Origin of the sequence: Streptomyces sp. NPDC102462, from assembly GCF_044765425.1 — a bacterium.
In the GTDB taxonomy this organism is placed as follows: Bacteria; Actinomycetota; Actinomycetes; order Streptomycetales; family Streptomycetaceae; genus Streptomyces.
This window is the reverse complement of sequence record NZ_JBIWKB010000016.1, coordinates 109917-155663: the sequence shown is the minus strand read 5'-3', so window position 1 is coordinate 155663 and position 45747 is coordinate 109917. Positions and strand designations below refer to the sequence as shown.

Here is a 45747-nt window from a genome sequence, read left to right as displayed (position 1 = left end):
GGGCGGGGGGGGGGGGCCGGGGCCCCCGCGGCGCGGCGGCCCGCGGGGGGGCGCCCCCCCCCCCCGGGGGGGGGGGGGGGGCGGCGGGGGCCCCCCCCCCCCCCCCCCCCCCCCCCCCCCCCCCACGACCGTCGGCACCGGCGCCGTCTCCGCCTCCCTCTCCACCGCGCCGTGCGGCGCCCTAACCGGCGAACTCGCCACGGCCGCCGGTGCGCCGGCGTCCGGATGCCCGCCTCCCGACGCCCGCCACCGCATCCGGTGGGCACGCGTCGCCGGTGCCGCGCAGGGCTGTATGTGTCCGGCGGCGGCCGGGCGCGGTTGCCGTCGGTGCACCGCCCTCGCCCGGCCCGGCCGGGGAACCGGCCCGACGGGACAGCACCGTGAATCGGTCGCAGGCATGGCGACAGCATCTGTGACGTATGTCCCCGGTCCTGCGCGAGCGACCTGTGCCCCGGGCCGCCCCGCGCCGCGGGTCGGCCCCCTGACTACAGTCACCGCATGCCGCGCTTCGCTCACGACCTGCCCTTCGACCCCGCCCACGGCCACACGCCGGAGGCCCTGCTCGCGGTGCCCGCGCCGCCCGCCCCGCCGGGCTTCGACGACTTCTGGCGCGCCCGCCGGGCAGCCGCGCGACGGATCGACCCGCGGCCCCGGGTGGGCGCCTTCGTCGAGGAACGCGACGGGGTGCGGGTGCACGAGGTGACCTACGCATCCACCAGTGGCCGCTGCGGCGGCTGGCTCGCGCTGCCCGCCGACGGCCGGCCCGCCCGCCACGGTTTCGTCATCGGGCACGGCTACGGCGGACGCGACACGGCCGGCGACGCTCTGCCGCTGCCCCTGCCCGGTTCGGCCGCGCTCCTGCCCTGCATGACCGGGATGCCGACGCGCAGTCTCCGGGCGGATGTCCCCGCGCACTCCGCCGAGCACGTACTGCACGGCATCGGCTCACGGGACACGTATGTGCTGGGCGACTGCGTCGCCGACCTGTGGTGCGCGGCGAGCGCGCTGCTGGAACTCCTACCGGAACTCGACGGGCGGGGCCTCGGCTATCTCGGCGAGAGCTTCGGGGGCGGCCTCGGCGCCCTGGCGCTGCCCTGGGACGAACGGTTCGCCGCGGCACTGCTCACGGTGCCCACGTTCGGCAACCATCCGCTGCGGCTCACCCTGCCCAGCACCGGAAGCGGTGAGTCGGTGCGCGGGTACGCGCGCGAGCACCCGGAGGTCGTGGACGTCCTCGCGTACTACGACGCGGCCACGGCGGCGACCCGGCTGCGCCTTCCGGTGCTGGCCGCGTGCGCCCTGTTCGATCCGGCGGTCCCGCCGCCGGGCCAGTTCGCCGTGCACAACGCCCTCGCCGGACCGCACACCCTGCACCTCCTGGACGCAGGCCACTTCGCGCACCCCGGCGAGGCAGAGGAACGCCGACGCCTGCGGGCGGCCACGGACACCTTCTTCGCCCGGCACCTGAGGTGACGGCACCCGGACGAGATCCCGGTCACGGACCGGGGTGACACCCCTGTCCACGGAACGGGTGTCACCCGGGGCACGTACGACGGGTGTCCGTCCGGTGCCACCGAGCCGGTGCCCCCGGCTGGGACCCACCGGAAAGCACACCGCGCAGGGCCACCATCGCAGCCCGGCGGCTGCTCGTGCCGCCCGCCTCGGCCGATATTCCCGGCCGAGCGCCGCCCCCTCGCAGGGACGGCCGCACCCACCGGAAAGCACACCGCACAGGCCCACCCCGCGGGCCGGCGGCCGGCTGCCCGGTCTCACCAACCTGTACTCACAGCCGAGCGCCAGCCCCTCGCGGACGCCCAGCACCCACCGGAAAGCACACCACTGAGCCCCCGCTGCCCGGCGGCCGTGTCACCGCGCCGGTGTGTCCGGCCGGGTGTCGCAGCCGCAGCTTTCTCGGCGGGCCACCGTGACGGGGAGCATCAGGGAGACCGGGTCCCCGGACTGCGCCCCGGTCAGCCGCCGCACCAGGAGTTCGACGGCCTCCTCGCCCATCCGGACCGTGGGCTGGCGCACCGTGGTGAGCGCGGGACGCACCAGGCGGCTGAGCGGAATGCCGTCGAAGCCGGTCACCACCACGTCGCCGGGCACCGCCAGGCCCCGGCGTTCGAGGGCGGACAGGGCGCCGACGGCCATCTGGTCGTTGGCGAAGACGAACGCCTCGGGGCGCTCGCCGGCCCGCTCGCACAACGCGTCGGCGGCGCGCGCGCCCTGTGCCCGGGTCATCATCCCGACGCGCAGCGCCGGTTCGGCGGCCACGGCCACACCCGCCTCGCGGCAGGCCCGCCGGAACCCGCGGAAGCGGGCCTCGACGTCCGGGGACCGCTCCGCGGTGCCCACGTAGGCCAGGCGCCGCAGCCCGTGGTCCTCGATGAGATGCCGGGTCAGCTCCCACTGGCCCTCCTCGTTGGCCACCTCGATGTGGTCGAGGTGGTCCAGCGCGTCACCGCCCTCGCGCGGCCCCGCCAGCATCACCACCGGCCGCCGGCGGGAGATGACCTCCAGTTCCTCCGTAGGCACCGTGCGGGCCGTCACGGCGAACCCGTCCACCCGCCCGGCCACCTTCGCCACCAGGCTCTCCGGGCCGCCCTGGAGGGAGGCGGCGATCAGCAGGGCGTAGCCGTGCCGCCGCGCCGCCCGTTCCATGCCGCGGATGATCTGGTCGGAGTAGAGGGTCGTGGCGTCGTCGTCATCCGCGTCCGTCGGGGCGGCGTCGGGATCCGCGTAGTCCGGGAAGCACAGGCCGAGGACTCCGGTGGAGCGGCTGGCGAGTCCGCGGGCGCTGCCGCTGGGCACGTAGCCGAGTTCGCGTGCCACGGCGAGCACCCGTTCCCGGGTGCTCGCCCGCACCGAGCCGGGGGTGCGGTAGACGCGCGAGACCGTGGCGATCGACACCCCGGAACGTTCGGCGACGTCGTACACCGTGGGGGTGGTGTTCATGATGCGGGCCCCGTACGTCTGTGTGTATGCACCTCGATGAAAGCGCATTCACCCTAGGCGGCCGGGCCCCCCGAAGCAACCTGTTCCCCCGGGACCGGCACCCGGCGCGGGCTGCGGGCCCGACGCGTCCGGGCTCTCGGGGCGGTCGGGTGACGCGGAAAATCGGCTGAACGTCCGGGAGGCTCGTGCTTGCATGGGCGTCATGGTGTCCGCCGATCGTCTGCTCGCCTTCGCCGCGATGTCGTTCCTGCTGATCGTCGTCCCCGGGCCCAGCGTGCTGTTCGTGGTCGGGCGGGCGCTGGCGCACGGGCGGCGTGCCGCGCTGACCACGGTCGTGGGGAACACGCTGGGCGCCTGTGTGCTCGTCGTGGCCGTGGCGCTGGGGATCGGTTCGGTCGTGGAGCGCTCCGTGCTGGTCTTCACGGTGCTGAAGCTCGCGGGCGCCGCGTACCTCGTGCATCTCGGTGTCAGGGCCTGGCGGCAACGTGGTTCGCTCACGGCGGCGTTCGCCGCGGACGAGACGGACCGTGGAGGTCTGCGCACGCTGTGGGAGGGGTTCGCGGTGGGTGTGGCCAACCCCAAGACCATCGTGTTCTTCGCGGCCGTGCTGCCGCAGTTCGTCGCTCCCGACCGGGGTCATGTGCCGGCCCAGATGCTGCTGCTCGGGCTGGTCTTCAACGCCATCGCCATCGTCTCGGACAGTGTGTGGGGGCTGGCCGCGGCCACGGCCCGGGGCTGGTTCGCCCGTTCTCCGCGACGGCTTTCGCTGGTCGGCGGCGCCGGCGGGCTCGCGATGATCGGCCTCGGCGTGACCGTCGCCGCGACGGGCCGCACGGACTGACCGCGGCCGCGGTCGGTGCGGGCGGGCGTGATCGTCACGAGCGCTCGGGCGAGGACAACGGCAGCTAGGCGCGGATGGTTCCGTGACATCTCTCACATCGACTCCGGGAATTGACCGGGCCGGGTAGTAGGCATCCCTCCGGGGGACATTCTGGATTTGTCCGTCTTGATCCCCCTGTGCGCACCGCCGGAAGCGAGTGCCCGCCGCACGGCCGGCGCACTCTCCTCGTTCTTTGCAGCAAACAGATTCTGACGAAGCGACAGAGGATCGCGCCGGTCCCGGAGCCGGGCCTGCACGCTCGTACTTCGCTGACAAGGGGCGCACGGACCTACGAGGCGGGATCGTACGAGATCCCTTTGCGCTGCAAATGAAGCCTTCCTGAGAATCGACGCGCACGGCCTCGCCGCGGTCGACGGGCGGGGTCTTCGCAGCCGGCACACCGCACCAGGAGCGCTCGGCGACTACCGAGTGAGGTCACGCATGGGGAACCACCGCAAGAAGAATCATCACCGGCGCATACTCGTCGCCGCCCTCGCCGTGGGCGTCGTGGGCGTCCCGTCCGCCGCCATGGCGGCCTGCACCGACTGGCAGGGACCGGGCGGCGGCGGACAGCAGCAGCTCGGCGGCGCGGCGGACACCGCGACGACAGGCGGGTGGAACGACACCGGCCGGCGTCAGGACGGGAACCGCGGCGGGGACCGGCAGTGGATTCCCGGCGGGGGTGGCGCCCCGGCGGCGCCGGACGCCCCGCCCGCCGCGGCGGACTCGCCGCAGACCGGTGCGCCCGAGGCCGCCACCCCGCCGTGGTGGGCGAACCGGCACCCGGGCCACCGGCACGGGAGGGGCACCCCGCCCGGCGCCACGACGCCGAGCGCACCGGCGCCCGAGCCCAGCACGGCCGCGCCTGCGCCCAGTACGGCGGCACCCGGCGCGCCCGCCGAGGCACCCGCGCCCGGCACGGCGGCGCCCAGCGCACCCGCCGAGGCGCCCGACACCTCCGCGGCCCCAAAGTCCCCGAGCGCTCCGGCGGCCACCGGGAGCGCGTCCGAAACCGCCACCCGCATCCTCGAACTCGTCAACGACGAACGCGGCAAGGCGGGCTGCTCGGCGCTGACCCTGAACGACAAGCTGAGCAAGGCCGCGCAGGCGCACAGCGAGGACATGGCGGCCCACCGGAACATGTCGCACTCGGGGTCCGACGGGTCCAAGCCGGGCGACCGGATCACGAAGGCCGGCTACACCTGGAGCGCCTACGGCGAGAACGTCGCCTACGGCTACTCCGGTCCCGAACAGGTCATGGCGGCCTGGATGTCCAGCCCCGGCCACAAGGCCAACATCCTCAACTGCTCGTTCAAGGAGATCGGCGTCGGACTCGCGCAGCCCGGCGACTACTGGACCCAGGACTTCGGGGCCGCCCGGTAACCGGCGGGCGGCCCGCGGTCCCGCTGCGGGTGGCCGATGCCATGGTGCCGGGGCGCCATGGCATCGGTAACCCGCCCGGGCACCGGCTTGCCACGACCCTTGCCGCCCGTTGATCGGACCTCTAGGTTCCGAGGCATGTCTCCCGAGTCGCCGTTCATCTCCCGTAGAACTACCTTGACGGCAGGCGCCGTTGCAGCGGGAAGCGCCGCGTTGGGCATGCCGGCTCCCGGATCGACCGAGGCCGCCGCCCATCAGTCATCGGATGTATCGACGGCTGAGGCCCGGCCGGCCCAGCGCTGTGTGCTGTGGTACGCGGCGCCTGCCACGGACTGGGAACGCGAGGCGCTGCCCATCGGCAACGGCGCGCTGGGCGCCATGGTGTTCGGCACCGTCGCCTCCGAACGCCTCCAGTTCAACGAGAAGACCCTGTGGACGGGCGGCCCCGGCTCCGCGCAGGGCTACGACCACGGCGACTGGCGCACCCCGCGCCCCGGCGCCGTCCAGGCGGTCCAGGACGACCTGGACCAAGTGCGGCGGCTCGCCCCGGAGGTCGTCGCGGACCGGCTCGGTCAGCCGCGCGTCGGCTTCGGCGCCTACCAGACCTTCGGCGACCTGCGTCTGGACCTCGCCGACCCGCCCACGGCCGACGGCTACCGCCGCGCACTCGATCTGGACGACGCCGTGGCGACGGTCGCCTACACCGGCCAAGGGGTGCGCAGGCACCGGGAGTTCTTCGCCTCGTACCCGGACGGTGTGATCGTGGGCCGGCTCGTCGCGGACCGGCCCGGCCTGGTGTCGTGCACGCTGCGCTACTCCTCTCCGCGCACGGACTTCACGGCCGTCGCGGCCGGCGGGCGGCTCACCGTGCGCGGCACGCTCGCGGACAACGGGCTGCGCTTCGAGGCCCAGGTCCAGGTCCGCACCACCGGTGGAACCGTGACATGCGGCGCCGACGGCACGATCACCGTCACCGCAGCGGACAGCGCCTGGTTCGTGCTCGCGGCCGGCACGGACTACGCCGACAGCCACCCCGACTACCGCGGCGCGGACCCGCACGCCGCCGTCACCGCCGCCGTGGACCGGGCGAGCCGGCACACCTACGAGGGGTTGAAGGCCCGGCACATCGCCGACCACCGCGCGCTGTTCGGCCGGGTGGCGCTCGACATCGGCCAGTCGTCCACGGCGGACGTCCCCACCGACCGGCTGCTCGCCTCGTACACCGGCGGCACCAGCCCCGCGGACCGCGCCCTGGAAGCGCTGTTCTTCCAGTACGGCCGCTATCTGCTGATCGCGTCCTCGCGGCCCGGCTCGCTGCCCGCCAACCTCCAAGGCGTGTGGAACCAGAGCACCACGCCGCCCTGGTCGGCCGACTACCACGTCAACATCAACCTGCAGATGGACTACTGGCTCGCCGAGGCCGCCCACCTCCCCGAGACGACCGCTCCCCACCACCGCTTCGTGCAGGCCCTGCGCGCCCCCGGGCGGCACACCGCCCGTGAGATGTTCGGCTCGGCCGGCTGGGTCGTGCACAACGAGACCAACCCGTACGGCTTCACCGGCGTCCACGACTGGGCCACCTCCTTCTGGTTCCCGGAGGCGGCGGCCTGGCTCACCCAACAGCTCTACGAGCACTACCGGTTCGGCGGGTCCACGGACTATCTGCGCGGCACGGCGTACCCGGTGATGAAGGAGGCCACCGAGTTCTGGCTGGCCAATCTGCGCACCGACCCGCGGGACGGCAGGCTCGTGGTCACCCCCAGCTACTCGCCCGAGCACGGCGACTTCACGGCGGGGGCGGCCATGTCGCAGCAGATCGTGCACGACCTGTTCACCAACACCCTGGAGGCGGCCGGCGTCCTCGGCGACTCCCCTGCCTTCCGCCGGCGGGTCGAGCAGGCGCTGGCCGATCTCGATCCGGGCCTGCGCGTCGGGTCCTGGGGCCAGTTGCAGGAGTGGAAGGAGGACCTGGACGACCCGGCCGACGACCACCGGCACGTCTCGCACCTGTTCGCGCTGCATCCCGGCCGGCAGATCGGACCCGGCAGTGCCTGGGCCGAGGCCGCCGAGGTGTCCCTGACCGCGCGCGGCGACGGGGGCACCGGCTGGTCCAAGGCGTGGAAGATCAACTTCTGGGCCCGGCTGCGGGACGGCGACCATGCGCACCGGATGCTCTGCGAGCAGCTCAAGTCGTCCACGCTGCCCAATCTCTGGGACACCCATCCGCCGTTCCAGATCGACGGCAACTTCGGGGCGAGCGCGGGGGTGGTGGAGATGCTGCTGCAGAGCCAGCACGGCGTCGTGGAGATCCTGCCCGCGCTGCCCGCCGCCTGGCCGGACGGCTCCGTCCGTGGGCTGCGGGCCCGTGGCGGCGCCGTCGTCGACATCGACTGGGCGGACGGGAAAGCCACGTACGTGGGGCTCACCGCCACGCGGACGCGTGCGCTGACCTTGCGGAGTGGGCTGGTGGAGCGGGGGGAGATCACGGTCGAGGCGGTGGCCGGACGCCGGTACGCTTGGCGCTGACCTTGGCCACGGTCGCCTGCCGGCGCGGTCACGCCAGGGGGCGTCGTGGTCGACTGCGGCGCCGTTGGGGCTGAGCGCGCCGTTCCCCGCGCCCCTATGGGGGCGACTGCCCTGCCGCCGATCGTCCAGGGCACGGCACGCCGGGGCGGACACCGGGGAGCGGCATCGCGCCGTGGCCGGCCCCTGCGCCGTCGGGGCTGAGCGCGCCGTTCCCCGCGCCCCTTTGGGGCGACTGCCCTGCCGTGGGCGGTTCGGGGTGCGGCACGCCGGGGCGGACAGCGGGGTTCGGCGTCGCGCCGTGGCCGACCGCGGGGCCGTCGGGGCTGAGCGCGCCGTTCCCCGCGCCCCTGTGGGGCGGCTGCCCTGCCGCCTATCGTCCGGGGCAGGTGGGGTTCGGCGTCGCGCCGGTCCCCGCGCCCCTTTGGGGGCGCGGGGACGGCTTGGTGAGGGGGGTCAGGGGATGAGTTGCCACTGGTCGAGGTAGCCCACGTCTATCGAGGCGCGGTCCTGGACTCGGAGCTTCCAGGTTCCGGAGACGGGCTGCGCCGACGCGTCGAGGGTGAAGGTCTGGTCCACGTTGTCCGCCGAGCCGCCGCTGCGGTTGAGCAGCGAGTAGACGGTTCCGTTCGGGCCGACCAGATCGACGGTCAGATCGCCCCGGTAGGTGTGCACGATCTTGACGTAGACCTGGGTGGTGGCCGAGGCGTTGCCGGTCCGGCCGGTGACGGTGATCGGGGACTCCACCGCCGCGCCGGCGTCGGGGATGTCGACCCGGGTGGCGTTGGCGTAGATGTTGGCCACGCGCCAGGTGAAGGACGCGGTGGCGCTCGCGCCCGTGTCGTCGGTCACCGTCAGCGTCACGTCACTGGTGCCGGTCGTGGTCGGGATGCCGGAGATCAGACCCGTGGCGTCGATGGACAGGCCGTCCGGGAGTCCGGTCGCCTCATACGTCAGGCCCGCACCCGAGTTGGTGGTGTACGCGTCGGTCTGCAGCGACACCTCCTGTCCGACGCCGCTGATCTGGTCCCCGATGGGAGCCACGTTGACGCCGAGCGCGATCCGCTGGCCCACGTTGATCGCCGCCCAGGCGTCGGCCACGGCGAGGTAGGTGGGGCTGTAGGCGCCGAAGAGGTCGGCCGCGGCCTGGAGCGTCGCGGTGCGGGCGCCCGCGTAGTTGGTGCTCGACGTCATGTAGGTGGTCAGCGCCCGGTACCAGACGCGCTGGGCGTTGTCGATGCCGATGCCGGTGACCGGCTGACCGTCGTAGGTCGGGCTGTCGTAGTCGACCCCGTTCACGGTCTTCGCTCCGCTGCCCTCGGACAGCAGGTAGAAGAAGTGGTTCGCCGGGCCCGAGGAGTAGTGGACGTCGATGCTGCCGAGCGTGGAGCTCCAGTAGTCGCGGGACGCGCCGTCCTTGGAGGGCTCGTCCATGTACCGCAGCGGGGTGCCGTCGCCGTTGATGTCGATCTTCTCGCCGACCATGTAGTCGGGCACGTCGGCGGCCAGCCCCGCGTGGAACTCCACCGCGGCGGCGAAGATGTCCGAGGTCGCCTCGTTCAGGCCGCCGGACTCACCGGAGTAGGTGAGGTTGGCGGTGGCGCTGGTGACGCCGTGGCTCATCTCGTGCGCGGCCACGTCGAGCGCGGTCAGCGGGTTGGCGTTGCCCGAACCGTCGCCGTAGGTCATGCAGAAGCAGCTGTCGGACCAGAACGCGTTGACGTAGTTGTTGCCGTAGTGGGCCCTGCTGTAGGCGGCCACCCCGTCGTTGCGTATGCCGTTGCGGCCGAAGACGTCCTTGTAGTAGTCCCAGGTCGCGGCGGCCCCGAAGGCCACGTCCACGCCCGCCGTCTGGCGGTTGCTCTGGGTGCCGTCGCCCCAGACATCGTTGTCGTCCGTGAACAGGGTGCCGGTGCCGGAGGTGCCCTGGTTCAGGTCGTAGGTGCGGTGTCCGGCGCGGTCGCCGTCGACGAGCTGGTACGTCGAACCGGACAGCGTGGTGCCGAGCGGCACCGTTCCGCTGTACTGCCCGGTGCCGGTGCCGGTCTGCACGCCTTCGAAGCTGGTCAGTTGCTTGCCCGAGGCGGCGTCGGTGACGACGTGCAGTTCGCTGGGCGTGCCGTCGTGCTGGACGCCCCCGACCACCGTCTCCCAGGCCAGGACCGGCCGGCCGGTGCCGGCCCAGACGACGAGCCGTGGGGCGCGGTCGACCTCGGGGCTCTCGGCACGGGCCTTGTCCGCCGCCGCGAGTGCCTTCGTCCTGGCCGTGGCCGCCGGGACCTTCGGCGTGGTGGTGGGCACGGCGAGGTCGGCCCGCGTCGCCTTCGACACCGTCAGGCGGGCGCCGTCGGTGTGCACGACGAGGTCGCCGCCGAGGACGGGCAGCCCGGCGTAGGTGCGCTCGTAGCGGGTGTGGATGGTGCCGTCGGCGTCCTTGGTGACGTCCTTGACGACCAGCTTCTCCTTGGCGCCGAGGTCCAGCGCCTTGGCCGTGCCCGCGGCGGACGCGGTGGCGCTCTTGAGCAGTGCGGCGCGCTGTGTCGCCGAGAGGCGGGCGGGTGCGGCGGCGGCCCGCGGGGTCGCCTTGATCTTCACGGAGCCGCCCCGGTCGGCGGCCACGGCGGTGCCGGTCTGTACGCCGGCCGCGAGCAGGGTGCTCACGGCGGTCAGGACGAGGGCGGCGGTGTATCTGGAACGGTGACGGTCCTGCCGGAACAAGGGCGTTCTCCTTCGGTGTGGGGTGGACTCGGTGGAGCCCGGGAGAGCGGGTGGGGCCGGGTACGGCCGTCCGGCGGCGCGCGGGTGCACGGGGCGCGGCGCCGGACGGCCGCGTGGTACGCGCCCGGCGGTGCCCCGTGGAGGGGATGTGAAGGTGCGTTCAGCAGAGTGACACTTCACAGACAAGGTTGTCATGCCTAGGACAACCCACGGCTCAAATTGGCCGCTGCCGACCGCCGTTCGGCCGCTCGGCCGCCGCTTTTCGGCCGCGCGCCGCCTCGCGCCCGGCGCCGCGGTACGCGGGGCGGGGCGGGCGCGGGTGCGGGTGCGGGGTGCGGCGCCCGGCATCACGGGGGTGCGGCTGAACTCCTACCCGCGCCCGCCCCGTTCACATCACGGCCGTGGCCGTACGCCCGGTCCGGACCCGCGCGCGTGTCGGCGGTCGGACGGGTGGTGGTGCTCCGGGAGCCGGGACCTGCCGGCCGGTACGCCGTCCGCGCAGAACAGAACGGGAGACGAGAAAAAGGGCGGGCCCGGCGGCAAGCTCCGCTGTTACGATCGGCCGCATGATCACGCGTTCGCCTCAGCACCGGATGATGCCCCGCCGACGGGGCCGCTGAGTACGCACGCGTAGCGCATGCGAGGCCCCGCAACGGGGCCTCGATCGTTGTGCGACCGGGCCCCGCCACCCCGGCAGGAGGACCGATGACCGCACGACGCCACTACCTCACCACGACCATTCCGTACGTCAACGCCCGCCCGCACCTCGGCTTCGCCCTGGAACTCGTCCAGGCCGACACATTGGCCCGTCACCACCGGCACCGGGGCGAGCAGGTCCGGCTGCTCGGCGGCACCGACGACAACTCCCTGAAGAACGTCCTGGCAGCCGAGGCGGCCGGCGTCGACGTGCAGTCGTTCGTCGACCGCAACGCCGATGCCTTCGCCGCGCTGCGCGGCCCGCTCTCGCTCTTCCTCGACGACTTCATCCGCACCAGCAGCGACCCGCGCCACCGGGTCGGAGTGGAACGTCTGTGGCGCCGGTGCGCAGCCGCCGGCGACCTCTACCGCACCCCGTACGAGGGCCTGTACTGCGTCGGCTGCGAGCAGTTCTACACCCCTGACGAACTGGTCGACGGACGGTGCGACGAGCACGGCACCGAACCCCAACTCGTCGCGGAGGAGAACTGGTTCTTCCGGCTGTCCCGTTACGCCGACCGGCTGCACCGGCTGATCTCCGCCGGCGACCTGCGCATCGAGCCCGCGGCCCGCCGCAACGAAGTCCTCGCCCTGATCGAAGGCGGTCTGCACGACTTCTCGGTCTCCCGCTCCCACGACCGCGCCCGCGGCTGGGGCATCCCCGTGCCCGACGACCCGAGCCAGGTCGTCTACGTGTGGTGGGACGCCCTCGGCAACTACGTCACCAGCCTCGGCTACGGCACCGGCGACGCCGCGTACACCCGGTGGTGGGAAACCAGCGGACGCCGTGTCCACCTGGTCGGCAAGGGAGTTGTCCGCTTCCACGCCGTGTACTGGCCGGCCATGCTGCTGTCGGCCGGCCTCCCGCTGCCCACCGACATCCTGGTCCACGACTACCTCACCGTCGGCGGCCGCAAGATCAGCAAGTCCGCGGGCACCACCGTCGACCCGGCCGCGCTGGTCGCGGCCCACGGAACCGACGCGGTGCGCTGGTGGCTGCTGCGGGACGTGCCCCGGGTCGGGGACGCCGACTTCACTGTCGAGCGCCTGGCGGCCCGCGCGGACGCGGACTTCGCCAAGGGACTCGGCAACCTCGTCCACCGGGTCGTGACCATGGTGCACCGCTTCCGTGGCGGAGTGCTCCCCGCCGCGGGCCCCGCGCCGTCCACCGGGCCGGCCCTGGTCGACGCATGCCGGAAGGCTCCAGGACGCGTCGACGCCGCCCTGGCCGGCTTCGACTTCCGGCGTGCCCTGCACGCGGTCTGGGAGGTCGTGGAGGAGGCCAACCGCCTGGTCGATGCCACCCGGCCCTGGGAACTGGCCCGGGCGGAGCGGCAGGGCGACGCCGCGGCGGGGCGGCGGCTCGACGCCGTCCTCCTCACCCTGGTCCGGGCGTGCCGGGTGCTCGCCGACGAGCTGAGCCCCTTCGTACCCGACGCCGCCGCGCGCATCAACGACCAGGTGACACCGACCGAGGGCCGCCTGCCCACGCCACGCCCACTGTTCCCCCGCCTCCAACAGGACACCGGGCGGGCGTGACGTCCCGCGCTCCGATAAGCGGGGTCCTGCTGGGTTCCGCGGCGGTCTCGGGCCGCAGGGACGGGGGCGGCGGGTGGGGTACGAGGCGGGGGGTGCGTTGGTGGTCAGTGGGGCGGTCGGCCCGGGAGGGCGCCGCCTGCGTCCGGACTCGTGGGGAGCGCGAGGTGTGCGAGATCACCGGGGGGCGGTGAGCGGACCGGCCACAGCGGCGCGGCAAAGCCGTCGGCGACCGCGGCCGGGGCGTCCGTGAGGTTCATGCGCTCGCGCAGCCGGCCGTAGAAGTCCATCGGACCCAACCGCACCGCGCGCAGCCGGCGCGGCGAGGGGTACACCCCGATCCAGTCCCCCGGGTTCAGGACGCCGCGGAGCTGGCCGTCGATGCTGACGGCGGCCCGGCCGGAGCGTTCGAGCACCCTGAGCGCGATGGGTTCGTCGGGGGCGGCGACCACGGACCGGTTGAACGTCATGTGCGGGGCGACCGGTGTGAAGATCAGTGCCTCCGCGCGCGGCGAGACGACCGGGCCGCCCGCGGCGAAACTGTAGGCGGTCGAGCCGGTCGGGGTGGCCACCAGCAGCGCGTCGGCGGAGTAGGACGCCAGCAGCCGGCCGGCCAGATACACGCCCACCGACACCTGCCGGTCCCGGGCGAGCTTTTCCAGTACGACGTCGTTCAGCGCGGTGATGTCCAGGGCGACACCCCATTCGTCCCCCGTCTCGCAGTCGGCGCGCACCCGCGGGGGCGGCAGCAGGGGTCCGCGGCCGTACCGCAGCAGCGCTTCCATGCCCTCGGGCACCTGTAGGCGGCACGAGGCGCGCATGGTGAGCAGCATGCGGCTCTCGACGCTGAGCCGCCCGTCCCGGACGGCGTCCAGTGCGCAGCGCACGGAGGGTGCGGGGACCTCGGTGAGGAAGCCGACCCGGCCGAGATCGACTCCCAGGACCAGGGCGTCGTGCTCCGCCGCAAGGCGGGCCCCGCGCAGAAATGTGCCGTCGCCGCCCAGGGTGACGATGAGATCGGGGTCGCCGGCGGCCTCGATCTCCTCCTGCGCGCTGTGCCGCACGCCCTCCTGCCACACGTCGATGTCCGCGCAGCGCACGTCGTTCTGCGCGCTCCATTCGCGGACGGCCCGGGCGGCGTCCACGGCCTCCGCGCGTCCGCCGTGGACGACCAGACCGATGCGGCTCACGGTCATATCCGCCTCCAAGGACACGCGGGCCGACGGCCCGCACCGGCGCGGCGCACGGGCCGGGGTCACCATCGAGCCTGCCACGGCATCGCACACCACGCCGCCGGGAGCACCCCCGTCCCCTGCCCTCGCCGTGAGCCGGGGTCCCGCTCAGGCCGCCGGGTGTTCCTCCTTCCCCCGCCACGACGACGACCGGCCACGGCGGTTGTGTCCGGCGACGCCTTACGAACCCGGCCATCGGGACTGTGTGGACGGCCGGCTCCCACCAGCCGAGCCCGCCCTCCTGCCCCCCGCCACGGCCACCGGCCACCGGCCACCGCGGCGGTGCCCGGTGGCGCCCAACGTACCGGCCGGATGGCTCACGCCGACCGGGTCCGACCTCCCGCTCCGCCGCGACGGCGGCCCGCCACTGCGGTGGTGCCCCGGTGCTGCCGGTCAGGTCGGTGGGCGGCTCAGGTCGTCAGGTATGCGGACAGGCCGGACAGGAGCCGGTCGACGTCGTCGGTGTCGTTGTAGGGCGCGAGCCCGATGCGCAGGCCGCCGCGGTCGCCGAGGCCGAGGCGGCGGGACGCCTCCACGGCGTAGAACGATCCCGCCGGCGCGTGGACGCCGCGCCCCGCAAGAACGTGGTAGGCGTCCGCCGCGTCGCGCCCTTCGAAGGTCAGCAGCAGGGTGGGGGTGCGGTCGGCGGCCCTGGAGTGGACGGTGATGCCGTCGAGCTGGGACAGCCCCTTGTCGAGCCGGTCGCGCAGGATGCGTTCATGGCCCTCCAGCGCGTCGAACGCGGCGGCAAGCCGCTCGCGCCGCGATCCGGTGGCGCCGGCGTCGAGGCCGGCGAGGAAGTCGACCGCCGCCCGTGTGCCGGCCAGGAACTCATAGGGCAGCGTGCCCAGTTCGAACCGTTCGGGGACCGCGTCGGTGGAGGGCTCCAGCTTGTCGGGGCGCAGCGTCTCCAGCAGCTCCGGCCGGGCGGCGAGCACCCCGTGGTGCGGGCCGAGGAACTTGTAGGCCGAGCAGACGAAGAAGTCCGCGCCCAGCCGATCCAGGTCGACCAGTGTGTGCGCGGTGTAGTGGACGCCGTCGACATAGGTGAGCGCGCCCGCGTCGTGCGCCAGACGGGAGATCTCGGCGATCGCGGGGCGCGTTCCGATCAGGTTGGAGGCGGCGGTGACGGCGACCAGCCGGGTGCGCTCGCTGACGACGGCACGGACGTCGTCCGGGGTGAGTTCGCCGGTGGCGGGGTCGAAGTCGGCCCAGCGCACGGTGGCGCCGGCCCGCTCGGCGGCCTGGATCCAGGGCCGGATGTTGGCGTCGTGGTCGAGGCGGGTGACGACCACCTCGTCGCCGGGCGACCAGGTCGCGGCGAGGGTACGGGAGAAGTCGTAGGTGAGCTGTGTGGCGCTGCGGCCGAAGACGATCCCGGCCGGCCGCGCTCCCAGCAGGTCGGCCATGGCCCGGCGGGTCTCGGTGACGATGGCGTCCGCGTTGCGCTCCCCCGGCGCCTCCTGGCCGCGGTTGGACAGGGGCTGTGCGAGCGCGTCGCCGATGGCCCGGATGACGGCACGGGGCGTCTGGGTGCCGCCGGGGCCGTCGAAGTGGGCGATGCCGGCGGCCAGGGCGGGGAACTGGGAGCGGATGGCACCGATGTCGTACGTCACGAAGGCTCCTGTGGGTGGCGGCGGGCCGAAAGACGCGGGCGGCTGGTGCGCGTCACGCCGACGGTACCCGGCCGTATGCCGTCGTCTCCGTCGGAGTCGCAGTCGCTGTCGCCGTCGTCGCTGTCGCCCTCGGTGTCGTCTCCGTCGCCGTCGGCGTCCGCCCGGCCGCCGTGGCTGCCGGCAGTGCCGCGGGACGCGCGGGTGCGCCGACCGCGGCGGCCTGGCGCTGCCGCTCACGGTGTCGCCGGGCCGCCGCCATCATCCGGTCCAGCGCCTCGCGGGTGCGGACCAGGTCGTCGATGTGCTCGGAGAGCCGGTCGCGTTCCTGGGCCATCCGCTCCAGCGCGTGGTCGGATGCCTCCTCGCTGGGCGCGTCGACGCAGGGCAGCAGTTCGGCGATGGTGCGGCTGGAGAGTCCGGCGGCGTACAGCCGCTGGATGAACAGCACCCGCTCGATCTCGTCGTCCGTGTAGTGCCGCTGGCCGCTGGTGCTGCGGGTGCTGCTGAGGAGCCCCTGCTCCTCGTAGTACCGCAGGGACCGGACGCTGACCCCGGCCCGTGAAGCCAACTCCCCGATGCGCATGCCGCCTCCCGTAGGTGGTGAACCAGGTCACAGACCTTGCCTCTGACATCAATGTCAGGTTCTAGCGTAACCGGCGTGCCCGGCAGCCGGGCACCACCGATTGCCGGGCGACCGATGCCCTGAACGACCGAGGAGACATGACGTGACGACCCTCTTCACCGGCTACCGCCTGGGTGACCTGGCGCTGCCCAACCGTGTGGTGATGGCCCCGATGACCCGGGTGCGGGCCGCCCCGGGCGGCCTGGCGACGCCGTCGATGGCGCGCTACTACGCCCAGCGGGCCACGGCGGGGCTCATCGTCTCCGAGGGGGTGCAGCCGAGCCTGATCGGCCAGTCCAATCCGGGCACGCCGGGACTGCACAGCGATGAGCAGGTGCTGTCCTGGCGCGCGGTGACCGGCGCGGTGCACAGCAACGGCGGCCGGATCTTCGCCCAGCTGATGCACGGCGGGCGGGTCTCCCATCCGGACACCACCGGTCACCAGCCCGTCGGTCCGTCGGCCGTACCGGCCGTCGGCGAGGTGTTCACACCCACCGGACCCCAGCCCGCGCCGATGCCGCGCGCCCTGGCCACCGACGAGGTGCCCGAGCACGCCGAGTCGTACGCGCTGGCCGCGCGCCGCGCCGTCGACGCGGGCTTCGACGGCGTCGAACTGCACGGCGCCAACGGCTATCTGATCTCGCAGTTCCTCTCCGCCAACGCCAATGTGCGCACCGACCGCTACGGCGGCTCGGTGACCAACCGGATCCGGTTCGCCGTCGAGGCCGCCGCCGCGACCGCGGACGCCGTGGGCGCATCCCGCACGGGGATCCGCCTCTCCCCCGGCGGCACGTTCTGGGGCGTCGAGGAGAGCGACGTGCCCGAGCTGTACACCGCGCTCCTGGCCGAACTGTCCCGCCTGGAGCTGGCCTACGTCCATCTGGAAGCCACCTCCGCCGACGACACGCTGCTGGGGCTCCGCCGGGCCTGGCCGGGCACGCTGATCATGAACCCGGTGCTGCCCATGGGCTCCCGGCAGACCGACCGGACCGCGGCCGACCGCTGGCTGGGGCTGGGCGCCGACCTGATCAGCTTCGGCCGCGCCTTCATCGCCAACCCCGACCTGGTCGAGCGGCTGCGCACCGGACTGCCGATCGCCCCGGCCGACGAGAGCACGTACTACCAGGGCGGCGACGCCGGCTACCTCACCTACCCCGCGTACCCGTACGCGGCCTGAGGCAGCCGCCGTACCCGGCGCCGGGGCCCCCGCCCGGCCCCGCGCACCGGGTGCGCGCGCCCGGTGTGGCCGATACTGACGTCGTCCAGGCAGGCGGAGGGGCCGACCGCGGGAGGTGCGCGGGCCTATGCGAGAGAGGGGCGGCAGCCGGCCGGCGAGACTCCTGGCATGGCTACGCGCACACGATCCGGACCTCGCGGCGACCCGTCGGGCCGGGCGCACCGCGCTGGTCATGCCCGCCCTGTTCGCCCTGTGCGGTCAGGTGATCGGCTCGCCCGTCATGGCGACCTACGCCGCGTTCGGGTCCATCTCGATGCTGCTGCTGGTCGATTTCACCGGTCCGATGGTGCAGCGGGTGCGGGCGTATCTGGGGCTCGCGGTGGCCTGGGCGGTACTGATCTGTCTGGGCTCGCTGGTCGCCGGGGCGACGTGGGCGGCGGTCGCCGTCATGGTGGTGGTCGGCTTCCTGATCCTGTTCTCGGGTGTGGTCAGCTCCGTGCTGGCGGGCGCGACCACCTCGCTGCTGCTGGCGTTCGTGCTGCCGGTGACCTCGCCCGCGCCGCTGTCGCAGGTGCCGGCGCGGCTGGCCGGGGCGGGGCTCGCCGCGCTGGCCGCGCTGCTCGCGGTCTGCCTGCTGTGGCCCCGGCCGGTCGCCGACCCGCTCAGCGCGCCGGCCGCCCGGGTGTGCCGTGCGGCGGCGGCGCACCTGCGTGCCCAGGTGTCGCGGTCGGCGGGCGCGCCGGACGCGCCGACGGCCGGGCGCCACGAGGAACTCGCCGCGCGGACCGCGTCGGCGGCGGCCGATCTGCGCTCCGCCTTCGACGCCACCCCGTACCGGCCCACGGGTCTGTCCGCCGGCTCCCGTGCCCTCGTCCGGCTCGTCGACGAGCTGACCTGGCTGACCGCCGTCGCGGCCGACGCCGGACGGTCCCCGGCCGGCTGCCGTGCCTGCGACGCGGACGCCCACGCCGTGCTGCGGGCCGCCGCCGCGGTCCTCGACCAGGCCGCCGACCTGCTCGCAGGGCCGCGCACCGCGCCCGACACGATCACCGCCGCCACGGCCGATCTGTGCACGGCCGTGGCGGGCCTGGAACGCGCGGCCACCGTCCGGGTGCCGGTGCACCACCGTCCGGGGACCGAGACGGAGGTCCGCGCCTTCCTGGGCGCCCTGGACGTGTCCTTCCGCGCCCAGGAGCTGGGCTTCGCGACCCTCCAGGTCGCGGACAACGTGCGGGTGGCCACGGCGGCGGAGCGGCGCACCTGGCCGGAGCGGCTGCTGGGCCGCGACTCCGGGGCGCTCGCGGGGCCGCTGGCCGCCGCGCGCGAGCGGGCCGCGGCCCATCTCCAGCCGCACTCGGTGTGGCTGCACAACAGCCTGCGCGGCGCGCTGGGCCTCGGCATCGCCGTCGCCCTGGCCGACGTGACCGGTGTCCAGCACTCCTTCTGGGTGCTGCTCGGCACGCTGTCGGTGCTGCGGTCGAACGCGCTCAGCACGGGGCAGAACGCGGTACGCGCCCTCGGCGGCACCCTCGCGGGCTCGGTCGTCGGCGCGGGGCTGCTGCAGCTCGTCGGCCACCATGGCACCGCGCTGTGGTTCCTGCTGCCGCTCGCCGTGCTGGTCGCCGGCATCGCGCCGGCCGCCGTCTCGTTCACGGCGGGCCAGGCGGCCTTCACCGTCACGCTGGTCGTGCTGTTCAACGTCGGCCAGAACCCCAACTGGCACATCGTGCTGCTGCGGATCCAGGACATCGGCCTGGGTTGTGCGGTGAGTGTGCTGGTCGGCCTGTTCTTCTGGCCGCGCGGCGCCACGGCCGCGGTCGACCGGGCGCTGGCCGCCGCGTACACCGACAGCGCCCGCTATCTGGCGGGTGCGGTGGAGTACGCCGTCGGCAGGTGCGGCAGACCGCCGACGCCGGCCGACGCGCCGCTGGAGCAGGGGCGTGCGGCGGCCGCGTCCGCGCGACGCCTGGACGACGCCTTCCGCAGCTATCTGGCCGAGCGCGGCGCCAAGCCCGTCCCGCTGGCCGACATGACCGCCCTGGTCACGGGGATCGTCGGGCTGCGGCTGGCCGCGGACGCCGTGCTGGGGCTGTGGCGGCGGGCCCATGACCCGTCCGACGGGGCCGACCGGGCCGCCGCCCGGCTGGTCCTGCTCGCCGCGGCGGGCCGGGTGACCGGCTGGTACCGGGATCTGGCCGGGTGCCTCGACGGGCCGCAGCGCGTGCCCGATCCGCTGCCGCCCGATCCGGACAGCGCGGCGGGGCTGGTCGAGTCGGTACGCCGCGATCTGCTGGACGAGCGCGGGCGGGCCTCGGACACGGCGGTCCGCATCATCTGGACCGCCGACCACCTGATCGCGGCCCGCCGCCTCCAGCCCGCCCTGGCCACCGCGGCACACCGACACGAAACCTGACGGCCGGCCAGTACGGGACCGTCGTCAAGGGGGTAACGGGCGGGGCCGCTCAGGGCAGGTTGCGAGCCATGACGACCCGCTGGACCTGGTTGGTGCCCTCGTAGATCTGCGTGCTTTACAGGTCATATGACCCTGGCCTGCACGAACACCCCTCCCAGAGGGGGCCTCCCCAGCATTTCCCCATGATCGCCAACAGCCTGCGCAGGCCGAGGCGCGCTGGAGGCAGCGCCGCCAGTCGCGCGGTATACGAGCAGGCCCGACGCAAGTTACGCGGTTTCCCGTTCCGTCAACCGTGATCGCTTGACCGGTGCGCACAGCCCTCGGGAGCATCAACCCAGATGCGGGGTACTGGCAGCGGCACGGGAGAGGGGAACCCAGACCATGAAGGTCACCAAGCTGGTCAGCACGTGCGACATCAAGGACTGCCCGACGATCTACGCCACGGATCGTGGCACCTTCCTGGTACAGGGCGAGACTCCGACCGACCACGGGCTTCAGATTCCCGCCCACGAAACCCTGGTCGAGATCCCGATGGAACTGATCCAGAAGGCCATCCGTGACAACCTCATCTAGGACTCTCGGCGACCTCTTCGAGGCATTCAAGCGCGAGGCATTCCGGCTGGAGACCCTGGACGACTACAGCAAGTCCGGGAGCGTCGACGCCTATCAGGCGTTCCTGGCCGGGGAGCCACAGCCAGACGACTACAACGCTGGCTGGATCGAAGAACTACGCTCGCACACCGAGAAGGGGAAGCGGGTATACCGGGTCCATATCCTGTCCCGCCCGCTCACGGACTATCTTAAGTTCGAACTCGGCTGGGGCTATCACAAGAATGTGAGCGGGGGCGAAGAGTTCTTCATCCTCGACATCACCGACAAACCTAACCCCTTGGAGAATGTTCCGGATTTCTGGTTCTTCGACTCCGAATCCGTGGCCGTGATGAACTACGACGGAGGCGGAAAGTACCTGGGATCGGAAGTGCTACCTCCGGAACGAACAGCGGAATTTACGCGGTACCGTGATGCGGCTCTCTCGCACGCGGAACCGTTCACCGGATGGTGGGCCAAGTACGGGACGTGAACAGAGCACAGCTTGGAGCCGCGCTGCGGGCGCTGCGAGTGGCATCCGGCAAGGAAGCCAAAGCGGTGGCCCGCAGCGCCCTCATGTCTCCGTCCAAGCTGTCCAAGATCGAGAATGCGAAGCTGGCACCCAGCGCCACGGACGTAGAGCGCATCCTGACCGCCATCGGTGTCTCGGACGAGGTCAAAGCAGAGTACGCGGAAGCCGCACGCGCGTCTGCGACGGAGGCGACGGCGTGGCGCCTACTCAAGCGGATCGGGGTCCACAAGGGCCAGCAGGCCGCCAAGGCTCTGGAAGCCCAGATGTCTGTACTGCGGCTGTTTCAACCCGCGCTCGTTCCAGGCCTGCTCCAGACTCCCGAGTACATCAGGGCCATTCTGCAACGGCACAATCTGAGTGAAGACGCACTCACGCGAACGATCAATGGGCGACTCGAACGACAAGCGGTTCTCTACGACAACGCAAAGTCACTCCGGTTCATCATCACCGAACCCGTTCTGCGCTGGCGCATCGTGCGACCACAGATGATGGCTGCTCAGCTTGATCGCATCGTCTCCATTTCGCGGCTCTCCCACGTGGACATCCGGATAGTCCCTCTGCGAGTTCAGCAACATGACATCGCGAACCATGCTTTCGTCATCCGTGACGACCGCATGGTGACGGTTGAAACCGTCCATGCCGAAGTCGTCGTTACGGACCCGCGAGATGTGAGTCTCTACGTTGATAAGTTTGAAGGATTCGAGCGAGCCGCGCTGGCCGGCGACGAAATGCGGGATCTGATCGAAAGCATCCGCAACGACTTTTTGCGGGAACAGGAAACAGGCTAGAGGCGCAATCGTGGGCCGCCGAAGATGGGGGCCATGGTGAGCGACAGCAAGGCACATGGGACCGAAGCGGCTGATCATCTGGGCAGCAGTGAGGCCCGACAGTTCCTCTCCCGTCTCTCCGGAGCGTTCGGCATAGACGGCGTGCTCATGGTGCAGAGGACCAACCCTGGCCCCGAAGGGGCGGACCTTGCGCCCAACTCGGCCTTGCGCTGGCCCCGCTGCGAGTGCGGCAGCCCGAAGTGTCCTGACTACAAGGCCCCGCCGACCGGGGATTTGAGCAGCAGGGTTTCTGAGGCCAACGCGCGGAGCCGCAGGGGCGGGCTGTGAGCGTTCAGACAGCAACACGTCCGGCCCGTAAGTGTGAACGCAAAGCCCCACCGAAGCCAGCGGTCGAAGCACCGACGCCCCCGCAGACCTACTGCGGAGTGTGCATCGGTCACCGCTCAATCTGGTGTCCCGACTGCTGCGGGTTCGCTGGCTGTCTCACCTGCCATCACACGTTCAAGGTCCCCTGCCCGGTCTGTGCTGGCGGGGAGCTGGAGCCGATCAGGTGGTGACCTGACCCGCATGTTCCGTCCCTGCCGGATGTGGCCGAACTGGACTCCCCCGTGTCCAATCGGGATTCCCGGCAGGGGCGGCGTAAGCCCCCGCCCGGTTGCTTAGCCAACCCCGTGAAGAAGGACAGGTAGGCAGCCGGGCGGGTCGTAAGTGCAGTGCACCACTCCCACAGAGAGAGGCACCCGCATGACCGCAGCCCCCGCGTTCGAGTTCCGCACCTCCAGTGCGTGCCAGTACAACAACAACGACCCCCGCTGTGTCGAGGTCGCCACCAACATCCCCGGCAAGGTGGCGGTCCGTAGCACCGTGTCCGGCCAGGTGGTCGAGTTCACGGCCGACGAGTGGACCGACTTCCTGAGCGGTGCCAAGCTGGGTGAGTTCGACGTAGCCGCATAGGGGAGCCACCATGCAGCAGTGTCCACAGTGCGGCGGCAGTGCACAGTCCGACCCGGAACACTCCGGCGTGATGCGCTGCATGGCGTGCTGGGAAGTGTGGACGCTGCCGACTGAGCGGAACTGTCCCGGTTTCCGGCCGACGTACATGTCTGCACTACGGGTGCTGGACTCATACCGGGAACTGCGACGCTGACCAAGCAAACGAACGCCCCCACCCGATTCAGTGGGGGCGTTCTTGGGTTTGTTCGAGCAGTCAGAGCAGTGCGCGAAAGGGATTGGAGTCGATGAGCGGTTCCGGCCGCTTCACCGGCTTGGGCTCCTGGGCCTGCTTGAGGGGCGGGCGGTAGGTGTCCAGCCGGACCACAGTGGCACGGTTCTGCTCACGCTCCGCGCTGGCCGGCTGCGCCTCCGCGTGAGGGGAACTGTCCCGCTTCCTGTCGCTGTCCGTGCTGGCCGGCTGAGGCACAGAGTCACCGGAAGTGTCACCGCGGACCGTGAAAACGGTGGCCGGTCGGCCGGTCTTGCCCGACCGCTCCACCGTCACGACGATTCCGGGCAGTTCCCTGACCTCTGCTGCGGTCGCTCCCACGTACGGGAGCACCTGGGAGGAAGTGGCCCGACCTCCGAACATTTCGATCCGGGCCCGCACCTTGTCCTCAAGGCTGAGCGGCTGTCGCTTCACCTTCGGGGAGGTCGCCCCCTTGGTGATGCGGACGGCATCCTGCACCGACCGACGAACCAAGCTGAATGCTGCCGACAGCATCTCTTCCGTGATCGTCTCCGAGCACTCGGACGCTGCCAGGCAGGCCGCAACCCTGAGCGTCTGTTCTGCCGTTCGCTCGATGAACACTGCCTGTCCTTCGGGCAGGGTCTCACCCAGGATGCGGGCGTACCGGCGAACCACCCGCCACAGCGGCCGGGCGTCTTCTGCAAGCGTGATCACACGGGGCCGGGCAGTCGCCCACCCGTAGGCGTCGGCCAGCTCCCGCCCGTCCACCTCCGGCAGGCTCACCCGGTCATCATCCAACAGCGGCACCGACCCCAGCAGGAAGGGAAGGATGCGGTTGTAAGAGCCACCCGCCGCTTCCGACTCGCCCACGTGCTTTGCCCAGTCGGAGGGCGTGACGTGGCAGTGGAGGACCATGGCAGGGTCGCGTACTTCCTGCGCCTCATCCTTGGTGGTGTTCCGGAGCGTTGCACCATCCCATGCGCTCCGCAGCTTGGTTGTGAACGACGCATCCCGCTTCACCCTGCGCAGCACTTCCGACCACTCTTCCTCGACCACCAGAGTCCGCACGTCCCGCCCGTGCTCCGTCTCGGCCGTCGCTTCCTGCTGCTCCCACAGGTGATTCACCATGCTCGCCCCGGACGTGATGCCAGACGTGGTGTGCGTGGCCAGGAAGCGGCCCAGAGCCTCGTCCAGGACGTGATGAGCGGCCCGGAGCGCAGTTCCTTTACCGCGCCCTGTACCGGCCACCAGAGCGGACCACAGCAGCACAGGCCGGGGGCCACGGGAAGACACCTTGACCGTGCCACCGATAGCGGCCGACCACATCGACAGGGCGGCCACATACACCCCCAAGGGGTCCGCCTCAATGAACGGGGCGATCCGGCGAACCGCGCGACCGATAGGACCGTACAGAACGGGCGTGCTCATGCTGCCTCAATCTCGAACATGGTTGGTTGGTTGGTCTTTGGCCGGGGAGGCCGGGCGCACTCGACGCCCGGCACTGCGGGGGCGGCGGTTAGGCCGCTGCCGCTTTTCCCTCCGACGCGTCCCGGTGCTCCCAGGCATGGCGCACATGCATCGGGATTCGACCCTTGGTGGGCACGGTGAAACCGTTCTCCCGTGCCCACGCCCGGACGGCACGGTTCCGCTCACGCTCACTCATCCCGGAACGGTCGACCTTGGCAGGCTCCGGAAGCGGGTCACCGCCGACCAACTCACCCGACCGAACAGCCGACTTGAAGCGTCCCGGTTCCCGCACATCCATCACAGGGATGCCACGCTCGGAAGCGTCCCGCAGCTTGGTGGCGTTCCGGTCGCCACCCTCACCCAGGATCAGCAGGACCGTGCTGTCATCGGCACGGCCAACCACCTCAAAGCCCATGCGCCGAACGGCCTCTCTGGCGTCTTCCCACGAGTAACCGGGCACCTCGCCAGCGATCATCACGGACGGAACCGGCTCAGGGTCAGGCTCCACAGCGGGAACCGCTTCCGGCTCCGGCCCCGGCTCCGGCTCCGGCTCCGGGGCAGGCTCAACAATCGGCATGGACTCGGGCTCAGTCTGTACGGCCTCTCGCCCAGATGGAGCGCCCAAAGCGTCACAGAGGTACCTGCCGAACGAAACATCGTGTTCAAGGCACAGGTGCCAGGTGTTCTTACCCAGTGTCAGTGATGAGGTGGCCTCAACCTCAGAACCGTCACGCGCAATGTGTGCATCGCAAAAGGTGTACTCAACCGGCACAAGCACCGTCTTACGCATAGCGCTGCATTCCTTCGTTAGTGCGGAAGTCTGAGTGAGGGTCCGGAGCGTTGCTCTACGGCCTCCCCGCTTGACTCCTATTCTTTCGCATCCCTATCACAGAACGGTAACTAACGAATAACTGACACATTACTCAATATGGGGGTAATGGTAATTCTATAAAGAATAGGACCCACCGGGGGTGCCTTCCTTCGACCGTGTTTGTCAATCAGAATATGTCATCGCGGAGCCGATAAATTGTCGATTGCTCGCGTTGGTAAGATGTGCACCCCAAGGGGAGGAGCCCACACCCATGAGTGATCCGTCCACAACCGCCAACGAAAAGAAGTGCGCCGACTGCGGAACCTCTTTGCCGCCCGACAGTAAGCGCACCGAGTGCCGACACTGCGAGAAGTGCATGGACTGGGCTTGCATGCGGGACCACGGGCGGCGCAGTGGTCAGCAGCAGGGCTGACGTCGGCTAAGGCGACCGCCGACACTGGGCACACCGGTCCGGATCGTGACTCACATCGTCAGCCCAGGGCCTTGTCTCCTGCGTAAGGAGCCAACCTACATGGGCGGCGAACTCTTGGAGGCAGTCAGAACATTGGCGGTCGACCCAAGGGCACTCAACGCCGGTCCGGTGAAGCCCGTCGTACACGGCTGCCCCCGCCTTGGCCGCTCGCCGCCCGCTCACTGCGCGTCTCCCTGGAAAGCCCATCCGAGCCGCTTCATTCCCTCTGCGGTCAGCCCCAATGCCCCCGCAAGGTGTCGGTATTCCATCTGATGCGTGCTGGTTGCTGTGCCCTCCAGGATCTTCCCGAAGTAGGTGAGCATCACAGCCACTGTCGGTATGAATGACTCGTCCCACATAGCAGCCTGTGGGCTGCTCCACCATTGCCGCCACTGCTCACGCTCTGCCTCCGTCCACTCCCGGCCAGATGGCATGTCGGGCACCGGTAGGCCGTGATCCCAGGGCAGTTCGAGCAGTCCCTTGTATCGGCTGTGCGGAGAGTTCGGGTTACGCATCTTCGGCATGGCACCTCCAGTTTTCGTTACGCGCGGTCGACGGCCGGCGCAGGCTTCTGATCGACGGACAGTGAGAAGAACGGGCCCCCACTGGTCGGCAGGGGCCCGAACTAATCAAGGGGTTAGGCAGTAGGCCACGTGACAGCGGCCTTGACGATTCCCTTGGTCGGCTTGGACTCATCAAAGGTGCTGTCGGACTTCTTCGTGTCCAACTCCGGGTATCGCACGATCTTCCCTCCGTACAGATGCAGGGTGTCGATGTAGTCAGCCCGGTACTTCTCCGACTGCCCCTCGCGGAAGCCGGTGAACTGGCTCGCGTAGGTGGCGAACTCCGAGTGACCCGCCACGATGTCCACGCCCGCAGGCATGGCCGTAGTCGTCAGGATGGTGAACCCCGCAAGGCGAGCAACAACACCGTTAGCAGTCACGCCACCTTCGCCGTACGCGGCAGCGTTGGCCACGGCCGGATGCTCAATGAGATACCGCTTCACACGCGGCGAAACGACCACGTAACGGCCTGCCGGGATGTCGTTGTCATCCAGGGCCAGCATCATGTCCAGGAGCGCGCTGTAGAGGCTCTGGGGGATGTTGGCAGCGGTCGGAGTGATGGCCGGAAGCGCCGTCGCCCCGGTGGCGATGATGTTGCCCATGAAGGTGTCAGCCTCACGGGCCAGGGCCCGGATCATCTGCTGATTGATGGGCGAGTCAAGGCCCCCGGCAAGCTGAACCCGTTCCGCGTCCTCCACGAGAACCTGAAGGTACTTCGCCTCAGTAATGGTCAGTGCCTGGTCCACGGTTTCCGGCCGCTGGGCAGTCATTCCATCAGCGATCGTGTAATCGCCAACCGTGGGACGAAGAAGGCTATTGATGTGGACGACATCGCCCTTCGTGCGAATCTCCCCCTCATACTTGTTATTGGAAACAATTGGAGAGGCCCAGACCAGAAGGAGATCAAACTGCGTAATGAGATCAGCGTCGAAAATTTCCGGAATGAAGGTGGTGGAGCCTGGATTCTGGTAGCCAAGGGTCATGTAGGTACTCCTATTTATCGCTTACGAACGTCGAGAGAAACGCGGGGGCGCTCAGGGAGAGGACCACCGCTGCGGTTAGGGCCGGAGCCGACAAGGTGAGGGAATGTCGGTTCCTTGAGCTTGAAAGGCGCCAGGGCCTTGTCCATAGCCTCAGCCGAAGGCTTGCCGTCTTCACCAAGCAGCTTGGAACCATCCAGGTATTCGGTGAATCCATCGGGCAGAGTGATCCCGGCCTGGGCTGCGTAGCCCTTGAGTTCAGCCCGTGCCAGTTTCCCGGAATACTCCCGCTCAACCTCAGCCCGAACAGAATCGGAAGGGTCGGCCGGCTGGGGCTCGGGAATCGGTTCTGCGTCGCTCATAGCGACACCTCCTATAAAGCTAGTCAATGAAAAGAAGAAGTGGAGAAGGGCCGCCTAAGAGCGGCCCTATACCTCACAAGAGGACAACGTAAGAGAAGACACTGCCCCCCTTACCCCCCACTGTGAACGATGCAAGTAGGAAGTAAGGGGAGAAGTGTTTCTCTACGTTGTCCCTCTCACAGGGAGGTGTCCGCAGAGCCTCATGACGACTTAGGAACTGCCCGGCCCGTTGGCCGTGCCAGAGGCACACCGCCGAGTGTGCATGGCCCCAGAGGAATGACCCTCCACCCCTGGGGAATAAATGCCAGACTCACATCCGGCCCGGCATGTTCAGCGGAAGCCAGTAGTCCCTGTTGACTTGGTAGCAGTCCTCCAGCAGGGGGCGAAACCACTCGGGAATCGGCGTCGGGTGCTCCTCGATGTAGGAGAGGTTTCGGTGCTTGCCTACCCATATCCCTCTGGTTCTCAGGCGCTCTGTGCGCGCCCTGGCGTCCTTCTTATGGGTGTCGCAGTACTTCCGCGGGTTCCCGCGCTTCCGGGGCTTCTCAGGGCTGTACAGCGGCTCTCCACATCCGAGCCAGCGGCAGCGTTCCCACACCTCCCGTTTCGGCTGCTCCTTACCCGACTTGTGGAACCCTCCCTCGGTCGCCAGAACCGTTTCCGTGTCCTCCGCGTCGACCCCTGGCCTCTCTGCCATCAGTTGCGAAATCTCTTGCGTTCCCTCCTGCGGGTCGTAGGACGGCAACATGCAGAACAAAGCTGCCTCATGCAGAGAATGCGCGCCCGTGTGAGCCACGGCTATCCGGTCGTGCTCGGTCTCCTCATCGTGCCGCTGCCAGACCGGAGGCCAACTCTCCGAGGTCTCCTCTCTTGACGCTGCCAGAATTTCGTCCGCTCGCTTCTCCAGCTTTCTTCTGGCCCTCTTGCGAGTCGGCGGAATCGTCTTAGTCACGCAGTCCTCTCAGCAAACAAAAAGCCCCCGAATCGCCTCGGGGGCATGCACTTCTCGCGGTTCTTCAGTTCTGGTTGTCCAGCCACTTTTCCAAGTCGGCCGGTCGGCAGCGGAGAGACTGACCCACCTTGCGGAACGGAATCTGTTCGGCTTTCCAGTTGCCGTACACCCAGGAACGGGGCTTGCTCAGGTAGTTGGCGACGTCGTCAACGGTCATCAGTCTCGGGTACGCCATTCATCCTCCAAGAAGCAAGAAAGCCCCCGAAGACCCTCGGGGGCTCAATACATATGAAGTGCTAGGTGATCTAGCCGTGTTGGCTACCTGCTTCAGCCATTTCCACAAGTATGGCTTTGGCCTTGTCCGTCAACTCTCCACCCGCCTTACCGGCAACTGTGGTCAGGAATCCGTCCCTTCTGGCCCGCTTCAGATGATCCTTCACCGTCTCAGGTCGGCGGCCGATGAGCCGTGCCAGCCACGGAATGGGCGCAGGAGCCCCAAAATCCGCCATGGCGGTGTACGTGGCAACAAGCAAGGCCAAGTACCGCTCTGAGACGCCCTCGCCCTCCAGGGCGAGCCCTGCCGCCTCTCCCATCCCATTTACCTTCCCTGCCACCTCCTCCAACGTCCGCTGGGCTTCGGGAGCCTGCTTGGCCAACTCCAGGGCTGCGGCTACATCGAGCCTGCGCAGGACAGTGGTCGAGATGCCCCGTGCCACCTCACGGGCAGGGGCATCTTCGGCCGGCTCGATGGTGATCCGTTGTGGTCCCCCGTTGATCGGCCCCACGGGCCACCACATGCGGACCACCCAGGCGCCTTGCTGCTGAGTGATCTCGAACCCACTGTCATCCGCTTCCATATCACTCAAGTTAGCACACCCAGGGGGTTCCACCCTGTGTTGACAACCCCGGGTGGTCAGTGCGCAAACTTGAAACGCCGGGGAGTGACCGGCGCGACGGCGGGGTGGGCCCGTACGTCGACAGCAGCAGGAGGGGGCCGCTTCAGTGGCAAGGGCATGGGTCGCGCGGTCAAAGGACGACCCGAAGAAGTGGACGACGTTCTGGTACGACCCGGACGGCAAGCAGCGGCAGAAGACGTTCGAGACCAAGAAGCGGGCTGACGACCAGCGCAAGCGCAAGGAGCAGGAACTCGACGCCGGGACCTACCTGGACGACCGCTTGGGCAAGCAGCCCGTGACGGCCGTGTGGGAGCAGTGGACCAATCAAAGGAAGCTGGAGAACAGCACCAAGAAGCAGTACCGGTCCATCCTCAACACGACCATTGAGCCGTTCTTCAAGGCCCGTTCCATCGTGTCCCTGAAGGTCGCAGATGTTGAGCAGTGGCTCTTGTGGATGGAGCAGGACCGGAAGCTGTCCGCCCGCACACGGCGTCAGCGGTTCTCGTTCTTCTCCGGGATGATGGACTGGGCTGTCGTCAACGAGATCGTCGGCCGGAACCCGTGCAAGAAGGTCAAGGGCGCGGGCAGCCGTGCCAAGGAGATCCGGGAGCAGAAGAGCACCGCAAGGCGGCTCACGACCCGGGAAGTTCTGGCGATGCTGGATGCCGCTCCTCCGCGATACCGCGCGATGCTGTGGCTCATGGCCGGGTGCGGCCTGCGGCTGGGTGAGGCCATGGCGGTGTCCCGAGATCAGATCGACTTCAAGGCCGAGACGCTTCGCGTCGACTTCCAGATTGCGGAGGACGGAGACACCGAGTCGGGGAAGAACAGCGCGATCCAGCGTCGGCACATCAAGGCTCGTGATGAAGGCGAGCCAGGGCGTACCGTCCCCCTCCCGCCGAACGTCGCCTTCGAGCTCCGGCGACACATCAAGAACCACGGTGTCTGGGGGCCGGAGCGGCTTCTCTTCCCCAACGTGACGCGGACTGGCTACCTCTACGCGTCGTACTTCTACCCGAAGATCTGGATGGAGGCTCTGGGCAAGGGACAGGTGAAGTACTGCAAGGCGCACTCACTCCGGCACTACTACGGGTCGCGGCTGCTGTACGCCGGAGTCCCCGAGAACGATGTGGCCGACTGGATGGGCCACAGCAGTACGGACGTGCTGAGAGAGCACTACCACTACATCTTCGAAGGGGCCGAGCAGCGTGGCCGGGCGGCCATCGCGACGATGTTGACGCCCGGCGCCGACGACCCGACGGAGGCATCAGAGGTCGCCTGATCCGCGTACGACAACAGCCCCCGGCGTCGCGCAGGGGGCTGTGTTGTTTGTGCAGGTCAGTGGCCTTTTTCGGCCCGGCATCTGCCCAGGATTCCCCCAGCATGACGCCCAGGAACGGCCCTGATCAGGCCGCAACGGACAGAAAGCCGGGGGCGTCCCGCCGGACCTTCGAAACAGCTCCTGACCTGCAAAAACCCTGCTAGGGAAGGTTCCTTGCCATCACGATCCGCTGAACTTGGTTCGTGCCTTCATAAATCTGCGTGATCTTCGCGTCTCGCATCATCCGCTCCACCGGGTAATCCCGCGTGTACCCGTACCCGCCCAGCAACTGCACCGCGTCCGTGGTCACCTCCATCGCCACATCCGACGCGAAACACTTCGCCGCCGCCCCCTGGAACGTCAGGTCCGCGTCCCCGCGCTCCGACTTCGCCGCCGCCGCATACGTGAGCTGCCGCGCCGCCTCGATCTTCATCGCCATGTCCGCCAGCATGAACTGCACACCCTGGAAATCGGCCACCGGCCGGCCGAACTGCTGCCGCTCCCGGACATACTCCTTCGCGTAGTCGAACGCCCCCTGCGCCACCCCCAGCGCCTGCGCCGCGATCGTGATCCGCGTGTGGTCCAGCGTCCGCATCGCCGTCGCGAACCCCGTGCCCTCCGCGCCGATCATGCGCTCCGCCGGAATGCGCACCCCGTCGAAATACACCTCACGCGTCGGCGATCCCTTGATCCCCAGCTTCCGCTCCGGCGCGCCGAACGACACCCCCGCGTCCGACTTCTCCACCACGAACGCCGAGATCCCCCGCGACCGCGCCCCCGGATCCGTCACCGCCATCACCGTGTAGAACTCCGACACCCCCGCGTTCGTGATCCACCGCTTCACCCCGTCCAGCACCCAGTGGTCACCGTCCCGCACCGCCCGCGTCCGCATCCCCGCCGCGTCCGAACCCGCCTCCGGCTCCGACAAGCAGTACGAGAACATCGCCTCACCCCGCGCCAGCGGAGCCAGATACCGCTTCTTCAGCTCCGCCGAACCCGCCAGCATCACCGGCAACGACCCCAGCTTGTTCACCGCCGGAATCAACGACGAGGACACACACGCCCGCGCCACCTCCTCGATCACGATCACCGTGGCCAGCGCGTCCGCCCCCGCACCCCCGAACTCCTCCGGCACATGCACCGCATGCAGATCGCTCGCCACCAGCGCGTCCAGCGCCTCCTGCGGGAAACGCGCCTCCTCATCCACCTCCGCCGCGAACGGCGCGATCTTCGCCGCCACCAGCGCACGCACGGACGCACGCAGCATCTCGTGCTCCTCGGACGGACGGTACAGGTCGAAGTCCGACATCAGCTCTCCCACAGATATGGCACTCAGTACCCTCATTATGCACAGTGAGTGCCACACCGGAAGGGAGCAGGTACGTTCGGGTCATGGACGAGCAGCACGACCCCAGCACGCGCGTCGGCGGGCGCGACGCCCCGGCAGGTGACGACCAGGAAAAGGCTCCCATCAGGGATCTCCTCGTCTCCGCGGCGTTCGAGCTCTTCACCGAGCACGGCTACGACGCCACGACCGTCGACGACATCGTGCGCCGGGCGGGCGTGGGCCGCCGGTCCTTCTTCCGGTACTTCCCGACGAAGGAGGAGGTCGTCTTCCCCGACCACGAGCGGGCGCTCGCCGACATGGTCGCGTATCTGGCGGAGGGGGCCCGGGACCCCGACCCGGTCGCGCGGGCCTGTGGCGCGGCCCGGCTGGTGATGCGCATGTACGCGGAGAACGCCGAGTTCTCGGTGAAGCGGTACGCGCTCACCCGCAAGGTGCCGGCCCTCAAGGCCCACGAGACGTCCGTGGTGTGGCGCTACGAGCGGGCCCTCGCCGGCTATCTCAGGGAGCGGTTCGCGACACTGCCGGACGGTGACGTCCGGGCGTACACGGTCGCCGCGAGCGTGGTGGCCGCGCACAACTACGGGCTGCGCGCCTGGCTGCGCTCCGGTGCCCGCGGCGATGCCGCGGCGGGCATCGACCGGGCCCTCGACCTCGTCCACCGCACCTGGGGCGACACCGGCGAGACCCTGGTCGTGGTCACCCGGAGCAGCACCCCGATGTGGCGGATCGTGCAGCAGTTGGAGGACGTCAAGGAACGGGACACCGAGGCAGGGAACTGAGTGCCCGAGGAAAAGGCACTCAGTACCCATGTCGTCAGCCGATGTGGTAGCTGTCGCCGTAGACCTTCCAGTCCAGGGGCGGGTTCAGGTCCAGGTTGCCGTTGCGCAGGAACACGCGCTGCGCGGTGTCGACCCGGCTGGTGTCGCTGTGCGCCTCCTCCTGTTTCATGGCCCACACCCGGGCGTCGAGGAAGGCGTCGAGATACACCGTCTCGTCGCCGCCCCGCGCCGGCGGCCGGGCCGAGCGCAGCGCCCGCTCGCGGATGGCGCCGAAGCCGGTGGCGTCGGTGCCGTCGCCGTGCATGACGATCGCGTCGTAGTAGGTGAACTGGCCGAGCGCGCGCAACCCGTCGTCCTTGCCCCGGCGCACTGCGGGGTTGAAGTAGACGCGGTCCCGCTCGTCGTTCTGGGCCTGCTGGAACACGGGGTCCCCGGCGGCGGTGCGCCAGCTGCGGGGGAAGTCCGGGTCGAGGCCGGCGTGCGAGTCTGTGCCGTCGACCCGGCGCAGCGCGGGCAGGTAGGGGGCGAGGACGTTGCCGGGCCTGCGGTCGGCATAGAGCTGTACGAGGTCGAGCATGTCGCCGGTGCCCGAGCAGAAGCCGATGATGCCGGCGGTGTATCCGCGGCCGTCACCGATGTCCTCGATGTATCCGTACTGGGCCTTCCAGTCGAGCGAGGAGTTCTCCGCGCTCGACACGAGCTTCATGGCCGTCTCCTTCTTCGCCGGGTCGTCGAGGCCCGGTGCCGCCTGCGCCGCGGTGGCGCGGGGTGCGGGGACGAGGGCACCGAGGGCCGCGGCTGCGGTGAGCACGACAAGGGTCCGGCGGGGCACGCCGGAGGGGGACGCTGCGTCATGGCCGAGGTGCATCAGGGCTCCAACCAGAGGTGGGGGGATGGGAGTTGGTCCGGACCCATGCATTGACAGGAAGGTTTCCTATCAGATGCCTTCAGGGAAGCCCCAGGGCAGGAAGTTCGTAGGATCGGACGACGCCATGTCGTGACGAAAGCGGACAAGAGTGAGGCCCGGACGGGCGTCCAAGCCGACGGCGTCCGGCCCGTCCGTGCGCGTTGCACCCCGCGGGCGGCCCCGCTTGCCCGTACGGTGCTCTGGATATGACTGGTCATCAGAGACGGCCGGGAGGCGCGGGCCGCGGGCGCGGGGCACGGGGCACGGTCCTGGGCAGCAGGCCCGCCCACTCGACGCGGCTGCCGCCGCGTGTCCCTCCCGGCCCGCACGGCACACCGGCGGTGGCGTCCGACGCGCCCGAACGGACGGTGCCGTGGCTGCGGGTCGGCGCGGCCTACGCCTGGCGGCTCATCCTCGTCGGCATCGTCGTCTACGGCCTGTTCACGATCCTGGGCCGCTTCCAGCTCGTCGCCGTGGCCCTGTTCCTCGCGTTCGTCATCACCGCGGTGCTGCGCCCCGTCACCGATCTGCTGAACCACGTGCTCCCCCGGCCGCTGTGCGTGGCCCTCGCGCTCGTCGGCAGCATCCTGGTCCTGCTCGGCCTGTTCGCCCTCGTGGGCAACGCGGTGGCCGGCGAGTCGGCGAAACTGGCGGGAGAGTTCCGCGGCGGCATCCACCAGATCGAACTGTGGCTCCAGCGGCCCCCGTTCCGGCTCAGCCCGGGCCGGCTCGCCGAACTGCAACGCCAGGTGATGCACTACCTGAGCACGCACCGGGGGAGCCTGCTCAGCAGCGCCGCCAGTGGTCTCGGCCGGGTCGTCGAGGTGGTGACCGGGATCGCCCTCGCGCTCTTCTCCTCCGTCTTCTTCATCCACTCCGGCGACCGGCTCTGGGGCTGGGCGCGCGAGCAGTTGCTGCCCGCGGGTGCCCGCGAGGGGTGGGACCTGGCGGGGCGCGCCGCCTGGCACACGTTCGCCGGGTACACGCGCGGCATCATCATCGTGGCCGCCACCAACGCGGTCCTCGTGGGCGTGGCCCTGCTCGCGCTCCGGGTGCCGCTCGCGCTGCCGCTGGCCCTTCTGGAGTTCTTCGCCGCGTTCGTGCCGCTGGTGGGCTCGCCGGTCGCGCTCGCGGTCGCCACCGTCGTCGCCCTCGCCGGGCGTGGCCCCGTCACGGCGGCGCTGGTGCTGGCGCTCATCGTCGTCATCGGGCAGTTGGAGGGCCATGTGCTGCACCCGCTGGTGCTGAGCTGGGCGGTCCGGCTCCATCCGCTGGTCGTCGCCGTGTCCGTCATCGCGGGCAGCATCGTCGCGGGTGTGATCGGCGCGGTCGTGGCGGTGCCGCTCATCTCCGTCATCTGGGCGGTACTGCGCGCCCTGCGCGCGGTACCGCCCTGAGCACGACCGGCAAGGCCCGCGCCGCCGTCCTGCTGCTCGACACCCACCACCGATCCCGCGTCGTAGCGCGATGCGGTGACGGCCGCTGTCATGAACGCCTTCATCGCGGCTTCCTTGCTCGCGGTACAGCGCGTACCGCCCAGCGGGCCGGGGTGTGCGGGAGGATGGTGTGCATGGATCAACTCGGTGCCGCGCTGCGGGCGTGGCGGGACCGGCTGGACCCCGCGACGGTGGGCTTCGCACACGGCTCACCCCGTCGGGTCCCCGGTCTGCGACGCGCGGAGCTGGCGACGCTGGCCGGCATCTCGGTCGAGTACGTGGTCCGGCTGGAGCAGGGACGGGTGGCGACACCCTCGGCGCAGGTCTGCTCGGCCCTGGCTCGCGCCCTGCACCTGTCCGACGACGAGCATGCCCACCTCATGCGCATGGCCGGTCACGCAGCGGATCGGAGCCGGGTTCCACGAATGATCCCAGGGAGCCTGTACCGGATCGTGGACCAGCTCGCCGGCAACCCGCTGGCGATCTACGACGCCACCTGGCAGTTGCTGCACTGGAATCCGCTGTTCGCGGCCACGTTCGGCGATCCCACGACCCACGGTGTGCAGGACCGCAACGTCCTGGTCTGGCAGTTCCTCGGTGAACTGCCCCGGGTCCGGCAGACGGCGGCCGAGCGGGCGGCGTTCGAGGAGTCCCTCGTGGCCGACCTGCGCGCGACGACCAGCCGGTACCCCGACGATCCCGACCTCGCAGCGTTGGTGTCGAGGCTGAACCACAGCCCACGGTTCTGCGAGTTGTGGAGCCGCCGAGCGGTGGGCGGGCACCAGAGTGCGCACAAACTCGTCCAGCACCCGGATGTCGGAGACATCGCCATGAACTCCGACATCCTCAACACCCAGGACACGAACCTCCGCCTCGTGGTGTACACACCGCAGCCAGGCACCGACGCCCGCAGCAAACTCGAATTCCTTGCGGCCATCGGGGTCCAGAGGATGTCGCCGCAGGCATGAAGGCCCGCGTTCCGCCTCGTCCGGTGGACCGGGGTGCCGGGTGGTACGCGCGATACCAGGAAGTCCCGTAGCTCCCGCCAATCCTCCCGGGAACCCAGCATGGAGTGCGTGAACAGCGCACGACCGTGCTGTTCGGACCAGGAGGAACCAGCATGACCACCACATTCATCACCGGAGCCAACAAGTCCCTCGGTCTTGAGACCGCCCGTCGCCTCATCCAGGCGGGGCACACCGTCCTCCTCGGTGCCCGCCACCGTGAGCGCGGTCGGGCCGCGGCCGAGTCGCTGGGCGCCCGGTTCGTTCAGATCGACGTGACCGACGACGCCTCGGTCCAGGCCGCGGCCGCGGATGTCACCGCGCATGAGGGAACGATCGACGTCCTGGTCAACAACGCCGGCGTCCTCGGCAAGGTCGGCCCCGTCGAGGAGTACACCGCGGCCGACGTGAGCGCCGTGCTCGACGTGAACGTCGTCGGGATCGTGCGCGTCACACACGCCTTCCTGCCGCTGCTGCGCACGTCGCCGAACCCCGTCATCGTCAACGTGTCCAGCGGGATGGGCTCCTTCGGCATGACCCATGACCCGGCGCGGATCGAGTCGCAGTATGCCCTGCCCCTCTACAGCGCCTCGAAGGCCGCGGTCACGATGCTCACGACGCAGTACGCCAAGGAACTGAAGGACGTGAAGGTCAACGCCGCAGACCCCGGGCAGACCGCGACCGACTTCACCGGCGGCGTCGGACACAGCGTCGCCGACGGCGCGGAGTCCATCGTGACCCTCGCGACGATCGGCCCGGACGGGCCGACGGGACAGTTCATCGACCGATCCGGGAACCTCCCGTGGTGAACCCGCCCTGAAAAGAGTGGTCCCGGCAAGGGATGTCCACAGCGCTGCACGCTCTCGCCCCGGACGCCCACGACCGGATGACCGGCCTCGGCCTTGGCGGGATCGCGGTGGCCGGCCGCATCACCAAGCCCCGTCCGGCGGGGAGCAGCCACGACGGCGCCGCAGACGACTGGGGCGGCGGGTCACTCGTGGAGCCAGAAGCCCGTCCGGCGCAGCCACAGGTCGAGCAGCGGCCGGTCGCCCTCGACCTCGATGCGCTCCTCGACGGGCCGGCCGTAGACGAGCAGCAGCAGATCGGTGAGCGGTCCCCGGACGGTCACCGCCGCCTCCTCGCCCGTGTACCGCCGGCGGGGAGCGTCGCCGGTGAGGTCGACGAACCAGTCACCTGCGGGATCGTCGGTGGCCGACAGGCGCAGGGTGCGGCCGGCACCGAGCAGGGGTACGTCGTTCCCGTCGTACGCCTCGGGCACCGTGCCGAAGGACATCCACTCGTCCAGTCCGTCCCGCGCCACGGCCGGATCGAGCCGGTAGCCGCGGCCCACCGTCCAGGCGGCGTCGGCCCGGTGCACGACGGTCTCGAAGAGCATGCGCCTGGCCCAGAACACCAGGGGCTGATCGGGCACCACGGTCCACACACGGGTGTCGGGGCCCGCGTCCGCCAGCGCGTCCGTCAGCTGCCGGGCGCCGTCGGCGAGCCACGCGTCGAGCGTGGCCGTGTCCTCGTTGTTCTCGTCGCCGTAGTCGAAGACGTCGTCCACGAGATGGTGGGACACCGGTTCGGTGGCGCGGGTGCGGACGATGGTCTCCACCCAGCGGTGGGCGCCGCCGACGTGCCGCGCCAGTTGGCCGAGGTTCCACGCCGGGCAGGTGGGCACGCGGACCGCGGGGGCGGCGCCGCCCAGCAGGGAGCGCAACAGGTCGGTCTGCCGGAGGAGTTCGGTGCGGTAACGGTCGAGGTCCCATCGGGGCATGGGGCCAGGCTAAGCCCTCCGCCGGCCGTGCCACGCTGTGCCATCGGTCGGATGCGGCACCGTCGTGGCTGGTCGCGCATGCTGCGCCTCGTTGTTCTCCGGCGTCACGGGCCGTGGTGGTAGACCACGCCCGGGCGCATCCCGCCGCTCGTGGCGAAGAGCTGAGGTACCGTCACCAGAGCGTAGCCGCGGGCCTTCAGCGCGCGCAGCAGGTACGGGACGGCCGGCGGGGTGGTCGCGTACCGGTCGTGCAGGAGCACGACGGCGCCGGGCCGTACCCCGGCGAGCACGCGCCGTTCGATGAACCGGGGGTCGTGGTGCTTCCAGTCCCGGGGGTCGACGTTCCACATCACCACCGAAAGGCCCGCCCCGGCCGCCGCCTTCCGGACCTTCGCGTTCCACGCGCCGAACGGCGGCCTGCAGATCGTCGGCCGGTGCCCGGTGACCGATGCGGTCTGCCCTGCCGCGGTCCCCAGCTCATGGTGGATCCGGGCGGGCGGAAGCAGGGTGAGGCGCGGGTGGGTGACGGTGTGGTCGCCGATCGCGTCCCCGTCCCGGTACTCCCGCAGCACGTCCGCGCGGCGCTGGAGCGCGTGCGGTCCGATGAGGAAGAAGGTGGCCACGGCGTGCTGCCGCTCCAGCGCACGGACCACGGTGGGGGTGTAGCCGGTGGGACCGTCGTCGAAGGTCAGCGCGACGCACGGGGTGCGACGGCAGTCCACGGGCGGCGGCCGGATCCCGCCGGCCGGGGTGGCGTGCGGGCCCTGGGAGGCGGCGCCTGCCGCCGGGCCGGCGGTGCACGCCAGGGCCGTGAGGACGGCGCCGGTCATCAGCGTCACCGCCCGCCGCCGCAGCGCCCCGGCCGTCATCGCACCACCTCGGTCTCACGGCCCCGCCTCCATTGTCGGACCGCCGGCGGGCCCGGACGGACAGAGTCGGGTAAGAACGCGGGAAGGTCCCGGCCGGCGTCCCACCGGGCGGCGCCGGTCAGCCGCCCACCCGGACCAGGCCGCTCTCATAGGCGAAGATCACCGCGTGCACGCGGTCGCGCAGGTCCAGCTTGGCCAGGATGCGGCCCAGATGGGTCTTGACGGTCGTCTCCCCGAGGAAGAGCCGGGCGGCGATCTCCGTGTTGCTCAGGCCCCGGGCGACGAGGGCGAGCACGTCCCGTTCGCGGTCGGTCAGCCGGGCGAGGCGGCCTCGTTCCGCGTCGGGTGCCACGGGCAGGACGTACCGCTCCACGAGACGGCGGACTGCCGACGGCGCCATCATGACGTCGCCGCGCAGGACGGCCCGGACCGTCACCAGGATCTCCTCCCCTAGCGCGTCCTTGACCAGGAACCCGCTCGCCCCGGCCCGCAGCGCCCCGTACGCGTACTCGTCGAGGTCGAAGGTGGTGACGACCAGCACCTTGGGCGCGGACGGCAGGGCGCACAGTTCCCGGGTCGCGGCCAGGCCGTCCACCTCGGGCATGCGGACGTCCATCAGGACGAGGTCCGGCCGCAGTTCGGCGCTGCGCTCCAGGGCGGCGCGCCCGTCGGCCGCCTCCCCGACGACGGTCAGATCGGGCTGGCTGTCGAGCACCATGCGCAGCCCCATCCTGATCAGTTCCTGGTCGTCGCAGAGCAGCACGCGGTGCGCGGCCGCCGCCCCGCTCACCGGGGCGCCGCCGCGAGCGGGCGCGGCGTCGGCCACAGGGCGGCCTCCACCCGGTAGCCGCCGTCGGGCAGCGGACCCGCCTCGACGGTCCCGCCGTACAGCGCCGCCCGTTCCCGCATGCCGACGAGTCCGCGGCCGGCCGACGCGGGAAGGGCCGGGGGCGCGTCCCCGGTGCCCGCCGAGTTGTCGACCCGGATCCGGACCCGGCGTTCGGGACCGGGCGTTCCGAGGTCGATCCGCACCCGGGCGACCGCGCCCTGCGAGGCGTGCTTGGCCACGTTGGTCAGTGCCTCCTGCACGATGCGGTACGTCTGCTCGGCCACCGCGGCTGACACCCCGTCGCGCTCGCCGCTCAGCTCCAGGCGGGAGCCGGGGAGGCGGTCGACGAGCGGGCGCAGATCGTCGAGGGTGGGGCCGCCGGCACTGAACTCGCCGTAGCGGCGGTGGAGTTCGCCGGAGCGCGGGGCATCCGCGGGCGGTTCGCCGGAGCGTGGGGCGTCCGGGGGTGGATCGTCGGCGCGCAGCACGTCGAGGAGCTGGCGGAGTTCGCGCAGGGCGGCCCGGCCGGTGGTGCCGATGGTGTGCAGTGCGCGGTCCGGGGCCGCGGGGTCGCTGTCGCGGGCCAGCCTCGCCCCCTCGGCGTTGAGCACCATGACGGTGACGCCGTGCGCGAGGACGTCGTGGATCTCGCGGGCGATGCGGGCCCGTTCCTCGGCGACGGCGGCACGGGCCAGCGCCAGCCGCCGGGACTCCGCCAGTTCGGCGCGGCGGGCGAACTCGGCGAGATAGGCGCGGCGGGCGCGGACGTACGCGCCGAGGATCCAGGCGCCGGCGAGCCACAGGACCACGGAGAACGGGGTGAGCCAGGCGGCGTCGCCGGTCCGGGCCCGCGGGTACTCCGCGACCCAGCCGGGAGCCCACAGCAGCACACAGACGCCCGCGCAGGCGGCGGTCACGACGGCGGCGCGGCGCAGCCCGCGCACCGAGAGCGTGTAGAGGACCGCGGCCAGGGCGAGGGCCCCGCGGCCGGGTTCGCGGCCCCAGACCTCGCCCAGGTACTGCGCCCAGAAGGCTGCCGTGACGCACGCGGCGACCGCCACCGGGTGCCGGCGCCGCCACAGCAGGGGCAGCGTGAGCGCCGCCTGCACCGCGATCTGCACCCACACCGGCCGCCAGCCGGGCTGGTCCCGGATCACCGGTGGCGCGGCGACGAGCACGACGAGCACAACATCCATCAGCCGGGGGTGGCGCCCTCGCCATCTCGCCAGGCTCTCCATCAGGCGAAACACCACCTCACGCTACGGCGGCCGAAGGGCCCCGTCGTCACCCCGTGGGCTGCACCGGCGTCCTCCCGCAGGAGGACCCGCACGGACCGGGAGTACGACGCCGGGTCACACCGCGGCCGCCGAGCATGACGGCCGTGTCGATCACCACGCAGTTCCTCAGGCGGCCCCTCATGACCGGGGCCGTGGCCGCCAGTTCGCGGCGGCTCGCCCGCGCCATGACCCATCGCATCGGTCTGGAGGAGGCCCGGCTGGTCGTCGAACTCGGGCCGGGCACCGGCGTGTTCACGGACGTCCTGCTGCGGCTGCTGCCGGCGGACGCGCGGCTCGTGTCGATCGAGCTGAATCCACGGCTCGCGGCGCATCTGGCGGCCACCCGGCGCGACGCGCGGCTGACGGTGGTGAACGGCGCCGCGGCCGAACTGGCGCAGGCGGCGGGCGGCCCGGTGGACGCGATCGTGTCCGGACTGCCGTGGACTGTCATGCCGGCCCGGGAACGGGACAGGACCCTGGACGCGGTCGGCGCCGGCCTCGCGCCCGGCGGCCGTTTCACCACCTTCGCCTATCTGCACGCCGCCTGGACCCCGCCGGGCCGCCGCCTCGCCGACGGCCTGCGCGACCGCTTCGGCCAGGTCGAACGCGGGCCGGTGGTGTGGCCCAACGTGCCGCCGGCGTTCGTGTACCGGGCCCGCTGTCCGCGGCCCGCCGCGGGTGACGCCCGCCGGGCGGGCTCGTCCGCCGCTGCCGAGGGCACGCGGCTCGACGCCGGGAAATGAGGTGCGCCACCGGCGTGATCGTGATGGAGTCGTCCGTCGTGGACCTGCTGAACGCCCCCGTCACCGACCCGGTGGACCTGTCGGCCAGGATGGAACGCAACCTGGCCGAGCACGCCTGCCATCTGCATCGCGGCCTGGGCGGCGCGACGGTCACCGAGCCCGGCGATCTCCTCGTCGCGGACAGCGGCCTGGACGACGACACGTTCAACATCGTCGCCGCGGCCCGCTTCACCGCCGCCGCCGCGCCCGCGCGCATCGCCGAGACCGTCCGGGCCCTGGCCGCCACCGGCCGCGGCTTCTCCTGGTGGGTGGGGCCCGCCTCGACGCCGCCCGATCTGTCGGACCGGCTGTCCGCCGCCGGGCTGCCTGCGGCGGAGCAGGAGACGGCCATGTGGGCCGTCTTGGACGGCTCCCTGCCGTCCGCCGACGGCGCGGGAGTGGACGTCCGGCCGGTCACCACGGCCGCGCGGCTCGCCGACTACGCGGAGGTGGTCGCCGCGAGTTGGAGCCCGCCCTCCGACACCGTCCGCCGCTTCGTCGCCCGGACCGCTCCCCTCGCCCTGGCCGCGGGCAGCCCGGCCCGTTACCTGGTCGGCTACGCGGCGGGCCAACCGGTCTGCACGGCCGAGGTGTTCGTGTACGCGGGGGTCGCCGGCCTCTACAACATCGCCACCCTCGCCGCTCACCGGCGGCGCGGCTACGGCACGGCCGTCACCCTCGCCGCGCTCCACACGGCCCGGGCCGAGGGCCTGCGCGTGGCCGTGCTCCAGGCGTCCGCCGACGGCGAGCCCGTCTACCGCCGACTGGGCTTTCGGCCGTGCGGCCGGTTCACCGAACACACCGTCACTGCGTGAACCGGCGCCCTGAACAGGGGCGCCAGGGGCGCGCGTCCGCGCCCGCCCGTTGCCGAGGATGGAGAAGGCAGCCGTGCGGCACCGCACCCGCAGGGTCCGACGGGCCGTCAGGAACCCCCCGCTGCATTGGCATGGACCTGCTCATGATCAACGGCTAGGCTCGGCTCCGCCACAGGGCTGAGAGCGCTCTCACTGTCTCTGCTGTTCCACCCCCACCACCGTTGGAACGACGAAGGGCAACCCCCATGAGACGCACCAGATTCACGCATGCCGGCCTCGCCGTGCTGCTCATGCTCGGCGTCGGCGTGACGGCGGGCACCCTGCCCGCCTCCGCCGCCGACACCCCGGCCGCGACCCGGTCCGCCGAGGCGCCCGCCTCGGCCGCACTGCTCTCCGCGATGCAGCGCGACCTGCACCTGACGAAGGCCGAGGCGGAGGCGAGGCTCGCCGCCGAACAGCGGGCCACGACCACGGAGCCGGCGGCGCGCCGCGCCGCGGGGGCGTCCTTCGGCGGGTCCTGGTTCGACGCCTCCAGCGGGACCCTCACCGTCGGCGTCACCCCGGGCACCTCCGCCACGACCCGCAAGGCGATCCGGGCGACCGGCGCGAGCGTGACCGCCGTGGAACACAGCGCGCGCGAACTGGACGCCACCCGGGCGCGCCTCGACAAGCTCTCCGCCCCGGCGGGCGTGACCAGTTGGCATGTCGACCCGCAGGCGAGCACCGTGGTCGTGAACGTCGCCGAGGGCAAGCAGGATGACAACGATGTCCGGTCGTTCGTCGCCCGGGCCCGCAAGGCCGGTCCGGTCACCGTCGAGGCGATCCCGGGCGTGCCGGCGACCCTCGCCGCGGGCACCGTGGGCGGCGACCCGTACTACACCGGCAACGTCCGCTGTTCGATCGGCTTCTCCGTGTACGGCGGGTTCGTCACCGCCGGGCACTGCGGGAAGCCCAGCGCCGGCGTCAGCGGCTGGGACGGCAGCTACATCGGCAACTTCCAGGGCTCGTCGTTCCCGGACAACGACTACGCCTGGGTCAACGTGGGCAGCGGCTGGTGGACGGTTCCTGTCGTGCTGGGCTGGGGCACCGTCTCCGACCAGCTCGTGCGCGGTTCGGCCGAGGCACCCGTCGGCGCGTCCATCTGCCGGTCCGGGTCGACCACGCACTGGCACTGCGGCACGGTGCTCGCCAAGAACGAGACCGTCAACTACAGCCAGGGCGCGGTGCACCAGATGACCAAGACCAACGTCTGCGCCGAAGGGGGCGACTCCGGCGGCTCGTTCATCAGCGGCGACCAGGCGCAGGGGGTCACCTCGGGCGGCTGGGGCAACTGCAGCAGCGGCGGCGAGACCTGGTTCCAGCCCGTCAACGAGATCCTGAACCGGTACGGTCTGACCCTGCACACCGCCTGACCGGCACGCACCACAACGGGCCTCGACCACCGGCCGGGGCCCGTCCCGGACATCGGCCCACCGCCCCCGACTCATGTGCGCCGCCCAGGCCGGAACGGCCCCGAGCCATCCCCGCCGAACCGCCGGCCAACGCCTGCCACCCGATCGCGGCGTTTCCGACTCCGCACCCGCCGGGCAGCGGCCCCCTCGCACCAGCCGCGGGCCCTCAAGGCCGGCGGGCGGCAAGCCGGTTGGGCCGGCGGGCAGCTGGGCGCCCCGGAACAGCGGGCGGAAACGGAAGGCGACCAGCGCGGAGGGCGGCAGCCCTGTCCGGACTACGGGCAGTGCCTCCCGCCCGGCCGGCGGGCGGCGTCAGCCCTTCCCAGCCCAGTGGGAGCCGTCAGCCTCGCACCAGCCGCGGGCCCTCAAGTCAGCGGGCGGCAAGCCCGTTGGGCCGGCGGGCGCCGAGTCCTGTGAACAGCGGGTGGGTCAGCGGTCGGTGGTGGAGGAGAGCGCCGTGCGGGCCGCGCGCTCCACGAGTGAGACGCCGGCCTTCATCGACGTACTGCCGTCGGAGAGGACCGCGACGAGATAGTGGTGTCCGCCCACCGCGACCCGGCCGATGCTGTTGACGTCCCACAGCCCGGTCGTCGTGCGCTGGAGCCAGCCGTTCTTCAGCTCCGCCGCGGAACGGGCCGCCGCCGAGACACCCCAGGACTGTTCGTCCACGACACGGGACATCAGTGTGCGCAGGTAGCCGCGGGACGGGGCGGTCAGCCCCTCGGCGCCCCCAGAAGCACTGGAGGCCGGCTCGAACACCGCGCGCAGCAGCCGTATCTGGTCGCTCGCCGTGGTCCGGGTCAGTCCCCACCTGGCACCGGGGCCGCCCTGCGTCGAGGTCAGTCCGAGGCGCTTGTTCGCCGCCTCCAGGCCCGGCGCACGACCGATGCTCCGCCACAGCGCGTTGGCCGCCGCGTTGTCGCTTCGCTCGATCATCGCCTCCGCGTGGGTGCGCTCCTGCGCGGTCAGGCCCCGCCCCGCGTCCTGCGCCTTGAGCAGCAGCGCGGCGAGGATGTCGACCTTGATGATGCTCGCCGTGTCGTAGGCGGTGTCGGCGCCGTACACCGTGGCGCCCCGGCCCGGGGCGTCCAGGTCGAGCACCGCGGCGGTGACCCGTTCCCTGCCCTGCGGCCGCACCTGGGCGAGGAAGTCGGCCGTGGCGGCGTCGGGCCGCGCCGCGGCCGTGGCGGCGACCGCCGGCGTGGGGGTGAGGGCACCGGTCGACACGAGGGCCGCCACCGAGGCCGCGAGGGCGGTGACCCCGACCGCGGCGCGCCTGCGGCCGCGCCGTGCCGCACGCAGCGGACGGGAGAAGGGTGACGACGGGTGGGGCATGGTGCGGGACCTCGGCAGTTCATCGGGGAGGGGGCACAGCACTGCGAACGTAAACAAATCACCCCGACGACGAAGTGACGGCCGCCACCTCGGGACCGCTTTGCCCGCGGATTGTGGGGAAGGCCACAGCTTCCGGTGTGGGCGACGTCACGCCCCCCGTCACGCCCCGCTGGCACGCCCCCGGCGGTCACGACCGCGAAGGCCGTGAACCGGCCGGGGGCGTGCCGCCCTCGCGATCGGGCCGCGCGGTCGGCCGACGCGGCCGTCGCTCACTGGCCGCCGAGTCCCGTCGTGGCCACGGACTTCACGATGTGCCGCTGGAAGATCATGAAGACCACGACGAGCGGCAGTGCGGCCAGCACGGCGGACGCCATGGTCTGGGCGTACTGGATGCCGTAGGCGTCCTTCACCGAGGTGATGCCGACCGGCAGCGTCATCAGGGCCGGGTCGGAGGTCGCGACGAACGGCCAGA

At 71.1% G+C, this 45747-nt stretch carries 39 protein-coding genes and 1 pseudogene (1 of these 40 cut by a window edge); 19 read left to right on the top strand and 21 right to left on the bottom strand.

Annotated elements, in window-relative coordinates; all coding sequences use genetic code 11:
* Window positions 1–498 precede the first annotated feature (498 nt).
* A complete protein-coding gene (locus tag ACIRFL_RS16710; protein ID WP_404028971.1) occupies window positions 499–1473 on the top strand; it encodes an acetylxylan esterase in 975 nt (324 codons plus the stop codon).
* A 393-nt stretch (window positions 1474–1866) separates the two neighbouring features.
* On the opposite strand, the gene ACIRFL_RS16705 is transcribed toward ACIRFL_RS16710, so the two are convergent.
* The gene (locus ACIRFL_RS16705; protein ID WP_404028969.1) at window positions 1867–2955 is read right to left on the bottom strand and encodes a LacI family DNA-binding transcriptional regulator; all 1089 of its coding nucleotides are present in this window, start codon (window positions 2953–2955) and stop codon (window positions 1867–1869) included.
* A gap of 202 nt (window positions 2956–3157) precedes the next feature.
* Here ACIRFL_RS16705 and ACIRFL_RS16700 point away from each other — a divergent pair, with 202 nt between their 5' ends.
* The 3 genes from ACIRFL_RS16700 (at window position 3158) to ACIRFL_RS16690 (ending at window position 7741) form a co-directional block, all read left to right on the top strand.
* Window positions 3158–3796: a LysE family translocator gene (locus ACIRFL_RS16700; protein WP_404028967.1), complete on the top strand. Its 639-nt coding sequence runs from the start codon at window positions 3158–3160 to the stop codon at window positions 3794–3796.
* Window positions 3797–4276: 480 nt separating this feature from the next.
* The gene (locus ACIRFL_RS16695; RefSeq protein ID WP_404028965.1) at window positions 4277–5218 is read left to right on the top strand and encodes a CAP domain-containing protein; all 942 of its coding nucleotides are present in this window, start codon (window positions 4277–4279) and stop codon (window positions 5216–5218) included.
* A 300-nt stretch (window positions 5219–5518) separates the two neighbouring features.
* Window positions 5519–7741, top strand: coding sequence for a glycosyl hydrolase family 95 catalytic domain-containing protein (locus tag ACIRFL_RS16690; RefSeq protein ID WP_404028989.1), 2223 nt, complete (start codon window positions 5519–5521; stop codon window positions 7739–7741).
* A 453-nt stretch (window positions 7742–8194) separates the two neighbouring features.
* On the opposite strand, the gene ACIRFL_RS16685 is transcribed toward ACIRFL_RS16690, so the two are convergent.
* Window positions 8195–10456, bottom strand: a complete 2262-nt coding sequence (locus ACIRFL_RS16685; protein WP_404028964.1) for a M4 family metallopeptidase — start codon at window positions 10454–10456, stop codon at window positions 8195–8197.
* 705 nt (window positions 10457–11161) lie between these two features.
* Between ACIRFL_RS16685 and metG the strand changes: the two genes are divergently transcribed.
* A complete protein-coding gene (gene metG, locus ACIRFL_RS16680) occupies window positions 11162–12691 on the top strand; it encodes a methionine--tRNA ligase (RefSeq protein ID WP_404028962.1) in 1530 nt (509 codons plus the stop codon).
* 104 nt (window positions 12692–12795) lie between these two features.
* On the opposite strand, the gene ACIRFL_RS16675 is transcribed toward metG, so the two are convergent.
* The 3 genes and pseudogenes from ACIRFL_RS16675 to ACIRFL_RS16665 all read right to left on the bottom strand — a co-directional run.
* Window positions 12796–13884, bottom strand: a complete 1089-nt coding sequence (locus ACIRFL_RS16675; protein WP_404028960.1) for an NAD(+)/NADH kinase — start codon at window positions 13882–13884, stop codon at window positions 12796–12798.
* Between the two features lie 446 nt (window positions 13885–14330).
* The gene (locus ACIRFL_RS16670; RefSeq protein ID WP_404028959.1) at window positions 14331–15536 is read right to left on the bottom strand and encodes a cysteine desulfurase-like protein; all 1206 of its coding nucleotides are present in this window, start codon (window positions 15534–15536) and stop codon (window positions 14331–14333) included.
* Window positions 15537–15750: 214 nt separating this feature from the next.
* A pseudogene (locus ACIRFL_RS16665) lies at window positions 15751–16119 on the bottom strand (MerR family transcriptional regulator); the annotation flags it as partial.
* Between the two features lie 142 nt (window positions 16120–16261).
* Between ACIRFL_RS16665 and ACIRFL_RS16660 the strand changes: the two are divergent.
* The 6 genes from ACIRFL_RS16660 (at window position 16262) to ACIRFL_RS16635 (ending at window position 22610) form a co-directional block, all read left to right on the top strand.
* Window positions 16262–17335 carry an alkene reductase gene (locus ACIRFL_RS16660; protein ID WP_404028957.1) on the top strand — a complete coding sequence of 358 codons (1074 nt, stop codon included), beginning with the start codon at window positions 16262–16264 and terminating at the stop codon, window positions 17333–17335.
* 127 nt (window positions 17336–17462) lie between these two features.
* Window positions 17463–19748: an FUSC family protein gene (locus ACIRFL_RS16655; protein WP_404028955.1), complete on the top strand. Its 2286-nt coding sequence runs from the start codon at window positions 17463–17465 to the stop codon at window positions 19746–19748.
* A 381-nt stretch (window positions 19749–20129) separates the two neighbouring features.
* Window positions 20130–20321 carry a hypothetical protein gene (locus ACIRFL_RS16650; protein WP_030115393.1) on the top strand — a complete coding sequence of 64 codons (192 nt, stop codon included), beginning with the start codon at window positions 20130–20132 and terminating at the stop codon, window positions 20319–20321.
* Window positions 20305–20829, top strand: a complete 525-nt coding sequence (locus tag ACIRFL_RS16645; RefSeq protein ID WP_404028953.1) for a DUF6879 family protein — start codon at window positions 20305–20307, stop codon at window positions 20827–20829. Before ACIRFL_RS16650 ends, ACIRFL_RS16645 begins: the two co-directional genes overlap by 17 nt.
* Entirely contained in the window at window positions 20826–21656 is an 831-nt protein-coding gene (locus ACIRFL_RS16640) for a helix-turn-helix transcriptional regulator (RefSeq protein ID WP_362261988.1), read from the top strand. Before ACIRFL_RS16645 ends, ACIRFL_RS16640 begins: the two co-directional genes overlap by 4 nt.
* Before the next feature lie 744 nt (window positions 21657–22400).
* Window positions 22401–22610 (top strand): DUF397 domain-containing protein, encoded by a 210-nt coding sequence (locus tag ACIRFL_RS16635; protein WP_404028951.1) that lies wholly within the window; start codon window positions 22401–22403, stop codon window positions 22608–22610.
* Between the two features lie 253 nt (window positions 22611–22863).
* Here ACIRFL_RS16635 and ACIRFL_RS16630 read toward each other — a convergent pair whose 3' ends face one another.
* From ACIRFL_RS16630 to ACIRFL_RS16595, 8 genes are all read right to left on the bottom strand, one after another.
* Complete coding sequence (locus tag ACIRFL_RS16630) at window positions 22864–24267, bottom strand: DUF3987 domain-containing protein (protein WP_404028949.1); 1404 nt, start codon at window positions 24265–24267, stop codon at window positions 22864–22866.
* Between the two features lie 88 nt (window positions 24268–24355).
* Entirely contained in the window at window positions 24356–25096 is a 741-nt protein-coding gene (locus ACIRFL_RS16625; protein ID WP_404028948.1) for a histone-like nucleoid-structuring protein Lsr2, read from the bottom strand.
* A 672-nt stretch (window positions 25097–25768) separates the two neighbouring features.
* Window positions 25769–26113, bottom strand: a complete 345-nt coding sequence (locus ACIRFL_RS16620; RefSeq protein ID WP_404028947.1) for a hypothetical protein — start codon at window positions 26111–26113, stop codon at window positions 25769–25771.
* A 113-nt stretch (window positions 26114–26226) separates the two neighbouring features.
* Window positions 26227–27135 (bottom strand): hypothetical protein, encoded by a 909-nt coding sequence (locus tag ACIRFL_RS16615; RefSeq protein ID WP_404028945.1) that lies wholly within the window; start codon window positions 27133–27135, stop codon window positions 26227–26229.
* Window positions 27136–27149: 14 nt separating this feature from the next.
* A complete protein-coding gene (locus ACIRFL_RS16610) occupies window positions 27150–27494 on the bottom strand; it encodes a hypothetical protein (RefSeq protein WP_404028943.1) in 345 nt (114 codons plus the stop codon).
* Between the two features lie 310 nt (window positions 27495–27804).
* The gene (locus tag ACIRFL_RS16605) at window positions 27805–28446 is read right to left on the bottom strand and encodes a hypothetical protein (protein WP_404028942.1); all 642 of its coding nucleotides are present in this window, start codon (window positions 28444–28446) and stop codon (window positions 27805–27807) included.
* 64 nt (window positions 28447–28510) lie between these two features.
* A complete protein-coding gene (locus tag ACIRFL_RS16600) occupies window positions 28511–28663 on the bottom strand; it encodes a helix-turn-helix domain-containing protein (RefSeq protein ID WP_404028940.1) in 153 nt (50 codons plus the stop codon).
* A gap of 88 nt (window positions 28664–28751) precedes the next feature.
* A complete protein-coding gene (locus tag ACIRFL_RS16595) occupies window positions 28752–29303 on the bottom strand; it encodes a hypothetical protein (RefSeq protein WP_404028938.1) in 552 nt (183 codons plus the stop codon).
* A 145-nt stretch (window positions 29304–29448) separates the two neighbouring features.
* On the opposite strand from ACIRFL_RS16595, the gene ACIRFL_RS16590 reads away from it, so the two are divergent.
* On the top strand, window positions 29449–30624 hold the full coding sequence (locus ACIRFL_RS16590) for a tyrosine-type recombinase/integrase (protein ID WP_404028936.1): 1176 nt from the start codon (window positions 29449–29451) through the stop codon (window positions 30622–30624).
* A gap of 199 nt (window positions 30625–30823) precedes the next feature.
* On the opposite strand, the gene ACIRFL_RS16585 is transcribed toward ACIRFL_RS16590, so the two are convergent.
* Window positions 30824–31972 (bottom strand): acyl-CoA dehydrogenase family protein, encoded by a 1149-nt coding sequence (locus ACIRFL_RS16585; protein WP_404028934.1) that lies wholly within the window; start codon window positions 31970–31972, stop codon window positions 30824–30826.
* An 83-nt stretch (window positions 31973–32055) separates the two neighbouring features.
* On the opposite strand from ACIRFL_RS16585, the gene ACIRFL_RS16580 reads away from it, so the two are divergent.
* Window positions 32056–32790, top strand: a complete 735-nt coding sequence (locus ACIRFL_RS16580; RefSeq protein WP_404028932.1) for a TetR family transcriptional regulator — start codon at window positions 32056–32058, stop codon at window positions 32788–32790.
* Between the two features lie 34 nt (window positions 32791–32824).
* On the opposite strand, the gene ACIRFL_RS16575 is transcribed toward ACIRFL_RS16580, so the two are convergent.
* Window positions 32825–33658 (bottom strand): chitosanase, encoded by an 834-nt coding sequence (locus ACIRFL_RS16575; protein ID WP_404028930.1) that lies wholly within the window; start codon window positions 33656–33658, stop codon window positions 32825–32827.
* 245 nt (window positions 33659–33903) lie between these two features.
* Between ACIRFL_RS16575 and ACIRFL_RS16570 the strand changes: the two genes are divergently transcribed.
* The 3 genes from ACIRFL_RS16570 to ACIRFL_RS16560 all read left to right on the top strand — a co-directional run bounded on the left by ACIRFL_RS16570 (window position 33904) and on the right by ACIRFL_RS16560 (window position 36946).
* Window positions 33904–35094, top strand: coding sequence for an AI-2E family transporter (locus ACIRFL_RS16570; RefSeq protein ID WP_404028928.1), 1191 nt, complete (start codon window positions 33904–33906; stop codon window positions 35092–35094).
* Between the two features lie 173 nt (window positions 35095–35267).
* Window positions 35268–36101 (top strand): helix-turn-helix transcriptional regulator, encoded by an 834-nt coding sequence (locus tag ACIRFL_RS16565; RefSeq protein WP_404028926.1) that lies wholly within the window; start codon window positions 35268–35270, stop codon window positions 36099–36101.
* Window positions 36102–36253: 152 nt separating this feature from the next.
* Window positions 36254–36946: an SDR family NAD(P)-dependent oxidoreductase gene (locus ACIRFL_RS16560; RefSeq protein ID WP_404028925.1), complete on the top strand. Its 693-nt coding sequence runs from the start codon at window positions 36254–36256 to the stop codon at window positions 36944–36946.
* Window positions 36947–37128: 182 nt separating this feature from the next.
* On the opposite strand, the gene ACIRFL_RS16555 is transcribed toward ACIRFL_RS16560, so the two are convergent.
* From ACIRFL_RS16555 to ACIRFL_RS16540, 4 genes are all read right to left on the bottom strand, one after another.
* The gene (locus tag ACIRFL_RS16555; RefSeq protein WP_404028924.1) at window positions 37129–37917 is read right to left on the bottom strand and encodes a maleylpyruvate isomerase family mycothiol-dependent enzyme; all 789 of its coding nucleotides are present in this window, start codon (window positions 37915–37917) and stop codon (window positions 37129–37131) included.
* A 104-nt stretch (window positions 37918–38021) separates the two neighbouring features.
* The gene (locus ACIRFL_RS16550; RefSeq protein ID WP_404028922.1) at window positions 38022–38786 is read right to left on the bottom strand and encodes a polysaccharide deacetylase family protein; all 765 of its coding nucleotides are present in this window, start codon (window positions 38784–38786) and stop codon (window positions 38022–38024) included.
* 118 nt (window positions 38787–38904) lie between these two features.
* Window positions 38905–39612: a response regulator gene (locus ACIRFL_RS16545; RefSeq protein WP_404028921.1), complete on the bottom strand. Its 708-nt coding sequence runs from the start codon at window positions 39610–39612 to the stop codon at window positions 38905–38907.
* Entirely contained in the window at window positions 39573–40811 is a 1239-nt protein-coding gene (locus ACIRFL_RS16540) for a sensor histidine kinase (RefSeq protein WP_404028919.1), read from the bottom strand. The genes ACIRFL_RS16545 and ACIRFL_RS16540 overlap by 40 nt, the downstream gene beginning before the upstream one ends.
* A 176-nt stretch (window positions 40812–40987) precedes the next feature.
* Here ACIRFL_RS16540 and ACIRFL_RS16535 point away from each other — a divergent pair, with 176 nt between their 5' ends.
* The 3 genes from ACIRFL_RS16535 to ACIRFL_RS16525 all read left to right on the top strand — a co-directional run bounded on the left by ACIRFL_RS16535 (window position 40988) and on the right by ACIRFL_RS16525 (window position 43901).
* Window positions 40988–41635: a class I SAM-dependent methyltransferase gene (locus ACIRFL_RS16535; RefSeq protein WP_404028917.1), complete on the top strand. Its 648-nt coding sequence runs from the start codon at window positions 40988–40990 to the stop codon at window positions 41633–41635.
* A gap of 89 nt (window positions 41636–41724) precedes the next feature.
* Window positions 41725–42489 (top strand): GNAT family N-acetyltransferase, encoded by a 765-nt coding sequence (locus ACIRFL_RS16530; RefSeq protein ID WP_404028988.1) that lies wholly within the window; start codon window positions 41725–41727, stop codon window positions 42487–42489.
* Between the two features lie 245 nt (window positions 42490–42734).
* Window positions 42735–43901 (top strand): S1 family peptidase, encoded by a 1167-nt coding sequence (locus tag ACIRFL_RS16525; protein WP_404028915.1) that lies wholly within the window; start codon window positions 42735–42737, stop codon window positions 43899–43901.
* Window positions 43902–44369: 468 nt separating this feature from the next.
* On the opposite strand, the gene ACIRFL_RS16520 is transcribed toward ACIRFL_RS16525, so the two are convergent.
* Both ACIRFL_RS16520 and ACIRFL_RS16515 read right to left on the bottom strand, forming a co-directional pair.
* Window positions 44370–45275 carry a serine hydrolase gene (locus ACIRFL_RS16520; protein ID WP_404028913.1) on the bottom strand — a complete coding sequence of 302 codons (906 nt, stop codon included), beginning with the start codon at window positions 45273–45275 and terminating at the stop codon, window positions 44370–44372.
* 269 nt (window positions 45276–45544) lie between these two features.
* Window positions 45545–45747, bottom strand: partial view of a carbohydrate ABC transporter permease gene (locus tag ACIRFL_RS16515; RefSeq protein ID WP_404028912.1) — the 3' end only. The gene runs 736 nt beyond the window's last position; 203 of the gene's 939 nt are visible here — the last part of the coding sequence; its start codon lies off the right edge, out of view — the gene reads right to left on this strand; its stop codon occupies window positions 45545–45547.

Bases quoted from the DNA above. Each gene is read 5' to 3' on its own strand.
- ACIRFL_RS16710 (WP_404028971.1), top strand. From the start codon at position 499: ATGCCGCGCTTCGCTCACGACCTGCCCTTCGACCCCGCCCACGGCCAC.
- ACIRFL_RS16705 (WP_404028969.1), bottom strand. From the start codon at position 2,955: ATGAACACCACCCCCACGGTGTACGACGTCGCCGAACGTTCCGGGGTG.
- ACIRFL_RS16700 (WP_404028967.1), top strand. From the start codon at position 3,158: ATGGTGTCCGCCGATCGTCTGCTCGCCTTCGCCGCGATGTCGTTCCTG.
- ACIRFL_RS16695 (WP_404028965.1), top strand. From the start codon at position 4,277: ATGGGGAACCACCGCAAGAAGAATCATCACCGGCGCATACTCGTCGCC.
- metG (WP_404028962.1), top strand. From the start codon at position 11,162: ATGACCGCACGACGCCACTACCTCACCACGACCATTCCGTACGTCAAC.
- ACIRFL_RS16675 (WP_404028960.1), bottom strand. From the start codon at position 13,884: ATGACCGTGAGCCGCATCGGTCTGGTCGTCCACGGCGGACGCGCGGAG.
- ACIRFL_RS16655 (WP_404028955.1), top strand. From the start codon at position 17,463: ATGCGAGAGAGGGGCGGCAGCCGGCCGGCGAGACTCCTGGCATGGCTA.
- ACIRFL_RS16650 (WP_030115393.1), top strand. From the start codon at position 20,130: ATGAAGGTCACCAAGCTGGTCAGCACGTGCGACATCAAGGACTGCCCG.
- ACIRFL_RS16635 (WP_404028951.1), top strand. From the start codon at position 22,401: ATGACCGCAGCCCCCGCGTTCGAGTTCCGCACCTCCAGTGCGTGCCAG.
- ACIRFL_RS16630 (WP_404028949.1), bottom strand. From the start codon at position 24,267: ATGAGCACGCCCGTTCTGTACGGTCCTATCGGTCGCGCGGTTCGCCGG.
- ACIRFL_RS16625 (WP_404028948.1), bottom strand. From the start codon at position 25,096: ATGCGTAAGACGGTGCTTGTGCCGGTTGAGTACACCTTTTGCGATGCA.
- ACIRFL_RS16620 (WP_404028947.1), bottom strand. From the start codon at position 26,113: ATGCCGAAGATGCGTAACCCGAACTCTCCGCACAGCCGATACAAGGGA.
- ACIRFL_RS16615 (WP_404028945.1), bottom strand. From the start codon at position 27,135: ATGACCCTTGGCTACCAGAATCCAGGCTCCACCACCTTCATTCCGGAA.
- ACIRFL_RS16610 (WP_404028943.1), bottom strand. From the start codon at position 27,494: ATGAGCGACGCAGAACCGATTCCCGAGCCCCAGCCGGCCGACCCTTCC.
- ACIRFL_RS16600 (WP_404028940.1), bottom strand. From the start codon at position 28,663: ATGACCGTTGACGACGTCGCCAACTACCTGAGCAAGCCCCGTTCCTGG.
- ACIRFL_RS16595 (WP_404028938.1), bottom strand. From the start codon at position 29,303: ATGGAAGCGGATGACAGTGGGTTCGAGATCACTCAGCAGCAAGGCGCC.
- ACIRFL_RS16585 (WP_404028934.1), bottom strand. From the start codon at position 31,972: ATGTCGGACTTCGACCTGTACCGTCCGTCCGAGGAGCACGAGATGCTG.
- ACIRFL_RS16580 (WP_404028932.1), top strand. From the start codon at position 32,056: ATGGACGAGCAGCACGACCCCAGCACGCGCGTCGGCGGGCGCGACGCC.
- ACIRFL_RS16575 (WP_404028930.1), bottom strand. From the start codon at position 33,658: ATGCACCTCGGCCATGACGCAGCGTCCCCCTCCGGCGTGCCCCGCCGG.
- ACIRFL_RS16570 (WP_404028928.1), top strand. From the start codon at position 33,904: ATGACTGGTCATCAGAGACGGCCGGGAGGCGCGGGCCGCGGGCGCGGG.
- ACIRFL_RS16565 (WP_404028926.1), top strand. From the start codon at position 35,268: ATGGATCAACTCGGTGCCGCGCTGCGGGCGTGGCGGGACCGGCTGGAC.
- ACIRFL_RS16560 (WP_404028925.1), top strand. From the start codon at position 36,254: ATGACCACCACATTCATCACCGGAGCCAACAAGTCCCTCGGTCTTGAG.
- ACIRFL_RS16555 (WP_404028924.1), bottom strand. From the start codon at position 37,917: ATGCCCCGATGGGACCTCGACCGTTACCGCACCGAACTCCTCCGGCAG.
- ACIRFL_RS16550 (WP_404028922.1), bottom strand. From the start codon at position 38,786: ATGACGGCCGGGGCGCTGCGGCGGCGGGCGGTGACGCTGATGACCGGC.
- ACIRFL_RS16540 (WP_404028919.1), bottom strand. From the start codon at position 40,811: ATGGATGTTGTGCTCGTCGTGCTCGTCGCCGCGCCACCGGTGATCCGG.
- ACIRFL_RS16535 (WP_404028917.1), top strand. From the start codon at position 40,988: ATGACGGCCGTGTCGATCACCACGCAGTTCCTCAGGCGGCCCCTCATG.
- ACIRFL_RS16530 (WP_404028988.1), top strand. From the start codon at position 41,725: ATGGAACGCAACCTGGCCGAGCACGCCTGCCATCTGCATCGCGGCCTG.
- ACIRFL_RS16525 (WP_404028915.1), top strand. From the start codon at position 42,735: ATGAGACGCACCAGATTCACGCATGCCGGCCTCGCCGTGCTGCTCATG.
- ACIRFL_RS16520 (WP_404028913.1), bottom strand. From the start codon at position 45,275: ATGCCCCACCCGTCGTCACCCTTCTCCCGTCCGCTGCGTGCGGCACGG.